Annotated in this window: 49 protein-coding genes (2 of these 49 cut by a window edge); 33 read left to right on the plus strand and 16 right to left on the minus strand. The window is 72.0% G+C overall.

Annotated elements, in window-relative coordinates; all coding sequences use genetic code 11:
• On the plus strand, positions 1-497 hold the final stretch of the coding sequence (locus JKJ07_RS03800; protein WP_202989782.1) for a sensor histidine kinase. 625 nt of this gene lie to the left of the window's left edge; 497 of the gene's 1,122 nt are visible here — the last part of the coding sequence; its start codon lies beyond the left edge, outside the window; it ends in the stop codon at positions 495-497.
• 18 nt (positions 498-515) lie between these two features.
• On the opposite strand, the gene JKJ07_RS03805 is transcribed toward JKJ07_RS03800, so the two are convergent.
• On the minus strand, positions 516-1,316 hold the full coding sequence (locus tag JKJ07_RS03805) for an SDR family NAD(P)-dependent oxidoreductase (RefSeq protein WP_202989783.1): 801 nt from the start codon (positions 1,314-1,316) through the stop codon (positions 516-518).
• A 103-nt stretch (positions 1,317-1,419) separates the two neighbouring features.
• On the minus strand, positions 1,420-1,800 hold the full coding sequence (locus tag JKJ07_RS03810; protein WP_202989784.1) for a hypothetical protein: 381 nt from the start codon (positions 1,798-1,800) through the stop codon (positions 1,420-1,422).
• A gap of 200 nt (positions 1,801-2,000) precedes the next feature.
• Here JKJ07_RS03810 and JKJ07_RS03815 point away from each other — a divergent pair, with 200 nt between their 5' ends.
• Genes JKJ07_RS03815 through JKJ07_RS03825 form a run of 3 tightly spaced genes read left to right on the plus strand, consistent with a single transcriptional unit; the run spans position 2,001 to position 4,241 of the window.
• Positions 2,001-2,846 carry an endo alpha-1,4 polygalactosaminidase gene (locus JKJ07_RS03815; RefSeq protein WP_202989785.1) on the plus strand — a complete coding sequence of 282 codons (846 nt, stop codon included), beginning with the start codon at positions 2,001-2,003 and terminating at the stop codon, positions 2,844-2,846.
• A complete protein-coding gene (locus tag JKJ07_RS03820; protein WP_236028225.1) occupies positions 2,843-3,346 on the plus strand; it encodes a SigE family RNA polymerase sigma factor in 504 nt (167 codons plus the stop codon). The genes JKJ07_RS03815 and JKJ07_RS03820 overlap by 4 nt, the downstream gene beginning before the upstream one ends.
• A complete protein-coding gene (locus JKJ07_RS03825; RefSeq protein ID WP_202989786.1) occupies positions 3,339-4,241 on the plus strand; it encodes a hypothetical protein in 903 nt (300 codons plus the stop codon). The genes JKJ07_RS03820 and JKJ07_RS03825 overlap by 8 nt, the downstream gene beginning before the upstream one ends.
• Here JKJ07_RS03825 and JKJ07_RS03830 read toward each other — a convergent pair.
• Both JKJ07_RS03830 and JKJ07_RS03835 read right to left on the minus strand, forming a co-directional pair.
• Entirely contained in the window at positions 4,161-5,312 is a 1,152-nt protein-coding gene (locus JKJ07_RS03830; protein ID WP_202989787.1) for an acyltransferase family protein, read from the minus strand. The genes JKJ07_RS03825 and JKJ07_RS03830 overlap by 81 nt on opposite strands.
• 51 nt (positions 5,313-5,363) lie before the next feature.
• Entirely contained in the window at positions 5,364-6,332 is a 969-nt protein-coding gene (locus tag JKJ07_RS03835; RefSeq protein WP_202989788.1) for an alpha/beta hydrolase family protein, read from the minus strand.
• Between the two features lie 117 nt (positions 6,333-6,449).
• On the opposite strand from JKJ07_RS03835, the gene JKJ07_RS03840 reads away from it, so the two are divergent.
• Together JKJ07_RS03840 and JKJ07_RS03845 are read left to right on the plus strand one after the other, a co-directional pair.
• Positions 6,450-7,283, plus strand: a complete 834-nt coding sequence (locus JKJ07_RS03840) for an MmyB family transcriptional regulator (RefSeq protein ID WP_202989789.1) — start codon at positions 6,450-6,452, stop codon at positions 7,281-7,283.
• 73 nt (positions 7,284-7,356) lie between these two features.
• The gene (locus JKJ07_RS03845; RefSeq protein WP_202989790.1) at positions 7,357-8,412 is read left to right on the plus strand and encodes an alpha/beta hydrolase; all 1,056 of its coding nucleotides are present in this window, start codon (positions 7,357-7,359) and stop codon (positions 8,410-8,412) included.
• 18 nt (positions 8,413-8,430) lie between these two features.
• Here JKJ07_RS03845 and JKJ07_RS03850 read toward each other — a convergent pair whose 3' ends face one another.
• A complete protein-coding gene (locus JKJ07_RS03850) occupies positions 8,431-9,522 on the minus strand; it encodes a sensor histidine kinase (RefSeq protein WP_202989791.1) in 1,092 nt (363 codons plus the stop codon).
• Positions 9,519-10,178 (minus strand): response regulator transcription factor, encoded by a 660-nt coding sequence (locus tag JKJ07_RS03855; RefSeq protein ID WP_202989792.1) that lies wholly within the window; start codon positions 10,176-10,178, stop codon positions 9,519-9,521. The genes JKJ07_RS03850 and JKJ07_RS03855 overlap by 4 nt, the downstream gene beginning before the upstream one ends.
• A 131-nt stretch (positions 10,179-10,309) precedes the next feature.
• Between JKJ07_RS03855 and JKJ07_RS03860 the strand changes: the two genes are divergently transcribed.
• The 5 genes from JKJ07_RS03860 to JKJ07_RS03880 are packed head-to-tail and all read left to right on the plus strand — an operon-like array spanning position 10,310 to position 14,656.
• Entirely contained in the window at positions 10,310-11,164 is an 855-nt protein-coding gene (locus JKJ07_RS03860) for a S1 family peptidase (protein ID WP_307834107.1), read from the plus strand.
• Complete coding sequence (gene alr, locus JKJ07_RS03865; RefSeq protein ID WP_202989794.1) at positions 11,161-12,267, plus strand: alanine racemase; 1,107 nt, start codon at positions 11,161-11,163, stop codon at positions 12,265-12,267. The genes JKJ07_RS03860 and alr overlap by 4 nt, the downstream gene beginning before the upstream one ends.
• Positions 12,264-13,217 (plus strand): D-alanine--D-alanine ligase family protein, encoded by a 954-nt coding sequence (locus JKJ07_RS03870; RefSeq protein ID WP_202989795.1) that lies wholly within the window; start codon positions 12,264-12,266, stop codon positions 13,215-13,217. The genes alr and JKJ07_RS03870 overlap by 4 nt, the downstream gene beginning before the upstream one ends.
• Before the next feature lie 52 nt (positions 13,218-13,269).
• Positions 13,270-13,584: a PadR family transcriptional regulator gene (locus JKJ07_RS03875; RefSeq protein ID WP_236028226.1), complete on the plus strand. Its 315-nt coding sequence runs from the start codon at positions 13,270-13,272 to the stop codon at positions 13,582-13,584.
• A gap of 22 nt (positions 13,585-13,606) precedes the next feature.
• Positions 13,607-14,656, plus strand: a complete 1,050-nt coding sequence (locus JKJ07_RS03880) for a hypothetical protein (protein ID WP_202989796.1) — start codon at positions 13,607-13,609, stop codon at positions 14,654-14,656.
• A 457-nt stretch (positions 14,657-15,113) separates the two neighbouring features.
• Here JKJ07_RS03880 and JKJ07_RS03885 read toward each other — a convergent pair whose 3' ends face one another.
• The gene (locus tag JKJ07_RS03885) at positions 15,114-15,863 is read right to left on the minus strand and encodes a GntR family transcriptional regulator (protein WP_202989797.1); all 750 of its coding nucleotides are present in this window, start codon (positions 15,861-15,863) and stop codon (positions 15,114-15,116) included.
• A gap of 103 nt (positions 15,864-15,966) precedes the next feature.
• Here JKJ07_RS03885 and JKJ07_RS03890 point away from each other — a divergent pair, with 103 nt between their 5' ends.
• The 11 genes from JKJ07_RS03890 to JKJ07_RS03940 all read left to right on the plus strand — a co-directional run bounded on the left by JKJ07_RS03890 (position 15,967) and on the right by JKJ07_RS03940 (position 28,308).
• Entirely contained in the window at positions 15,967-17,058 is a 1,092-nt protein-coding gene (locus JKJ07_RS03890) for an SIS domain-containing protein (protein WP_202989798.1), read from the plus strand.
• Position 17,059: 1 nt separating this feature from the next.
• Positions 17,060-17,980: an N-acetylglucosamine kinase gene (locus JKJ07_RS03895; RefSeq protein WP_202989799.1), complete on the plus strand. Its 921-nt coding sequence runs from the start codon at positions 17,060-17,062 to the stop codon at positions 17,978-17,980.
• On the plus strand, positions 17,977-18,891 hold the full coding sequence (locus JKJ07_RS03900; RefSeq protein WP_202989800.1) for a DMT family transporter: 915 nt from the start codon (positions 17,977-17,979) through the stop codon (positions 18,889-18,891). Before JKJ07_RS03895 ends, JKJ07_RS03900 begins: the two co-directional genes overlap by 4 nt.
• Positions 18,888-19,877: a 1-phosphofructokinase family hexose kinase gene (locus tag JKJ07_RS03905; RefSeq protein ID WP_202989801.1), complete on the plus strand. Its 990-nt coding sequence runs from the start codon at positions 18,888-18,890 to the stop codon at positions 19,875-19,877. The genes JKJ07_RS03900 and JKJ07_RS03905 overlap by 4 nt, the downstream gene beginning before the upstream one ends.
• Positions 19,874-20,734: a class II fructose-bisphosphate aldolase gene (locus tag JKJ07_RS03910; RefSeq protein WP_202989802.1), complete on the plus strand. Its 861-nt coding sequence runs from the start codon at positions 19,874-19,876 to the stop codon at positions 20,732-20,734. The genes JKJ07_RS03905 and JKJ07_RS03910 overlap by 4 nt, the downstream gene beginning before the upstream one ends.
• Before the next feature lie 475 nt (positions 20,735-21,209).
• Positions 21,210-22,490 (plus strand): Na+/H+ antiporter NhaA, encoded by a 1,281-nt coding sequence (nhaA, locus tag JKJ07_RS03915; protein WP_202989803.1) that lies wholly within the window; start codon positions 21,210-21,212, stop codon positions 22,488-22,490.
• Between the two features lie 531 nt (positions 22,491-23,021).
• A complete protein-coding gene (locus tag JKJ07_RS03920; RefSeq protein WP_202989804.1) occupies positions 23,022-23,657 on the plus strand; it encodes a fasciclin domain-containing protein in 636 nt (211 codons plus the stop codon).
• A 20-nt stretch (positions 23,658-23,677) separates the two neighbouring features.
• Positions 23,678-25,168 carry a molybdopterin-dependent oxidoreductase gene (locus JKJ07_RS03925; RefSeq protein WP_202989805.1) on the plus strand — a complete coding sequence of 497 codons (1,491 nt, stop codon included), beginning with the start codon at positions 23,678-23,680 and terminating at the stop codon, positions 25,166-25,168.
• A gap of 42 nt (positions 25,169-25,210) precedes the next feature.
• Positions 25,211-26,746 carry a serine/threonine-protein kinase gene (locus JKJ07_RS03930; RefSeq protein WP_202989806.1) on the plus strand — a complete coding sequence of 512 codons (1,536 nt, stop codon included), beginning with the start codon at positions 25,211-25,213 and terminating at the stop codon, positions 26,744-26,746.
• 57 nt (positions 26,747-26,803) lie between these two features.
• On the plus strand, positions 26,804-27,607 hold the full coding sequence (locus tag JKJ07_RS03935; RefSeq protein ID WP_202989807.1) for a GVDTG sorting domain-containing protein: 804 nt from the start codon (positions 26,804-26,806) through the stop codon (positions 27,605-27,607).
• Positions 27,604-28,308, plus strand: coding sequence for a class F sortase (locus JKJ07_RS03940; RefSeq protein ID WP_202989808.1), 705 nt, complete (start codon positions 27,604-27,606; stop codon positions 28,306-28,308). Before JKJ07_RS03935 ends, JKJ07_RS03940 begins: the two co-directional genes overlap by 4 nt.
• Here JKJ07_RS03940 and JKJ07_RS03945 read toward each other — a convergent pair.
• Positions 28,230-29,150 carry a DUF5996 family protein gene (locus JKJ07_RS03945; protein WP_202989809.1) on the minus strand — a complete coding sequence of 307 codons (921 nt, stop codon included), beginning with the start codon at positions 29,148-29,150 and terminating at the stop codon, positions 28,230-28,232. The two genes, JKJ07_RS03940 and JKJ07_RS03945, sit on opposite strands and share 79 nt — an antisense overlap.
• 296 nt (positions 29,151-29,446) lie before the next feature.
• Between JKJ07_RS03945 and JKJ07_RS03950 the strand changes: the two genes are divergently transcribed.
• The gene (locus JKJ07_RS03950) at positions 29,447-31,051 is read left to right on the plus strand and encodes an alpha/beta hydrolase (RefSeq protein WP_202989810.1); all 1,605 of its coding nucleotides are present in this window, start codon (positions 29,447-29,449) and stop codon (positions 31,049-31,051) included.
• The gene (locus JKJ07_RS03955; protein ID WP_202989811.1) at positions 31,048-31,353 is read left to right on the plus strand and encodes a GNAT family N-acetyltransferase; all 306 of its coding nucleotides are present in this window, start codon (positions 31,048-31,050) and stop codon (positions 31,351-31,353) included. Before JKJ07_RS03950 ends, JKJ07_RS03955 begins: the two co-directional genes overlap by 4 nt.
• Before the next feature lie 47 nt (positions 31,354-31,400).
• Here the strand turns inward: JKJ07_RS03955 and JKJ07_RS03960 are convergent, their stop codons facing one another.
• Entirely contained in the window at positions 31,401-33,203 is a 1,803-nt protein-coding gene (locus JKJ07_RS03960) for a protein-arginine deiminase family protein (RefSeq protein ID WP_202989812.1), read from the minus strand.
• Between the two features lie 202 nt (positions 33,204-33,405).
• On the opposite strand from JKJ07_RS03960, the gene JKJ07_RS03965 reads away from it, so the two are divergent.
• Both JKJ07_RS03965 and JKJ07_RS03970 read left to right on the plus strand, forming a co-directional pair.
• Positions 33,406-35,259 (plus strand): substrate-binding and GGDEF domain-containing protein, encoded by a 1,854-nt coding sequence (locus tag JKJ07_RS03965; protein ID WP_202989813.1) that lies wholly within the window; start codon positions 33,406-33,408, stop codon positions 35,257-35,259.
• Positions 35,260-35,293: 34 nt separating this feature from the next.
• Positions 35,294-38,269: a TIM-barrel domain-containing protein gene (locus JKJ07_RS03970; RefSeq protein WP_202989814.1), complete on the plus strand. Its 2,976-nt coding sequence runs from the start codon at positions 35,294-35,296 to the stop codon at positions 38,267-38,269.
• Between the two features lie 4 nt (positions 38,270-38,273).
• Here JKJ07_RS03970 and JKJ07_RS03975 read toward each other — a convergent pair whose 3' ends face one another.
• Together JKJ07_RS03975 and JKJ07_RS03980 are read right to left on the minus strand one after the other, a co-directional pair.
• A complete protein-coding gene (locus JKJ07_RS03975; RefSeq protein ID WP_202989815.1) occupies positions 38,274-38,645 on the minus strand; it encodes a hypothetical protein in 372 nt (123 codons plus the stop codon).
• Positions 38,646-38,725: 80 nt separating this feature from the next.
• Positions 38,726-42,286, minus strand: coding sequence for a S8 family serine peptidase (locus JKJ07_RS03980; RefSeq protein WP_307834108.1), 3,561 nt, complete (start codon positions 42,284-42,286; stop codon positions 38,726-38,728).
• A 195-nt stretch (positions 42,287-42,481) separates the two neighbouring features.
• Here JKJ07_RS03980 and JKJ07_RS03985 point away from each other — a divergent pair, with 195 nt between their 5' ends.
• The 3 genes from JKJ07_RS03985 (at position 42,482) to JKJ07_RS03995 (ending at position 46,162) form a co-directional block, all read left to right on the plus strand.
• Positions 42,482-44,749 (plus strand): ATP-binding protein, encoded by a 2,268-nt coding sequence (locus JKJ07_RS03985; RefSeq protein WP_202989816.1) that lies wholly within the window; start codon positions 42,482-42,484, stop codon positions 44,747-44,749.
• Positions 44,750-44,837: 88 nt separating this feature from the next.
• A complete protein-coding gene (locus JKJ07_RS03990) occupies positions 44,838-45,629 on the plus strand; it encodes a CAP domain-containing protein (protein ID WP_202989817.1) in 792 nt (263 codons plus the stop codon).
• Positions 45,630-45,691: 62 nt separating this feature from the next.
• Entirely contained in the window at positions 45,692-46,162 is a 471-nt protein-coding gene (locus tag JKJ07_RS03995) for a GtrA family protein (protein WP_202989818.1), read from the plus strand.
• On the opposite strand, the gene JKJ07_RS04000 is transcribed toward JKJ07_RS03995, so the two are convergent.
• Positions 46,144-46,929, minus strand: coding sequence for a SigB/SigF/SigG family RNA polymerase sigma factor (locus JKJ07_RS04000; RefSeq protein ID WP_202989819.1), 786 nt, complete (start codon positions 46,927-46,929; stop codon positions 46,144-46,146). The two genes, JKJ07_RS03995 and JKJ07_RS04000, sit on opposite strands and share 19 nt — an antisense overlap.
• Before the next feature lie 149 nt (positions 46,930-47,078).
• Between JKJ07_RS04000 and JKJ07_RS04005 the strand changes: the two genes are divergently transcribed.
• A complete protein-coding gene (locus JKJ07_RS04005) occupies positions 47,079-48,023 on the plus strand; it encodes an alpha/beta fold hydrolase (protein WP_202989820.1) in 945 nt (314 codons plus the stop codon).
• Here the strand turns inward: JKJ07_RS04005 and JKJ07_RS04010 are convergent.
• The gene (locus tag JKJ07_RS04010; protein WP_202989821.1) at positions 47,939-49,942 is read right to left on the minus strand and encodes a sigma-70 family RNA polymerase sigma factor; all 2,004 of its coding nucleotides are present in this window, start codon (positions 49,940-49,942) and stop codon (positions 47,939-47,941) included. The genes JKJ07_RS04005 and JKJ07_RS04010 overlap by 85 nt on opposite strands.
• A gap of 202 nt (positions 49,943-50,144) precedes the next feature.
• On the opposite strand from JKJ07_RS04010, the gene JKJ07_RS04015 reads away from it, so the two are divergent.
• Together JKJ07_RS04015 and JKJ07_RS04020 are read left to right on the plus strand one after the other, a co-directional pair.
• Entirely contained in the window at positions 50,145-51,569 is a 1,425-nt protein-coding gene (locus JKJ07_RS04015; RefSeq protein WP_202989822.1) for a pectinesterase family protein, read from the plus strand.
• Between the two features lie 11 nt (positions 51,570-51,580).
• Positions 51,581-52,996: an RICIN domain-containing protein gene (locus tag JKJ07_RS04020; protein WP_202989823.1), complete on the plus strand. Its 1,416-nt coding sequence runs from the start codon at positions 51,581-51,583 to the stop codon at positions 52,994-52,996.
• A 44-nt stretch (positions 52,997-53,040) separates the two neighbouring features.
• Here JKJ07_RS04020 and JKJ07_RS04025 read toward each other — a convergent pair whose 3' ends face one another.
• Both JKJ07_RS04025 and JKJ07_RS04030 read right to left on the minus strand, forming a co-directional pair.
• Positions 53,041-54,063: a zinc-dependent alcohol dehydrogenase family protein gene (locus tag JKJ07_RS04025; RefSeq protein WP_202989824.1), complete on the minus strand. Its 1,023-nt coding sequence runs from the start codon at positions 54,061-54,063 to the stop codon at positions 53,041-53,043.
• Between the two features lie 100 nt (positions 54,064-54,163).
• Complete coding sequence (locus JKJ07_RS04030) at positions 54,164-54,730, minus strand: TetR/AcrR family transcriptional regulator (RefSeq protein ID WP_202989825.1); 567 nt, start codon at positions 54,728-54,730, stop codon at positions 54,164-54,166.
• A 53-nt stretch (positions 54,731-54,783) separates the two neighbouring features.
• Here JKJ07_RS04030 and JKJ07_RS04035 point away from each other — a divergent pair, with 53 nt between their 5' ends.
• Complete coding sequence (locus JKJ07_RS04035; protein ID WP_202989826.1) at positions 54,784-56,409, plus strand: FAD-binding protein; 1,626 nt, start codon at positions 54,784-54,786, stop codon at positions 56,407-56,409.
• On the opposite strand, the gene JKJ07_RS04040 is transcribed toward JKJ07_RS04035, so the two are convergent.
• Positions 56,410-56,730 carry the 3' end of a TetR/AcrR family transcriptional regulator gene (locus JKJ07_RS04040; RefSeq protein WP_202989827.1) on the minus strand. The gene runs 375 nt beyond the window's last position, so the window shows 321 of its 696 coding nt (coding positions 376-696); the start codon falls outside the window, past its right edge; it ends in the stop codon at positions 56,410-56,412. It abuts the gene before it with no gap.

Below are 56,730 nucleotides of genomic sequence, written 5' to 3' on the forward strand. Positions count from 1 at the left end.
TCGTCATCTCCCGTCAGGCCCTGGCCGACGTGCGCCGGGTCGCCCACGGCTATCGCGATCTGTCGCTGCGCTCCGAGCTCGTCTCGGCCGAGTCGATGCTGGCCGGGGCCGGGCTGGCGGTCACGGTCGACACCCACGACGCCATCGAGCAGCTGGGCCGCACGACGTCCACGGTGCTGGCCACGGTGCTGCGCGAGGGCGTGACCAACCTGCTGCGGCACTCCAAGGCGTCGTACTGCGAGATCTCGGCCCGGATCGACGGCGACCGGGTCCGGCTCACGATCGTCAACGACGGCCTGGTGCTGGGCGACGCCGGCCCGCTGGCCCACGGCGACGGTGACAGCGGCAGCGGCCTGGGCAACCTGGAGATGCGGCTGGAGCACATCGGCGGCCGGCTGCTCGTGCAGCAGCTGCCCGAGGGCTCCGTCTCGGACGTCTTCCGGCTCACCGCCGAGGCCCCGGTGCAGGAGGTGCAGCCGGCCGCCGAGCTGCCGTGACCGGCCGCCCGGCCCGGGTCAGTCGCCCGAGCCCGGCTCGGCCATGCGCCGGTGCATCTCGCCCTTGACGCTGTCCGGGGCCACCTTGGACACGGCGCCCTGCACCTTGGTCTTGACCGAACCGGCGACGACCTTGGCCTTGTCCTTCTGTAGCGCCTCGAAGCCCTGCTTGGCCACCACGGCCGGGTCGTCCTTCTGACCCGCCCCAACCTTGGTGTCGTCCATCTCGGCCCGGTGGAAGAAGTTGGTGTCGGTCGGGCCGGGCATCAGCGCGGTGACGGTCACGCCGGTGTCCTTGAGCTCGGCCCGCAGCGCCTCGGCGAAGGACTGCACGAACGACTTGGACGCGTTGTAGACGGCCTGGTATGTGCCCGGCATCATCGAGGCGATCGACGACGTGAACAGCACCTGCCCGGCGTCGCGGGCCACCATGTCGGGCAGCACCCGCTTGGCCAGGTGGACGGTCGAGGTCACGTTGACGTCGATCACGTTCAGCTCGTCGCGCAGGGTGGTCTCCCGGGTGAAGTCGCCGCCGATGCCCCGGCCCGCGTTGAGGGCGATGGCGTCCACCGGGCGGGCGGTCTCGAGGATGGCCGCGTACAGGTGCTCGACGCCCTCGAAGTGCGCGAGATCCGCGCGGACGGCCGTCACCTGGTTCTGCCCGTCGCGGCGCAGGCCGGCCGCGGCCTCCTCGATGCCTTCGTCCTCGGCGCAGACGAGCAGGTCGTAGCCGTGCTCGGCGAACTGCTTGGCCAGCTCGTAGCCGATTCCGCTGGACGCGCCGGTGACCACGGCGAAGGGGTTCTGCGTGTCTGTCATGCGACCCGGATGCCCCGCCGGGCCGCGGCCAATCGTCGGCGGCGGCGCCTTCTCGAGCACAAAACCGCGGGCCGGAGCCGGCCCGCGGTTTGAGTGACGCCGGTCAGATGAGCGGCTGCGACCCGGACGACTCGACCGGCGCGGCCACGGCGGGCGGCTTCGGCACGGGCGACTTCTTCACGGTCCGCGTGGCCGGCACCCCGGCCGGAGCGCTGACGGAAGTGGCGGCCGGGGTGGAGGCCGGGAAGTCGGACGAGGAGTCCGAGGAGTCCGACGAACCGGAGGCGGCCTGGTGGATGCGGGTGGTGGCGGCGCCGGCGCCGCTGGACAGCATCGCGGTGGCCTTGTCCTGCGCCTGCCGCACGGTGGGGTGCTCGCGCAGCTGCCGGGCGTTCGCCGAGATCTTCTCGTAAGCCTCCCGGCCGGCGCGGCTGCCCAGCACGTAACCGACCGCAAATCCGGCCGCCAGCTTCACGATCTTCATTCGATGACTCCTCAGTTGGTCGAGCAGGTCAGGCGGCATTTGGTTGCCCCTGGACAAGGACAGCGAAACGTGACGCTCCGGTTCATTCAGCCGTTCGCGGCCAGCTCACGAAAAAAGTCGGGCCGTGGTGGCAGCAGCTCCGGCCGCCCACCGCGTTCTTCGAGGGAGAGTTGCCCGCGGATCAGTCGAGGAGTGCACGCATGGTGTCGAGGAAGCGCAAGATGCTGGTCGTCGTGGCCGCCGCGCTGGCGGTGATCGTCGCCGGCATCGGGGTCGCGCAGGCGGGCGAGAAGAAGGGCCCCGCCCCGAAGGCCGCCACCTGGGCTCCCCCGCCGGCCAACGCCGGTTTCGACTATCAGATCGGCAGCCCCTATCAGCCGCCCGCGGGGGTCAAGGTGGTCAGCCGCGACTACACCGCCGCCGTCGCCCCCGGCCTCTACAACATCTGCTACGTCAACGCCTTCCAGACGCAGGCCGACGCCGCGGCCAAGCAGTGGTGGCTGACCAATCACCCGGCCGTGGTGCTGCGCGACAGCAAGGGCAAACCGGTCCTGGACCCCGACTGGAACGAATACCTGCTGGACTTCTCGACCGCGGCCAAGCGGGCCGAGCTGACCCAGGTGGTCGGCGGCTGGATGAACACCTGCGCGTCCAAGGGCTTCAAGGCGGTCGAGCCCGACAACCTCGACTCGTACAGCCGCTCGGGTGGCCGGCTCAAGAAGGCCGACGCGCTCGCCTACGCCGCCTCGCTCTCCGCGTACGCGCACGGTAAGAACCTCGCCGTGGGGCAGAAGAACACGGCCGACCTGAGCGCGGCCGAGTCCCGTACGGGCGGGTTCGACTTCGCCGTGGCCGAGGAGTGCGGCGAATGGGACGAATGTGACGCCTACACCTCCACGTACGGCAACAATGTAGTGGTGATCGAGTACACCCAGGGCGGCTTCACCAAGGCCTGCGCGCAGTTCGGCAGCCGCCTCTCGATCGTGCTGCGCGACGTCGACGTCACCGCTCCCGGCTCGGGCACGTACAAGTTCAAGACCTGTTGAGCGAGCCGGACAGCTTCGACGAGTTCGTGCAGGCCCGCGGCTGGGCGCTGCTGCGATTCGCGTACGTGCTGTCCGGCGACTCGCACCTCGCCGAGGACCTCGTGCAGGAGGTCCTGGCGAGGATGCACCGGCGCTGGGCCAAGGTCGCCGCGTTGCACAGCGCGGAGGCGTACGTGCGCAAGGCGATCCTGCGGGAGTTCCTCTCGTGGCGGCGGCGCCGGGCCTCACGCGAGACGATCCTGGCCGAGCTGCCCGAGCCGGCCGCCGGTGACGAGCCGCAGAGTCAGGTGCTGGCCCGCGACCAGATGTGGCAGCTGCTGGCCGGCCTGCCGCGCGCGCAACGGGCCGTGCTCGTGCTGCGCTTCTACTGCGATCTGCCCGACCCCGAGATCGCCGCGCTGCTCGAGTGCGGCGAGTCCACCGTACGGTCGCAGGCCTCGCGCGCCCTGGCCAAGATGCGCACCGTTATGACCGAGAAGGGGCTGGTCGGCGATGGATGACCTCGAGCAGTTGCTCGCCCGCAGCATGCACGGCGCGGCCACCGACGCCCCGCCCGACACCGAGCTGCTGAGCCGGGTGCACCAGCGTTCCGGCCGCTATCGCCGGCGTCGCCTTGCCGGGCAACTGGCCGGGCTGGCCGCGGTGCTGGCCATCGGCATACCCACGGCGACCGTGCTGACCAACCGCCCCGAGCCGAGTGTGCCGCTCCCGGCCGCGCAGGGGCTGACGTTGCGACCGGGCTTCCAAGACCCGGCCTTCCCGTACGCCCTCCCGCCCGCCGCCGGTCTGCGGGCGCCCGTGGCCACGCTGGAATCGGGGACGCCGACCGCGTTCTTCGAGGCCACCGACGTGCGCCGGCAGGCCGACACCACCGTCACCGTCACCGGGGCGAAACCGTCGATCACCGGCGGGACGACAGTGCAGGTCCGCGGTCGTACGGGCTGGTTGCGCACCACCGACGTCAAGCCGGCCAAGCAGTACGTCCTCTGCTGGCAGGAGAAGGCCGGACAGTGGCTGCAGCTGGCCACCGACGACACGTACACCCCGCCGCAGGTCGTCGCGCTGGCCGACTCGCTGACGAGCGCGGCCGTGCCCGTCCTGCCGCCGTTCACGCTCGACTGGTCCCCCGCCGGCCTGAGCCCGGACACCGTCAACGCGTCCACGATGAGCTTCGCCGACGGCGCCTTCAGCGTGGTGCTGCGCAAGGAATACGCACTGCCGTCGCCCGGCCGGCGGCTCACCCGCGACGCCGACGGGGTCCGGCTCGAGGTCGCCGTCCCCGACTGGGACGCCGTCCTGGACATCAGGGTCGGGTCAGCGCTGACCATCTCCGACGCCGACCTTCAGCGCTTCGCCGCCGGTGTGCATATCCTCAACCGCTCGAACCCGCGCTGACGCCCGCCGGTCTCCCGTCTCCCAGCGCCGGAACACTGACCACAGTCCGGCCAGGACGACGGCGAAGACAGGCAGCCAGACCAGCCGGTAGAGCGGCCACGCTCCGTCCGGCGCGTCGAGCAGGCCGGGCAGCGGGCCGGCCGCCAGCCCACCCGCGGTGACCAGCAGCAGGGCGCTCTGATGCCAGCAGAACAGCGTCATCGCGCCCAGGTTGAGCATGACCACCGGCGCCCACACCGCGGGTCGTTGCAGCCAGCCGGCCAGCCGGGGCCGCAGCAGCAGGAACACGCCGATCTGGGCCGCCGCCAGGGCCAGCGCGAACAGGGTCGGCGGGTTGAGGTTGGACCAGCCGTCGCCGGGGACGCCGACCGCGCTGGCCGGATAGCCGAGCCCCAGCACCAGCACCGCCCCGGCGACGACCCCGGCCGGGGCCAGGATCGCGCCGGCTCGTCTGTGCAGCCGGCCCTCGGCCAGCGCGATCCCCAGCAGGTAGGGCACCGCCCAGCCCACCGGCGCGACCAGGCCGTTCCACCGGGAGACGTCGCTGAGGGCCACGAGCGCCACCAGCGGCACGACGGACCACAGACCGACCTTGCGCAGCAGCGGGGTGAGCGCGGTCAGCAACACGTAGACCAGCAGGAACCACATCGGATGCGTGATCAGGGACTGGACCACGTGGCGGGTGCTCTCCGGCACCCCGGTCAGGCGGAGCAGCAGCATCGTCGGCACCCAGACCGCCGCCAGCACCGCCACCGGACGGGCCAGGCGGGTCAGCCGGGCGGTCAGCCAAGGCCGGTACGGTTTGCCGCCGAGGCTGCGCGCTGACGAGTAGCCGCCGGCGAAGAAGAACAGGCCCAGCGTCTGCAGCACCCACGTCGCCGGAACCAGCGCCGGACTGCCGGACAGGGGGCTCGCGCCCTCCCAGGCGGCGGGCCGGTCGGGGTCACTGACGACGGCCGACACCAGCCAGTGCCCGAGGATGACGCCCACGATGGCCACGGCGCGCAGGGCGTCGATCGTACGGTCGCGGTGGGCCGGGGTGGCCGCGGCGATCCGGCTCGTCCAGCTCATGCGCCCCCTCCCCGGCCCGGACCACCGATCGTGACCGGTCCCGTCAAGGGTCTACTTGGATTCGACGCTGCCGCTCGAGGTGGCCGCGCCGCTCTCCAGTGCGGCGACCGCGGCCGGCCACGCGTTGTCGCCGGGGTAGAGGGCGGAGCGCAGGTAGGCCCAGATCAGCGCGCGCAGCGTGGCCACGCGCTCCGGGTTCTCGTCGGTGGTCTCCACCGTGTCGAAGCCGGTGATGCCGCCGAAGATGTGCTCGGCGCCGTGCATGGTCAGCAGGGTCTTGGGCGCCGGTGCCCGGGTGTAGGCGTCGCTGCGGTAGCTCAGGCGGGTGGAGAAATTCTCGTTGAGGTCCTTGTCACCGGCCACCACCAGCGCGGGCGTGGTCATCGTGTCGAAGTTGACGAACCGCAGCATCCGTACGCGCTGCATCATCACGCCGTCGGTCGCCTCGTCGGAGACGCCGGGCGAGGCCAGGATGACTCCTGCCTTGACCCGCGGGTCGGACAGGTCGCCGGTCTCCGGGTCCTCGGGGTCGTCGACCCGGCTGCCCAGCAGCATGGAGGTGGTGTGCCCGCCCAGCGAGTGCCCGACGGCGGCGATCCGTTCGCGGTCCAGCCGGCCGGCGAGCCCGGGGACGGTGGCCTCGATCTCGTCGAGGTGGTCGAGGATGAAGTGCATGTCGGTGACGCGGCTGCGCCAGAACATCGGCGCCCCGGGGTGGCCGGATTCGCGCAGCCCCAGGGCCTTGTCGTCGAGGTGAGTGGGCTGGATGACGACGAATCCGTGTGCGGCGTAGAAGCCGGCCATGGGCGCGTTGCCGTGCAGGGAGGCGATGAAATTGGTCTCGCCGTGGCCGTGCGACAACAAGATGATCGGCAGCCGCGTCCCGGTCGCGGGGGCGGACACCTTGATCTCGAGCCGCGCGGGCCGGCCGGGCACGTCGAACACCACGGGGCTGTACGTGATCACCGGGCTCGCGGCGTTGACCGGGATGTTGCCGCTTTCAGAGATGGCCGTGCTCATTGTCGGACCTCCTTGATCGACTTGGTGCCGTGCTGTCTTTCCGGGCGGCCGCGCGGTCATGCCGATCATGAGTGGCCCGGTCCGTACCACCCACCGGCACCGGGCATAGTTGCCGCCATGACGAAGTTGACCTTGGGAACCGTCTTGCGGGCCTGGCGGCACCGGGCCGACCCGGCGGACCTGGGGTTGCCGGCCGCCGAGGGCGAGCGGCGCACACCGGGGCTGCGCCGCGGCGAAGTGGCCCGGCTGGCCGGGGTGTCCCCCGAGTACGTCAAGCGGCTGGAACAGGATCGGGCCCGGCCGAGCATCGACGTCGTCCGGGCGCTGGCGCGGGCGTTGCGGGCGACCCACGAGGAGTACGGCATGCTGGCCCGGCTCGCCGGTCACACCCTGCCGCCCGGTGGCACGGTGCCCCGGCAGATCACCGAGGGCGTGCAGCGGCTCGCCGACCGGCTCGGCGACGTCCCGCTCGCCGTCTACGACGCGACCTGGACGTTGCTGACCGCCAACCGGGCGTGGGCCGCCCTGCTCGGCGACCCGGCCGCGCTCACCGGTCGCGACCGCAACGTGCTGTGGCAGATCTTCACCAGCGACACCGTCCCGGTCCGGATGACCGACTGGGAGCGGCACGAGCGTTCACTGGTGGCCGACTTGCGCGACGCCGTGCACCGCTACCCGGCCGACGCGGAGCTCGACGACCTGGCCGGCGCCCTGCTCGAGGCCGGTGGACGCTTCGCCGCCCGGTGGGAGCAACCGGCAGTCGCCCGGCACGGCGGCCAGCGCAAAACCGTGTCACACCCCGTGGCCGGCGACGTGACCCTGGACTGCGACGTCCTCACCGTGCACGACGCCGACCTGCGGCTGGTCATGCTCACCGTCGCGCCGGGCACCCCGGACGCGGACAAGCTGGCCGCCCTGACCACGACCGCCGTCAACCCGTCCGGTCGGTGAACCTGACGAAGTTCACACAACCGGCTCCTAGGGTCCGTTCCTGATCATCTCAATGGACCGATCGGGAGACCTCGTGAGACGACGCACGATCCTGGGCACGGCGGTGCTCGCAGTGGCGGCCGTCGCTGCCACTGCCGTCCTGACGACGCGGGGCAACACCGCCGACGCGATCACGACGGCGGCGGTGAACGTCGTCGAATACAACCTCGGTGACAAGGCCTTTACCGACAAGCCCGACTGGGACGGTGTCGCCGAGCTGCGGGCCGTCGTGCACTACCCGAAGAAGATGCGCGGCAAGCTGCCGGTCGTGGTGCTGCTGCACGGTCAGCAGATCTCCTGCCACACCGCCGACGAGGACAACTGGACCTGGCCGTGCCCGGCCGGGGTCAAGCCGTACCCGAGCAATCGCGGCTACGACTATCTCGCACGTGCCCTGGCCCAGGACGGCTTCGTGGTTGTCGCCCCGGCCGCGAACGGTGTCAACAACTTCATGGGCGTCGCGCCCCAGCGGGCCCGGCTGATCAACAAGCATCTCGCGCTGCTGCAAACGCTCACCGACTTCACCGACCCGGCCACGGGACGTAGGGCGGACGTGGATTTCCGGGGCCACCTCGACCTGAACCGGGTCGGCACGATGGGTCACTCGGTCGGGGGCGAGGGCGTCTTCTACGAGGCCGCCGAGGCCAACCGCGGGAAGCTGCCGGCCGGCGTACGGATCCGAGGTGTTGTCGCGATCGCCGCGACCAACAGCGAGACGTTCGACACGACGGTCACCAAAGCCAAGGTGGCCGTGCTTTCGGCGGCCTGCTGGGGCTCCGCGGACCAGGCTTTCTATCGCGACGCCAAGATCCACCACGGTACCGGCGGCTTCCTGGTCAAGATCGCTAAGGCCAACCACAACTACTTCAACACCGAGTGGACCAAGGGTCCCGGCCCGGTCGACGGGGACGACACCGAGTGCCGCGGCGCGCAGGGCCGGCCGACCGCCGCGCAGCAGCAGAACCTGGCCGTAACGTATCTGCGGGCCTTCTACGCGTACGCCCTGAAGGACGACAAGCGCGGCCTGCCCGTGCTGACCGGCCAGAATCCCGTCCGCGGCGTCACCGCCGAGGTCGAGTCGTTCGGGTGAGGCTGGGCCGATCGCGCCTCAGGTCGGGAGGGTGACCTCGACGCGCAGGCCGTCCTTGCCTGTTGACGAGGCCTCGATCAGGCCGCCGTGGGCCTGGGTGATCGAGCGGGCGATGGAGAGGCCGAGGCCGGCGCCGCCGCTGTGGTCGATGCGTTTGCCGTTGCGGCGGCGGAACGGCTCGAACAGTGCCGGCACCTCCTCGGGCGGCACGTCGTCGCCGGTGTTGGTGACGATCAGCGCCGGGTTGTCGCCGACCCGTACGTCGAGCGTGCCGCCGGGGCGGTTGTACTTCAGCGCGTTCTGGATCAGGTTAGTGACCAGGCGCTCCAGCAGCACCTGTTCGCCCGGCACCGTACGGGGGTGCAGGTCGGTCGTGATGGTGACGCCGGCCTCGGCCGCGCGGCGGCGGTGCGTGTCGACCACCGCCTCGGTGATCCGGTCGAGCCGTTGCGGGGTGCGGGTGGCCAGGCCGCGGTCGCTCTCGGCCAGCACCAGCAGGCCCTCGATCAGGCGTTCGTTGCGCTCGTTGGTGGCCAGCAGCTGATCGGTGAGCAGCTCGACCTGCTCGCGGGTGAGCTCGTCGGCCATGCTGACCTCGATCAGCGCGCGCTGCACGGCGAGCGGGGTCCGCAGCTCGTGCGACGCGTCGGCGGCGAAGCGGCGCTGGGCCTCGTAGCCGACGGTGATCCGGTCCATCATCTCGTCGATCGAGCGGCCCAGCTCCGCCAGCTCGCCGGTGCCCGGGCCGGGACGCAGGCGGTAGCCGAGGTTCTGCGGCCCGACGCTGCCGATCACGCCGGCGACGTCGCGCACCGGGCGCAGGCACCAGCGCACCACCGGATAGCAGGCGGCCAGCAGCACCGCCAGCAGCAGGGCGAAGACGAAGGCGTACAGCGCGAGGTAGGGCAGGCTCGGGAAGCGGAACAGCACGGTGCAGGCCAGCGAGGTGCCGGCGTCGGGGGCCCGGTCCAGGTTCCGCTCGCACACCGAGGGCAGCAGCATGCCGACCAGGTCGAGCAGGCGGGACTGCAGCCACGGCGTGAACTGGGCCACGACCAGCACGGCCGCGCACAGCACGAGGATCCGGCGGGCCGGCGAGCGACCGGTCACGAGCCGATCCGATAACCGACCCGGCGCACGGTGTGCAGCACCGGCGGGTCGCCGAGCTTGCGGCGCAGCGTCATCACCGTCATCCGCACGGTGTTGGTGAACGGGTCGGCGTGCTCGTCCCAGGCCTGTTCGAGCAGCTCCTCGGTGCTGACCACCCGGCCCTCGGCCCGCATCAGCACCCGCAGGACGGCGAACTCCTTGGCCGACAGGTCGAGCACCTGCCCGTCGCGGGAGGCGGTGTGCCGGGTGCTGTCGAGCACGACCCCGTCGCGTTCGAGCACGGGCGCCACCGCGGCTCCGGAGCGCCGGGACAGCGCCTGCACGCGCGCGGCGAGCTCGGCGAACGCGAACGGCTTGGTCAGGTAGTCGTCGGCGCCCAGCCCCAGGCCCTCGACCCGGTCGCGGATGCCGGCCGCGGCGGTGAGCAGCAGCACCTTGGGGCCGTCGCCCGCGCCGGCCAGCTGCCGGCACACCTCGTCGCCGGTGCGGCCGGGCATGTCCCGGTCGAGCACCGCGACGTCGTAGCGGTTGACGGCGAGGCGTTCCAGGGCGCTGTCGCCGTCGTAGACCACGTCGACGGCCATGGACAGCTTGCGCAGCCCCTGGGCGACCGTGTCGGCCAGCACCTGTTCGTCGTCCGCCACCAGCACGCGCATCCCCGGTTTCCTCCCACTGCCGCCCGCCAGGCTCGCAGATCGAACATAAACGGTTCATAAAGACGCTGCTGACGGTCCGTCTACGGCCCGGCCGACACCATCGTGCCGTGGCTAGGTCTATCAGGAATCTCGTGGCTGTTCTGGCGGTCTGCGCGGCGGTCGTGCCGTTCTCGCCCGCGCCGGCCCAGGCGATCGCGTACGGCAAGAACGCCCCGGACGGCGCCTACCGGTTCTCGGTGCAGCTGGTGATGACCGGCCTGCCCGACGCGGACGGTGGCACCCGGGACAGCTCTTGTTCCGGCGCGCTGATCGCCCCGGAATGGGTGATCACGGCCGGGCACTGCTTCCGCGACGGCGACAAGCGGGTCAGCCGCACCGTGGCCGAGCGGACCACCGCGATCGTCGGCCGCACCGACCTGAGCAGCGACGACGGCCAGGAGGTGGAGGTGGTCGCCGCGTATCAGGCCGAGGGGCACGACGTCGCCCTGGCCCGGCTGGGCGAGCCGGTCACCGGGATCACACCCCTGCCCGTCAGCACGCGGGCCCCGCAACGGGGGGACGTGCTCCGGCTGACCGGGTACGGCCTGGTCGGCGACGGCGGCGGGAACGTCCCCGCGACCCGGCTGCAGACCGGGCTGTTCACCGTCACGGCGTTCGGCGACTCGTTGCTCGAGACCTCCGGACGCTGGCCCCGCACGCAGACCAGCCCGTGCCCGCACGACTCCGGCGGCCCCTACTTTCGTGAGCAGCGCGACGGCAAGGTCGCGCTGGCCGCGGTGGTCAGCTCGGGCCCCGGCTGCCCGCACGCCGGGCCCGACTTCAGCGCCCGCACCGACAACCTCGTGGGCTGGATCAACGACACCATGGACGCGCCGCCGAGCTCGTGGAACGTGCCCGGCGTGACGGGTGTGGCCGGTGTCGTGCTGGCCGCGATCGGGCTGCTCGTGCTGGCCGGCCGGCGGCGCCGGACCGGGGCGCACCGGTGAGCCTGGGCGAGGCGGTCATCGACCTGGGCGCGGTCGCCGCCAACGTGCGTACGGTGGCCGCGGTCGCCGGCACCGAGCTGATGGCCGTCGTCAAGGCGGACGGCTTCGGGCACGGCGCGGTCGAGGTGGCCCGGGCCGCGGTGGCCGCCGGCGCGACCTGGCTCGGCACGACCTCGGCCGCCGAGGCTTTGCACCTGCGGTCGGCCGGGCTCACGACGCCCGTGCTGAGCTGGCTGCACGCGCCGGACGAGGACTTCGCCCGCCTGATCGCCGCACGTGTCGACCTCGGCGTCTCCGGCTTGACCCAGCTGCACGCGGTGGCCGCGGCCGCCCGGGGGCTCGGCCTGCCGGCGCAGGTGCAGCTCAAGGCGGACACCGGGCTGTCACGCAACGGCGCCCGCCCGGAGGACTGGGCCGACCTGGTGGCCTGGGCCCGCAAATACGAGGGCGAGGACCTTTTCCGCGTACGGGGGGTCTGGTCGCATCTGGCCAACGCGGAGCGGCCCGCCGATCCCGCCGTCACCCGCCAGATCGACGCGTTCGAGGACGCCGTCCGCGTGGCCCGCGACGCCGGGCTCGACCCGCCGCTGACCCACCTGGCCAACTCGGCGGCCGCGCTCAGCCTGCCCCGCGCTCGCTTCGACCTGTGCCGGATCGGGATCGCCCTCTACGGGGCCGGACCGCCGGGGCTGCGACCGGCCATGACCCTGCGCTCGCGGGTCGTCAACGTGAAGCGGGTGCCGGCCGGAACCGGCGTATCCTACGGCCCCGACCACGTGACCGCCCGGCCGGCCACCCTGGCGCTGCTGCCGCTGGGCTACGCCGACGGGGTGCCGCGGGCGGCCGAGGGGCGGGCCGAGGTGTGGCTCGGCGGCCGGCGGTGCCCGATCGTCGGGCGGATCGCCATGGACCAGTGCGTGATCGACGCGGGCGACCTGCCGGTGCGGCCGGGCGACCCGGTCGTGCTCTTCGGGCCGGGCCCGGACAAGCCCGCCGTCACCGACTGGGCCCGCTGGGCCGGCACCAACCCGCACGAGATTCTGACCGGGATCGGCGCCCGGGTGACCCGCCGCTATCAGCTCGGAGAGGCACGGCACCGGTGAGACTGGCCCTTATCTACGGCGGACGCAGCGGCGAGCACGACGTGTCCCGCAAGTCGGCCCGCAGCATCCTCGACCATCTCGACCGGGCGGCGTACGACGTCACCGAGCTGCTGATCGGGCGGGACGGGCAGTGGCACGTCGACGGCGTTCCCGTGCCACTGGCCGTGGCGCTGCGGGCGATCCAGCACTGCGACGTGGCGTTCCCCGCGCTGCACGGCCCGTACGGGGAGGACGGCCGGTTGCAGGCGATGCTGGAGTGGCTGGACATCCCGTACGTGGGAAGTGGGGTGCTCGCCAGCGCGGCCGGCATGGACAAGGCCGTGACCAAGAAACTGCTCGCGGCCGAGGGGCTGCGCGTCGCCGACGGGGTCACCATGGCCCGCGGCGACGAAACAGTGCCGCCTGGGCTGGCGCTGCCGGTCTTCGTCAAGCCGGCCCGCGCGGGCTCCAGCCTCGGCGTCTCGCGGGTCGACGACTGGGCGGAGCTGCCCGCCGCCCTGCGCAAGGCCCGCGAGCTCGACCCCAAGGTGCTGATCGAGCAGGCGGTCACCGGCCGCGAGATCGACGTGGCGGTCCTGCAGCACCCGGACGGCCGGGTCGAGGCCGGGCCGCCCCTGGAGATCACCGTGACGCGCGGCTTCTTCGACTACGCGGCCAAGTACGACGGCGGCGCCGAGTTCCAGATCCCCGCCCGCCTCGACCAGGCCACCACCCGGCTGCTGCAGGGCCAGGCGATCCGCGCCTTCCACGCCCTGGAGTGCCGCGGCCTGCTGCGCGTCGACTTCTTCCTGCCCGCCGAAGGGGCGCCCGTCGTCAACGAGGTCAACACGTTCCCCGGCATGACGGCGGCCTCGCAATTCCCGCAGATGTGGCAGCGGGCCGGGCTGTCGTTCGCGGCCCTGCTCGACGTGCTGATCGCCACGCCCCGGCGCACCCACAGCCGACCGTGACGTCGCTTTGCCAGGCTTCACCGATATACCGATCAACTGTATATTGGCGCGCATGCGACGACCGAGCTTTCTGATCCTGTCGGCGCTGGCCCCGGCCCCGCTGCACGGCTATGCGGTGATCAAGGAGGTGGCGCGGCTGTCGGCGGACCAGAAACGCCTCGCCGCCGGCACGTTGTATGCGGCGCTCGACCGGCTCAGCGACGAAGGTCTCGTCGAGGTCGACCGTGAGGAGACTGTCGACGGCCGGCTCCGCCGCTACTACCGGCTGACCGATCAGGGCATCGCCACGCTGGCCGCCGAGGCCGAGCAGATGCGCCGCGACGCCCGCATGGTCACCCAACGGTTGAGCGCAGTCCGCCCCGCCTGACCCGGCCTCGGAAGGGATCACCATGCCCGGCGACCTCAGCATCGCGCGTCTGGAGCGCAGGTATCGGCGATGGCTGCTGGCCTACCCCCGGGCGTATCGGCACGAGCGCGGTCCGGAGATCCTCGCGACGCTGCTCGACGCGGCCGACCCGGGCCGGTCGCGGCCGGCCCCGCGCGAGGCCGCGCTGCTGCTGCGGCACGGCCTCGGCCGGCGTCTCGCCGAGTTCGGCCGCCGGGCGTTCGTGATCGCGGCGGTCGCGGCCGTGCTCGGCGGGCTCAGCGGGATCGCGCTCGGCTCGTGGCTGGCCTGGCGCGACGTGGACCCGATGGCGCCCGGCAAGGCCACCGCGATCGCCCTGGCGCCCACGGTCCTGCCGGTCCCCTTCGACAACAAGGCCAGCCAGTTCGGGCGGCAGACCTTCTGGAACCCGTACAGCAAGAACACGTTGCACGGCGGCACCGGCGTACGGGTGGGCCGCACCAGCGTGACCGGCTCGATGCCCCAGCGCACCGGCGTCGAACAGCTCGCCACCGCCGTCGCCGGGCAGATGCGCGCCCACGGCTGGCGGGACGTGCGCATCACCGTCGAGGGCGATGGGCCCAGCAGGTTCGCCGAGGTGACCGGCACGCGCACCGGCTATCTCGCCGCTGTGCAGATCGGGCAATACTCCACCGGGCTGAACCTCGACCTGATGTGGGCCGAGCCACCCGGCCACCTGCATGACACCGTCCTCGGCGGCCTGGCCGGCGCGCTGCTCGGCGCCCTGCTCGGGCTTTACACCGCCAAGCGCATGCGCCGTTACGGCCCGGGCCGGCAACGGGCCTACTCCCGGCTCTGCGTCACCACGCTGCTGCTGCTCGCCCCGGCCTGCCTCGGCAACATCCCCACTTCGACCGGTTCCCTGCTGGCCAACACCCACCGCAACGGTCACGGCCCCTCGGTCTACTGGGGCGGTTTCGTGGTCTTCGGGGCGGAGCCGCTCGCCATTCTGGCCCTGCTCCCGATCCTCGCGATCGCCGTCTGCTGCGTCTGGCCACAGCGGGCACCCGTCCGCACCCCCACCACAGCCTGAGCAGAGACGTTCAGACCCACGGCGGCACCCGGTGGCGTTCAGACGGCCAGAGGCGTCCGGTCGGTGCATCCATCAGCCGGTCGGATCGCACGCGATATGACCGCACCACGCGGGTGTTTCCCATCCGGCCCGCGTCGAAGGATGAGGCTTCATCCCGGGGATCAAGACGAGACTGCCGTCGCTTCGCGGTCGCAAGACTGTGGACACCGTCTCTTGCCGGACGCTTGCTGGGCCGAAGGAAGCTCAGGACAGCGAGGGTCATCAAGGCGAACGAGACAGCAAGAAGCGACATGAGAGCGAAGCGCATGACCCGAACGTAATCGCGGCATCTCTCCCAGTCACCGGCCGCGCATTCTGATAAGCGTGATGATCGGCCGGTACAGGTTTGCCGAGCCGAGTCGCCATCACCGCGGACGTACTAATCAGAACGGGCGAAGCACTGACCCCTGCGGAGGCGTCAGTCGGTGATGGAGGCGCGGAACGTGTAGCGGTCGCCGCGGTAGGCCTGCACGGTCAGTTCGATCGGGACGCCTTCTTGGTTGAACGTGAGCTGGGTGGCCGACAGGATCGGGACCGGGCCGGTGATCTCCAGGTGGTCGCGTTCGTCGTCGGTGGCGTTGCGGGCTTCGACCGAGTAGTCGGCATAGTGCGGTTGCTGGCGGGGTGACGCCGCTCGTAGCACCTCGTAGAGGGAGTTGCGGCTGAAGTCCGTGGTGGCCAGTTCGGGGGCGATCGCCAGGGGCAGGCGGTTGTGCTCGAGCGCGATGACCAGGTCGTTGAGGTAGCGCAGGCGGCGCATCTCGAACAGGTCGGCGCCGGCCACCGTACGCAGCAGCTCGGCCTCGCGGCTGGTGGCCGGGCGGACCTTGCTGACCAGCACACGGTTGTGGATGGCCAGGCCACGCTGGGCGGCCAGGTCGGCGAAGCCCATCACCCGGCCCGCGGTGCCCGCGCCGCGCTGCACGGGCGCGGCGGCCACGGCCCAGCCCCGGGCCGGCAGGGAGACCAGCACGCCGCGTTCACGCAGCTCACCCAGGGCGGCCCGGATCGTCACGCGCGAGACGGCGTAGCGCTCGGCCAGCTGGCGCTCGGAGGGCAGCCGCGCGCCGTCGGTGCCGTCGGCGGCCCGCAGGTCGTCGTGGATGCGCTCGGCCAGCCGCAGATAGAGCGGGAGGGCGTCCGGGCCGATCAAGGGGCTGGTCTGCACCGGCACGACGGTACCAGGGGCCCAGGAGAAACCGTTGACATACCAGTTGCATACCAGTAGCTTTCCGGAACCAGACCAGGTTGCCGGAAACACAGGGAGCACGATGAGCAGCAGCTTCACCCGGGCCGAGATCGAGCAGCAGCCGGACGTCTGGCGCGCGACCCGGAACGTCGTGGACGCCGCCCGCGCCGACGTGAACCGGGTGCTGGAAAAAACGTCGGACGAGCGCACCCGGATCGTGCTGACCGGGGCCGGCACCTCGGCGTACGCGGGGGAAGTGCTCGCACCGGAACTGGCCCGCGTCCTGAAGCGGCCGGTGGAGGCGATCGCGACCACCGACATCGTCACCGACCCGCAGGCGGTGACCGCGGGCGACCGGCCGGTGCTGCTGGTGTCGTTCGCCCGCAGCGGCAACAGCCCGGAGTCGGTCGCGGCGGCCGAGCTGATCGACCAGCTGGCCCCGGCCGCGCACCACCTGGTGATCACCTGCGACGGTGCCGGGCGGCTGGCGCGCACATTCCAGAACGCGCCCAACGCCGCCGTGGTGACGCTGCCGGCCGAGACCAACGACCGCGGCTTCGCCATGACGTCGTCGTTCACCTCGATGGTGCTCGCCGCCTACCTGTGCCTGGCCGGCGAGGCCGACGTCGACGCGCTGGCCGAGGCGGCCGCGACCGTGCTGGCCGGCGCCGACCGGATCGAGCGGACGGTGACCGCGCTCCGGCCGGGCCGCATCGTCTATCTGGGCTCGGGCAGCCTCAAGGGCCTGGCCCGCGAGGCGGCGCTCAAGACGCTCGAGCTGACCGCGGGCACGACCGTCGCGCTGGGCGAGTCGTCGCTGGGCTTCCGGCACGGGCCCAAGGCCGCCCTCACCCCGGACACGCTCGCGGTCGTCTTCGTCTCCGGCGACGACTACCGGCGCGCGTACGACCTCGACCTGGCCCGCGAGCTCAGCACCGGCCTCGGCGCCGAGCGGGTGGTGCTGGTCGACGCCGACGGCACGTGGCCCGTCCCGCGCGCACCCGGGCTCCCGGACGCGCTGTGGGCCCTCGTCGCGGTCATCACCGCCCAGCTCACCGCCTTGACCTGCTCGCTGGCGGCCGGGCTGACCCCGGACAACCCGTTCCCCGGCGGCGAGGTCAACCGCGTCGTGCAGGGAGTGGTCATTCACCCGTACGGCGAAAGGCGGTCCTGAGATGTATCTCGGTGTGGACGGCGGCGGGACCAAGACGGCCTTCTGCCTGATCGACGACGACGGCGCGATCGTGGCCTCGGCCCGCACGGCCAGCATCTACTACCTGATGAGCGGGATCGAGATCGTCGAGCCGCTGCTGGCCCAGGGCGTGGCCGACGTGTGCGCGAGCGCGGGCATCAAACCCGAGGACATCGCGTACGCGTTCTTCGGGATCCCCTGCTACGGCGAGGTCCTGCCCGACGTACCGAAGCTCGACGCTCTTCCGAAAACTGTGCTCGGCACCGACCGGTACCGCTGCGGCAACGACATGATCTGTGGCTGGGCCGGCTCGCTGGGCGCCGCCGACGGCATCAACGTGGTCGCCGGCACCGGCTCGATCGCGTACGGCGAGAACGGCGAGCGCAAGTCGCGGGCCGGTGGCTGGGGCGAGATCTTCGGCGACGAGGGCTCGGCCCACTGGGTCGCCATCCGCGGGCTCAACGCGTTCAGCAAGATGGGTGACGGGCGGCTGCCGCGCGGCCCGCTCGCCGGCATCCTGCGCGCCCGGCTCGACCTGACCGACGACCTCGAGATCGTCGACGTCGTGCTCAACCGCTGGCAGGGCGACCGAGCCAAGATCGCCGCCCTGAGCACCGCGGTCAGCGAGGCCGCCGACGCCGGCGACACCGCGAGCGCGGACATCCTGCGCGACGCCGGCCGCGAGCTCGCCGAGATGGTCGACGCCGAGGCCCGCGTCCTCGAATTCGGGACTCAGCAACTGATCCCGGTCTCCTACTCCGGCGGCATGCTCACCAGCCCGCTGCTGCTCGACTCGTTCCGCCGGTCGCTCGACGGGCGCTACGACCTGCGCGAACCACTCTTCCCCCCGGACCACGGCGCGGCCCTGTACGCCGCCCGACTGTCGAACGGACCCCGCACATGACCTCTCTGAGCACCGCCACCGGCCGTCGCACCGGCTGGATCCCGTACGCCGCTCTGCTCGTGCTCTTCTGGGGTGTCTGGGGCGCGTTCTCCAGCCAGCCGACCAGCAAATACGGCTACCCCGACGGCATGGTCTACATCATCTGGTCGATCACGATGCTGATCCCGGCCATGGCCGCGCTGCGCGGGAACACCTTCGACCGCCGGCCGGTCGCCGCCGCGTACGGGCTGATTGTGGGTCTGACCGGGGCGGGCGGGCAGCTGCTGCTGTTCAAGGCGCTGACCATCGGCCCCGCGTACATCATCTTCCCGATCATCGCCCTCTCCCCCGCCATCACCGTGATCATGGCGCTGGTCGCGCTCAAGGAACGCCTGACCCGGCTGGCCGTGATCGGTGTGGTGCTGGCCCTGGTCGCGATCGTGCTGTTCTCCGTCGCGCCCAGCGACGAGGGCGTCGACGCCGGGCCGTACCTGATCCTCGCCGTGCTGATCTGCATCGCGTGGGGTGTGCAGGCCTACTACATGCGCAAGGCCGCGCTGGCCGGGGTCAACGACGCCACCACGTTCGGCTGGATGACGATCAGCGGTCTCGTGCTGATCCCGGTCGCCCTGCTCATGATGGGCGGCTTCCCCACCGGCTTCCCGTGGCAGGCGCCCGCCCTGACCGCCGTGACCCAGGTGCTCAACGCCATCGGCGCCCTGTTCCTGGTGATGGCGATGAGCCGCGGCAAGGCGTCGGTGGTCGCGCCGATCACCAACGCGCTGGCGCCCGTGCTCACCATCGCGCTGTCGCTCGCGATCTATCAGACGCTGCCGTCGGGCTGGCAGACCGCGGGCATCGTGCTCGCGCTGGCCGGTTCGACCCTGATGGTCTACACCACCGAGAAATCCGCCGAACTGGCCGACGGATGACCCGCGTCGTCACGGTCACGCTCAACCCGGCCCTCGACATCACCTACGCGGTCCCAGCGTTGGCGGTCGGTTCCAGCGTACGGGTGGAGAACGTGCGCTCGCGGGCCGGCGGCAAGGGGGTCAACGTGGCCGCCGTGGTGCGCCAGCTGGGTGGCGACGCGGTTGTAGTCGCCCCGGGCGCCCGCACCGAGCCCGACCCGTTCCGCGACGGGCTCGACAGCCTGGGCCTGCGTCACCATTTGGTTCCGTCATTGGCCACCGTACGGCGGACCGTGGCCGTCGTGGGTGCGGACGGCCCGACGACCATCCTGTTGGAACCGGGCAGTCCCGCCCCGGCCGGAACCGCCGACGCCATTGCCGCCACGGTGGCTCTGGAACTGACCGGCGCCGACGCCTTGGTGGTGTCGGGCAGCGTTCCGCCCGGGCTGCCCGACGACCTGCCCGCCCGTCTGGCCCGGCTCGCCTCCGGCATTCCGGTCATCGTCGACGTGTCCGGCCCGGCGTTGCGGGCCGCGGTCGGCGCCGGCGCGATCCTCGTTCCCAACCTGTCCGAAATATCGGAAATAAGCGGCGGCGAGCCGGTCGTCGCCGCACGGGAGCTGGTTGGCCAGGGCGCGGCCGCCGTCGTCGTGACCCTGGGCGAGGACGGCGCGGTGGCCGTCACCCCCGGCGGCGCCTGGCACGCCCGTACGCCCGAAGTGGTCGACGGCAACCCGACCGGCGCCGGTGATGCCGCGACCGCGGCCCTCGCCCTGCGCCTGGCCGCCGGTGCTCTCAGGCCGGCCGACGCCGCCGGTGCTCTCAGGCCGACCGACGCCGCCGGTGCTCTCAGGCCGGCCGACGCCGCCGGCGTTTTCTGGCCGGCTGCCCTGGCCGACGTCGTTGCCACCTCGGCCGCCTGCGTGCTGCGCCCCGTGGCCGGCGAAATCGATCTCGACGCGCGCCGCCGCTGGCTGAGCGCCATCACCGTGGAGGAACTCACGTGAGCCTGTTGACCGATCTTCGAGGCAGCGGCCGCGCGGTCGGCGCCTTCAACGCGATCCTGCTCGAACACGCCGAAGCCATCGTGACCGGCGCCGAACAGGCCGGGCTGCCGGTCATCCTGCAGATCTCGCAGAACGCGGCGCGCTACCACGGCTCGCTGGCCCCGTTCGCCACCGCCTGCCTGAGCCTGGCTTCGGCCGCCACGGTGCCGGTGACCGTCCACCTCGACCACGCCGAGGACGAAACCCTGATCGACCAGGCCGTCGCCTTAGGCCTGCGCTCGGTGATGTTCGACGCGGCCACCCTCCCGTACGAGGAGAACGTGGCCCGCACCCGCGCGGTCGTGCAGCGCTGCCACGCCGTCGGCTGCCTGGTCGAGGCCGAACTGGGCGAGATCGGCGGCAAGGACGGCGCCCACGCCCCCGGAGTACGCACCGACCCTCTCCAGGCGGCCGCCTTCGTCGAGGCAACCGGCGTGGACTCGCTGGCCGTCGCCGTCGGCTCGTCCCACGCCATGTCCAGCCGCGACGCCCGCCTCGACGTCGACCTGATCGGCCGGCTCGCCACTGCGGTGCCGGTGCCACTGGTGCTGCACGGCTCATCCGGAGTGCCCGACACCGGGCTGCGCGAGGCCGCCGCCGTAGGCATCACGAAGGTCAACGTCGGCACCCTGCTCAACCGGGTGCTGACCGAGACTGTCCGCGATGTGCTGGCCGACCAGGACACCCTGACCGACCCTCGCAAGTACCTGAAGCCGGGGCGCGACGCCGTACGGGCCGAGGTCACCCGCCTGCTCCAGCTGCTCGACGGAGCCGGCCCCGGCGTCAGCTCTCCAGAGCGGAGAACGCAGGCCGCATAGTGGCGGACCCTGGCGCGGCCGCACTCGTCGTCGGCGGCCGCGCGCGGTTCCGCTTCGCACTACGCTTTGAGCATCCTAGGAACCTCGGTTGGTTCTGTTCTTCGTTTTCACCGTGAGTCCGGTGGCACTGATCGGGTCGCCACGCTCTGTGCATCCTAGGAACCTGGGTTGATTCGGTTCGCCTCTTTCACCATGAGTCCGGTGGCACCGATCGGGTCGCCAGTGCGGCCACGGGCACTCGGACTGTCTCGCTACGGGCTGTGAGCTGCGGCCATGTGAGGTGCGGCCATGTGAGCTGCGGTCATGTGAGCTGCGGTGATGTGAGCTGCGGTCATGTGAGCTGCGGTGATGTGAGGTGCGGTGATGTGAGCTGTCCCGCTGCCGGAGGCGCCGCGGCCGGATAGGGTTACCGCAGGTGTGCCGGGAAGTCTGGTCGGCGATCGCTTTGCCGACCCCATTTCCCCCGGAGCCGCCCGTGAATGCCCCGCGCAAGTCCGCCCCGCACCTGTTCGGCCGTGGTTCGTGGCCCGAGGCCCGCCGCGTCGCCGAGATCCTGCGCGCCGAGACCACCGGTGGCATCCTGCTGCTGGGCGCGGCCGTGGCCGCGCTCGTCTGGGCCAACTCACCCTGGTCGGGTGCCTATCACGACCTGGCCGGCATCACGATCGGCCCGCACGCGCTGCACCTCGACCTCAGCCTGGCCGGGTGGGCCGCCGACGGCCTGCTGGCGATCTTCTTCTTCGTCGCCGGGCTCGAGCTCAAGCGCGAATTCGTCGCCGGCGACCTGCGCGACCCGCGCCGGGCGGCCCTGCCGGTGGCGGCCGCGGTCGGCGGCATGGCGATCCCGGCCCTGCTCTACGTGCTGATCAACGTCACCATGAGCAGCGGCGCCCCGGTCGGCTGGGCGGTGCCGACGGCCACCGACATCGCCTTCGCGCTGGCCGTGCTGGCCGTGGTCAGCACCAGCCTGCCCGCGGCCATGCGCACCTTCCTGCTCACCCTGGCCGTCGTCGACGACCTGCTCGCCATCACCATCATCGCGGTCTTCTACACCCAGTTGCTGCACCTGATCCCGCTGCTGGTCGCGCTGGTGCCGCTGGCGGTCTTCGGCCTGCTGGTGCAGCGCCGCGTCCGCTCGTGGTGGCTGCTGCTGCCGCTGGCCGCGGTCACGTGGGCGCTGGTCCACGCGTCCGGGGTGCACGCCACCGTGGCCGGGGTCCTGCTCGCGTTCACCGTGCCGGTGCGGGGCGGGCTCGCCGAGCACTTCGAGCACCGCCTGCGGCCGCTGTCGGCCGGGTTCGCCGTGCCGGTCTTCGCCTTCTTCGCCGCGGGCGTCACCGTCTCGGGCGGCCTGGGCGCGAGCCTCGGCGACGCCGTGACCATCGGCATCATCGCCGGCCTGGTGGCGGGCAAGACGATCGGCATCACCGGGGCGACCTGGCTGGTCCAGCGGTTCACCCGGGCCCAGCTGGCGGCCGGCCTGAGCTGGTGGGACGTGCTGGGGCTGGCCCTGCTGGGCGGGATCGGCTTCACCGTGTCGCTGCTGATCGGCGACCTTGCCTTCGGCGTGGGCAGCGAACGCGACCAGCACGCGAAGCTCGGCGTCCTGCTCGGCTCGCTGATCGCCGCGCTGCTGGCCACCGTGGTGCTGCGCATCCGAGACCGGCACTACCGCCGGATCAGCGCCGAGGAGAGCGTCGACGCCGACGCCGACGGCATCCCCGACGTCTACCAGCAGGACAGCGAGCGCGCGTGACCACGTCCGGGGTCGCGCCGCTCGGTTGATGCCATGAACGTCGTGGCGGGCGACGGGGCCGGTTGTCACGGCGTTCGGGTGGCCGGCTCGGGCCAGTCCGGGAGCGTTCGGCGGGGCCGGCCAGGGTGAACAGCAGAAACCCGCCGGTGGTGGGCAGCGGGCCGAGGTGCGAGACCGCGCGGGGTGCGCACCCCACCGCCGGCACGGCGGCGCCCAGGCTGAGCAGCCCCACCGGCAACACGTTCCAGGCGCCGCTCATCGCGGCCGTCCAGGACGATCCGCCCCCGGCGAGGCGGAGCCCGGCCCAGGCTGCGGTGGCGGCCACGGTGGCCGGCGTGGCCAGGCGGGTCACCGTCCCGGCCCTGAGGTCGCGCCGCCCGGCCAGCGTCAGGGCGACCGCGGCCAGGACGGCCGTCTACCCGGGCGACGCCGCTGAGGAGGCCCCGAAAATTGCCGGGAATCCGACCCATCCGCGTCCAGTGCCGTTCCGAATAAAGGGGGTAAAGCCGCCAAAACAGGAGGAACATTCGCATGCGTACTTCCAAGATCACCGCACTGACCGCTGCCGTGCTCTTCTCGGTCTCGCTGACCGCGTGCGGGAGTGACGACTCGACGACCAGCAGCGATCAGCCCGCCGCCGCGCCCACCATGACTAGCGAGGCGCCGATGGCCAGTGCCGCGCCGGCCATGGAGAACTTCGGCAGCGGGTGCGCCGCCGTGCCGAGCGATCCCTCGAACAAGGGCAGCTTCCAGGCCATGGCCCAGGTGCCCGTGGCCACCGCCGCCTCCGGCAACCCGCTGCTGTCCACTCTGGTCTCCGCGGTCAAGCAGGCCGGGCTGGTCGACTCGCTCAACTCGGCCGACGGCATCACCGTCTTCGCGCCGACCAACGACGCCTTCAAGAAGATCCCGGCCGCCGACCTCAAGAAGGTGCTGGCCGACAAGAAGATGCTGACCGACATCCTGACCTACCACGTCGTGCCCGGGAAGCTGACCCCGGCCGACCTCTCCGGCGCCCACAAGACCCTCGAGGGCAAGGACGTGAGCGTCATGGGCTCGGGCGAGGACTTCAAGGTCGCCGGCACTGCCTCGGTCATCTGCGGCAACGTGCAGACGGCCAACGCCAACGTCTACATCATCGACTCCGTCCTCATGCCGAAGAGCTGAAGCGGAATGTCGAAGAGCTGATGCGTAACCTGCTGCGCGACGCCGCCGCAGGGGTGCTCGCCGCCGGGCTCGGGATCGCGGTCGCGGAACTGTTCGCCGCCGCGACCCGGCCCGACGCGGCGCCCCTGATCGCCGTCGGCGGCGCGATCATCGACGCCACTCCCACGGCGGTCAAAGAGTTCGCCGTACGGGAACTGGGCTCCTATGACAAGCCGGTGCTGCTCGCCTCGGTCGGCCTCGTGCTGGCCCTGTTCGCCGCGGTGCTCGGCATCCTCGGCCGCCGCCGGCGGTTCCTGGTCGCAGCGGGCGCTGTCGTGCTCGGGGCGGCCGGCGCCACCGCCGCGCTGACCCGGCCCACCGCCTCGGCCTTCTCCCCCGTACCGGCCCTGCTCGCCGCGACGATCGCCGGGGCGACGCTGTGGTGGCTGCTGCGAGCCGCCGACCCACTGGCCGGGCGGGTTGGTGGTGGCGCCGACAAGACGGGCAACCGGCGAGCCTTCCTACGCGGCGCGGTGCTTGTCGCCGGCGCCGCGGTGTTAACCGAGGCCGGCGCTCAGCTTGTCACGCGTACGGTGCGCCGTGTCAGTACGAAGCTGGCCCTGCCCGCACCGGCATCACCGGCAAAACCCGCTTCGGCGCTGGCGATCACCCCCAGCGCCGATTTCTACCGGGTCGACACCGCGCTGACCGTCCCCCGCATCGACCCCGACACATGGGAACTGCGCGTCCACGGCATGGTCGGTACCGAGCTCAGGCTCTCGCTGGACGACCTGCTGCGCCGGCCGCTGATCGAGCGCGACATCACCCTCAACTGCGTCTCCAACGAGGTCGGCGGCCCCTACATCGGCACGGCCCGCTGGCTCGGGGTGCCGCTGGCCCCGCTGCTGCACGAGGCCGGCCTGCGCCCGGAGGCCGACCAGATCGTGGCCCGCTCGGTCGAGGGCATGACGATCGGCACGCCCGTCGCCACCGCCCTCGACGGCCGCGACACGATGCTCGCGGTCGCCATGAACGGCGAGCCGTTACGACCCGAGCACGGCTTTCCCGTACGCATGCTGACCCCCGGCCTGTACGGCTACGCGGGCGCGTGCAAATGGGTCACCGAGCTCGAACTGACCACGTTCGCGGAGTTCGACGCGTACTGGGTCAAGCGCGGCTGGGCCCGCCCCGGCACCGTCCGTACGGCGTCCCGGATCGACAAGCCCCGCCCGTTCGCCCGCCCGGCCGCCGGAAAGGTGACCGTGGCCGGGGTGGCCTGGGCCCAGCGCCGCGGCATCGCCAAGGTCGAGGTCAGCGTCGACGGCGGCGCCTGGCGGGCGGCCGAGCTGCTGCCGGTCCCGTCGATCGACACGTGGGTGCAGTGGCGCTGGACGTGGAACGCCACTGCCGGGCCGCACTCGCTGGCGGTGCGGGCCACCGACGGCACCGGGCAGGTGCAGACCGAGGCCCGGGCCACGCCCTTCCCCAGCGGCGCCACCGGACGCCACACCATCACGGTCACCGTCGAGTAGATCCCGACCCATCCGCAACATCACCGGCTCCGAATCCCTCGTATGGGACGGGATCGGGATGCGGCGAAGAACGACCTGGTGGGCGGGCGATACCGGCTGCTCGAACTGGTCGGCTCAGGCGGGATGGGCCGGGTCTGGCGGGCTCAGGACGAACTGCTTCAGCGGGTGGTGGCGGTCAAGGAGATCACCGTGCCGTCGACCGCCCTGACGGCCACGCAGAGCATGCGCGAAGCGAGGGCGGCCGCCCGGCTCGATCACCCTGGCGTGATCACCGTCTTCGACGTCGTCTGGCAGGAGGAACACTCCTGGCTGGTCATGGAGTACGTGCCGGGCCGGTCGCTGCAGCAGGTGGTCGACGCTGACGGGCCGCTGTCCCCCGGCCAGGCCGCCCGGCTCGGCCTGCACGTGCTCTCCGCCCTGCGCAGCGCGCACGCCGCCGGGGTCCTGCACCGCGACGTGAAACCGGGCAACATCCTGCTCTCCACGGACGGCCGGATCGTGCTCACCGACTTCGGCCTGGCGGTCATCAGCGACCCCGAATCCGGGGCGCCGGACCCGCTGCTGGGCTCGCCGCAGTACGTGGCACCCGAACGGCTGCGCGCGCAGGAGACCGGCACCCCGGCCGACCTGTGGTCGCTGGGTGCCACCCTCTACACCGCGGTCGAGGGGCGGGCGCCGTTTCAGCGCGATGATGTCGAGGCCTCGCTGCAGGCGCTGCTCAACGACGAGCCTGACCCGCCGCGCCGGGCCGGGTCGCTGACCGCCCCGCTGCTGGCCCTGCTCAAGAAGGACCCGGAGAGCCGGCCCGACGCGGAGCAGACCGCGGGCTGGCTGGAGACGATCGCCGGCGCCCCCAAACCCATCGCCGGCACGGGGTTCGCCCCGGTCGCCCGGGGCATCGCCACGGTCACCGCCAGGCAGCGCCGCCGCCCGCGTACGGCCTTGGTGGCCGGGCTCTCGCTGGCTCTACTGGTCACCGGGGGCGGCGCCTACGCGGCCCGGTCGCATCAGACCGGGACGGCCCAGCCCGCGGCGGTGGAATCGTCCGTTCCCGTCGCGACCCCCAGCCTTCCGGCCGGTGACCTGTGCGGGGTCGGCGCCGACCGGCGGACCGTCACCCCCGAGACCACCCGCGTGCCGGCCGGACTGCCGGAGGGCTGGATCTGGTCCCGCGACCCGGCCGGTTTCGCGCTCGCCCTGCCCGCCGGGTGGCAGCGGTCGACCAGCGGCAACGAGGTCTGCTTCGGCGACCCGGCCGGGCTGCGGGCCTTCAAGGTGACCCAATCGCCTGTACGGACCCGGCAGCCGCTCGCCTATTGGCAGGCCCGCGAGAAGGACGGCGGGTTGCCCGGATATCAGCGCATCAGCATGGGCGTCCTGCTGCTCAAAAGGGGAGGCGCCGACTGGGAGTACACCTGGCGGCCCGACTCGGACACCACGCTGCGCGAACGCCGCATTTTGATCGCGACGTCGGACGACCGCTCCTACCTGCTGCGCTGGACGACCGCCGCGCCGGACTGGGCGCAGGCCCTGCCCGTACAGAAGCAGCTTGTGAATTTGTTCGCCTCCGCCCGCTGACGCCCCCCGAACCTCCGCTCGCTGAAGATCCCTGACCGTCCTCGGAAAGGAAACCGCATGAGAATGCGCCGAACCCTGTACGCCGTCCCCGCCGTGGCCGCGCTGCTGCTGGCCATCCCCACCGCGGCCCTCGCGAGCGAGAGCGTGCACGTCAAGCTGCTCGAGCTCAACAACACCAAAGCGAGCGGCGACGCCACCCTCACCGCCACCGACAACGGCGACCTGAAGATCAGCATCCGCTCGACCGGGCTGGTGCCGAACTCGCCGCACGCGCAGCATCTGCACGGATCGGCCACCGGCATGGACTTCCACTGCCCCGACATGTCGGCCGACAAGAACGGCAACGGCTACGTCAGCACCGAGGAGGGCATGCCCGTCTACGGCGACATTTTCGTCTCGCTGACCACCAAGGGCGACACGTCCAAGGCCAGCGGGCTCGCGGTCGACCGGATGCCGACCGCCGACGCGAAGGGAAACCTGAAGTACGACCGTACGATCGCGGCGGCCGACCTGCCCGAGGGCACGATCGAGCACCTCAAGGACCTGCACATCGTGCAGCACGGCGTCGACGCCAACGGCAACGGCAAGTACGACCTGGCCGGGCTCGGCGAATCCACGCTGGCCCAGGCGGCCGGGCTCAGCGGCATCCCCGAGGAGGCGACCGACCCGGCCACTTGCGGCATGGTCGCGGGCGCGGCGGTCGGCTCGGTGCCGGTCGGCGGGGTGGGCACCGGCGACGGCAGCACCCACGACCGAGCCGCCGTCTGGTACGGCACCGGCGGTCTGGCCCTGCTCGCGGCGCTCGCCGTCGTTGTCGTCAGCCGCCGCCGCTCGTACGTGCTGAGCCGCGCCCAACGATGACCCGGCCCCGCACCTTCGCCCTGGTGATCGCCGCGCTGCTGGCGATCGCCGGTGCGGCCGCGATCGCCGTCGGCCGGCACGAGCAGCCCGCCGCCGAGCCACCCCGGTCAGCGCCGCCGTCCGCCTCGACCACCAAAAGCCCGGCCACCAAAAGGCCTGAGACCGGCACCGACGAGCTCACCCGGGGCACCCTCCTGCCCACCTCAGCCCCCACCCGCGTACGCATCCCCGCGCTGCACGTCGACGAGCCGGTGACCGGCCTCGGCCAGAACCCCGACGGCTCCATGCAGGTCCCCACCGACGCCCGCACCGTAGGCTGGTACACCGAGGCACCCACCCCCGGCTCGCTAGGACCGGCCGTACTCGCCGGCCACGTCAACTACCACGGCACCGACGGCACATTCGCCCGCCTCTCCACCCTGCACCCCGGCGACCAAGTCGAAGTCACCCGGCAGGACGGCGTCACCGCGGTCTTCGCGATCACCCGCGTCGACCGCTACGCCAAGGACCGGTTCCCGGCCGACGCCGTCTACGGCGCGATCGACCACGCCGGCCTGCGCCTGATCACCTGCGGCGGCGACTTCGACGACCGCACCGGCCACTACGTCGACAACATCGTGGCCTACGCCGAGCTCCGCACCGCCGTCGGCAGGTCCAGGGCCGGGCGGTCCCAGCCGGCCAGGTCGGCGGCCGCCGCGTAGGTCGAGCGGAGGAACTCGAGCAGCACGGCGTCGGGATCGGCCGCCTCGGCCACCTTCTCGTACGGGAGCACGCATTCCTGCAAGTTCTTGTCGTAGTACGCCCCGGTGCGCTCGGCATAGCCCGGGGGTTCCGGATAGGCGTACGAGTAGAACGCGCCCTCCTCGCCCCCGCCCGGCCAGAAGCCGAAGCTCGCCAGCTCGTGGGAGTAGCCCTCCTGCATCACCCACGGCGGGCAGTTGGGGGCGCCGCCGGGGTGGTCCGGGGCCAGGCGGCCCGAGAAGCGGGTGTGGGCCAGGTCCATCGCGCCCCAGAAGAAGTGCACGGGGCTGGCCTTGCCCACGAACTCGGAGCGGAACTGCCCCAGCACCCGCTGCGCCTGCAGCAGTTGCCGCCAGAACAGTTGCACGGCCACACCGTCGTACGAGCAATGGGTCTGGTCCTCGGCGAACGGGATCGCGGACTCGACCTCGTTGGGCACCGCGTGGATCTGCGGCTCGAGACCCAGCGAGGCCAGCGCGGCCATCGTCTCGCCGTAGAAGTCGGCCACCGGCTTCGGCTCGAGCGCCACCTCGCGGGCCCGCCCGTCGCTCGTGCGCAGGTGCAGCCGATGGGCGACGAAGTCGAACTCGACGTCGAACATTCCTTCCCCGTACGGGATGGCCGACGTGCTCAGCCCGCGCGCGGTGGGGTAGAGCGTGCAGTGCCACCAGTGGTTGACCGCCGGCGCGTACGCCATCCGCACCTTCCCGACGATCTGCGTCCACATGTGCACGGTGTCGCGTGTTTCGGTCCAGCCGGCCGTCTTGAGCCGGGGCCAGGACCGGGTGATCGGGTCTGTCATCGGATCAGCTCGCCGCCTTCAGGATGACGTCGGCCACCGCGCCGGGCTGGGAGGCCGGGATCGCGTGCGACGCGCCGGCCAGCTCCACGATCGTCCGGGCGCCGGCCCGCTCGGCCATGAAACGGTGTGCGGCGAGCGGGATGTTGCGGTCCAGCTCCGGATAGACGAACCAGGACGATGGTCGGCTTCATGGCAGTGAACTCTCGACGCCGGCTCCCGCTGCCCGCAAGGCCCCTGGGAGAAGGGTCACCGGGGCCTTGACCGTGTGCCGACAACACGGTGTCTGATCGCGGACCATGAATGTCAGACGACTGCTGATCGGCGGTTTCATGACGGTCGCCTTGGCCGTCGCGGGTGCTGCCGTCCCGACTGCCGCCTCGGCTGCGCCGTCCGAGGGCCGCAAGGTCGATGCGGTGCCGACGCCCGTGCTCGACTGGGCCCCCTGCTTCACGATCGCCGAGTGCGCCACCGTACGGCTTCCGCTCGACTACGACCGGCCACGCGGTGCCACGACCGAGGTCGCCGTGCTGCGGGTCAAGGCCCGGGATCAGGCCAACAAGATCGGCAGCCTGTTCGTCAACCCGGGCGGGCCCAGCGTTGCGGCCACCCGGCTCGCCCTGGCCGCGCCGCTGTTCATGAGCGACGAGGTGCTCGACCGGTTCGACATCGTCGGCGTCGACCCGCGCGGCATCGGGCTCAGCGCGAACGTCCGCTGTTTCGCCTCGGCCGAGCAGCAGGCGCCGGTGCAGCGCAACCTCGACGTCGCGTTCCCGGTCACCAGGGCCGAGATCCGGGCGTACGTGGAGGGCTCGAAGCAGTACGGCCGGGCCTGCTCGACCACCGGCCGGCCGTTGTCGGGCGCGATGTCGACGACCGAGGTGGCCCGCGACCACGAGGTGATGCGCCGCGCGGTCGGCGACCGGAAGCTGACCTTCCTCGGCCTCAGCTACGGCAGCGTCCTCGGCCAGTACTACGCCAACATGTTCCCCGACCGGTTCCGCGCCCTCGTCGTCGACGGCGTGATCGACGCCCAGGCCTGGGTCGGCAACCCCCGCCAGATCCTCGACGAGCGGATCAACTCCTCGGGCGGCTCGGCCCGCGCCCTGACCGAGATCCTCCGGCGCTGCGACCGGGCCGGGCCCACGGCGTGCGCCTTCGCGGGCGGCAACTTCAACACCTTGGCCCGTACGCTGGAGGCCGAGCCGCTGGCGGTCGGGAAGTACACAGTCACGTACGCCGACTTCATTTACGCGGTCCTCGAAGCCATGTACCTGCCGACGGCCGCGCAGGAAGTTCCGGTTCTCGCCGCCGAGATGCGGGACGCGCTGCACGGCGACACCGCGGCCCTGCTGCGCCGGCTCGAGGCAGCCGAGGCGGGCACGCCACCCGACACCCGGCCCTACAACAACGACCTAGATGCGTTCTATGGCGTGGTCTGCTCCGACGGCCGCTTCCCGGCGCGGACCGAGCAGTGGCCCGCGGCCGTGGCGGCCCGCGAGCAGGTCAACCCGTACTTCGGCGCGGCCCTGGGCTGGAAGGACAGCGCCTGCGCGAGCAAGACCTGGACCGTACGGGATGAGGACCGCTACACCGGGCCGTTCAACCGGCGTACGGCGGCGCCGGTGCTGGTGGTCGGCAGCTTCTGGGACCCGTCGACCAACTACGCCGGGGCCGTCGCGACGAGCCGCCGGCTGCCCAACTCCCGTCTGCTGTCCAGCACCAACTTCGGCCACACCGCGTACGGGCTCGGGGCTTGTGCGACCGCCGCGACCGACCACTATCTGCTGACCGGCAAGCCCCCGGCCGACGGCACTGTCTGCACCGACGCGGCTGTCGCGAGCAAGCAACTGGCCCCGCTCGCCGTGCCGTTCCCGCGATCCGTCCTGGCGGTGCCCCGATGAGCGACACCGTCGAGGTGCACGACAATCCCGCCCAGCACCGCTACGAGATCTCGGTGGCGGGTGAGCTCGCCGGGTTCGCCGTGTACTTCCTCGAGAAGCACCGCATCGTCTTCATCCACACCGAGGTGCTGCCCGCGTACGAGGGAAGGGGTCTGGGCACTCGCCTCGCCCGCGACACGCTCGACGACGTCCGCGGGCGAGGGCTGCGGGTCCTGCCGGCGTGCCCGTTCTTCGCGAGGTTCATCGGGAGCCACCCGGAATATCAAGACCTGACCCGGGTCCGGGACAGCACCGGCCCTTGACCTGGGCCCCAGCGGGATGCGGACCGGCCGGCTGCGGACCGGCTGGCTTAGGGGTAGGCACGGAACGTGTTGGTAGAGCAGTGGATCTCGCCCTCGGAGACGTGCGCCGAGATCAGGTCGTCGACGAACGTGACTTGGTAGCCGATCTGGTTCAGGGCCGCACTTGTGGCGTCGGCGAACAGGTCGCGGCCGTTGACCAGGGGGCCGTACGGCGTGGGGGCGACATACCGTCCGGCGTTGACGACCAGGCCGTTGACGACGTTGGGGGTTTCGGCCACGCCCTGGCGCATGGCGTTGAGGGCGGCCATGGCCTTGTCGCGGGCAGGGCCGGCCGGCAACTCCTCGGCCGCGGTCTTCTCGATTGCCCAGTCCAAAGAGCGGGCCGTGAACAGCACTGGGACGCGGACGATCCGGTCCGGGGTGAGGCCGAGCTTGCCTACGTTGGCGGCGATGCGGGCGGCGGCGATGCGGTTCGTGTCGACGAACTGTTTGTCGGCGCGGAATTCGGCGATTGTGCGCTGGTCGATCCGCCCGTCGTACGGCCATTCCAGGGTGGGCAGCCCGCCGTGCAGTTTCTGGGTGCCGGGGGCCTTGGACAGCAGCGCGAGGCCGGCCGTGGGGTCGGCGACGATCGCGCGCCAGCCTCCGGCGTACGGGAGGAACTGGATGAACTCGTCGACGTGGCCGATCGTCAGCCAGCCGGTGTCCACGGTGACGATTTGCTGCGCGCCTTGGGAGCGGAAGAACGTGAGGATCTCGCGCGACGGGGTGTTGCCGACAACGATCGTGCCGTGGGGGTGGCCGGGTGTGGGCGGCATCGTTTCCAGGTTGCCCATCGAGTCGTACGTGTTCATGTCGTCGATGCCCGCGACCGGCACCCCGGGCACGTGCACGACGGCCACGTCCGGCCCGCGCAGCTCGGTGTAGGTGATCCGCGCGGCCTGGCGGTGCAGGTCGTTGACGGTCGGCACGAGCACGCGCTGGCCGTGCGGCTTGCCGTCGGGGCCGGGCATCACCTGGTAGGCGGGCTCGAACAGGTCCTGCATCCACTCGTCGCCCCCGGTGTCGATCCGGGTCAGCGGCACCCCCTCGGGCAGCACCTCGGCCGTCTCGTCGCGCCATTTCCGGCCGCTGTCGTCGCTCGCGTCGGTGGTCAGCACGCGCTGCAGCTTCGCGGTGTTGAGCTGGGTGAGCACGGGGGCTTCCTTGAGCCGTACGAGGGAACTGGTCGTTCGCCCGCCCGCGGTGACCCGCAGTGTGACCGTGGCGCCGCCGTCCCACACCGTACGGTCGCGCACCACATCGGTGCCCTCGAGGCCGAGCTGCACCCCGCGGCGCAGGTCAGCCGGACCGAGCGTGGAGGCGACCTGCCAGCCGGCCCGCTTGACGAACAGCCGGACCTTGCCGGTGGTGGTCAGCGTCGCGGTCGCGTCGGCGGGTGCGTCCGGCCATGCCCCCACCCGCAGCCGGGTCAGGTCCAGCTCGTCGGCGGCCCCGTTGACCACCGTGTCGGCGGCGTCGTTGCAGGCGGCCAGCTGCCGGTCGGCCTGGTTCTGCTCGATCCGGTGCGACCTGCGCAGCGCCAAGAACTCCGACTCCAGTTCGAGCTTGTCCTTGGCCTCCTGGAACCGCTCGTCGGCGGCCTCCTCCCGGCCCACGGCCGCGGCGGCGATCGTCCGGGCCTTGGTCCGGCACGCGTTCGCGTCGTCGTCGAGGTTGGCCAGGAAGACCGCGCTGAGGGCCTGCAGCCCGGCCACCGGCGCCGCCCCCGCGAACGCCACCAGCGGAACCCCGGCCAGCACAACCCCCGCCACCCCGGCCGACAACCAGATCATGTGTCGTCGTCTCATGGCGCCCGATGCTCACGCCCGGATGTCAGGGACCTGTTGTGCCGCCGTAGTGATCCGATCAGCGCACCCGCCGTGGATCCAGCTCGACAGGTCGCCGACGAGGAAGACGTTGGCGCCGGGCCTGATCCGGCCGAACCATCGGTCTGCTGAGCGCCGGGCGGTATCGTCGCCTATCGGCGCAGCGACACGCGGAGGGGGCTCGATGACCGTCCTGGGCGTTCTGTCCCCTTTTCTGGGCGGGTGGTATTTCGGCGGTCTGCTCGAGGGGATCGCGCGCGCCGCGGCCGACGCCGGGGCCGCGGTCGTCGCGCTGCAGACGCTCGACGCGGGCACCGACCAGATCGAGCTGACCGAACCGCCGCACCCGGCGCACCCGCTGGCCTGGGAGCACGCCGCCGGCTTCGTCGTGATCGTCAACGCCGCCAGCGGCAAATACCTGCAGGAGCTGCAGGCCACCGGCCGCCCGGTGGTCGTGGTCAGCCACGACTACCCCGAGCTGGACTGCCCGTCCGTCTTCCCCGACAACCGGGTCGGGGTCCGGGCCGCCGTCGAGCATCTGATCCGGCACGGGCACCGGCGGATCGCCTTCGCCGGCTTCATGGGCGCGAGCGACCAGCTGCAACGCCACGAGACCTACCAGCAGGCGCTGCGCGACCACGGCATCGAGCCCGATCCGGAGTTGCTCTTCGAGGCGACCGACAACCAGCAGGCCGGTGGCGAAGGGGCGGCCCGGGCGATGCTCGCGGCCGGGCTGCCGTCCACCGCGGTCGTGGCCGGCACCGACTTCAACGCGGTGGGCATCCTGCGGGTGCTGGCCGAGGCCGGCTGCCGGTTGCCGGAGGAGCAGGCCGTCGTGGGCTTCGACGACCTGTCGGACGCGTCGTTCACCGAGCCCCGCCTGACCACCGTGCGGCAGCCGCTGTTCCAGGTCGGCGTGACCGCGGCCGAGGTGCTGCTGGCCGCGATCGACGGCACCGGCGGGCCGGCCGAGCGCCACGAGGTCCCGACGGAGCTGGTGGTCCGCGAGTCCTGCGGCTGCCCGAGCCCGGTCGACGCGGAGTCGTTGCGGGCCGGCGCCAGGTCGCAATATCGGGATCGCACCCGGCTGCAGCGTTCCCTCAGCACCCAGTACGACGTCAGCCTCGACCTGCTGCGCAGCCACGAGGAGGACCCCCGGCAGCTGGGCTGGCTGCGCCGCACCTCGGTGCGGGCCGGCTGCCTCGGGCTGTGGACCCCCGGCGAGCCGGGCCTCGAGATCGCCGGCCGCTTCAACCGGTCCGAGCTCGTCTCCCCACCGCTTCCGCCGGTCACGGCGGCCGGGTTCCCCCCGGTGGGGATCCTCGAGGCGGCCCGCGCCGAGCCCGGCCTGCTGGCCTTCGTCGTGCCGGTGCGGGTCGGCGACCGGGATTGGGGCCTGCTGGCCACGGTCGACCGGGTCGACCTGCAGCCGGCCACCGGGCGGGAGACGATCAACCAGTGGGCGGCCCTGCTGACGGGTGCGCTCGACTATCAGGCCGCCATGCACACCCTGCGCGAGCAGGAGGAGCAGCTGCGGGCGAGCGCGCTGCACGACCACCTCACCGGCCTGCCCAACCGCACCTACTTCCTGCAGCTGCTGACCGCCGCGATCACGCGCGGCGCGGAGGTGGCAGTGCTCTTCGTCGACCTGAACGACTTCAAACAGATCAACGACACGTACGGGCACGCCGTCGGCGACCAGATCCTCATCGAGGCGGCCGGCCGGCTGCGGACCGAGCTCGGCGCCCTCGGCACGGCTGGCCGCTTCGGCGGCGACGAGTTCCTGGTGCTGCTGGACGCGCTGGCCGACGGTCACCCGCCCGAGGCGATGGCCCGGCGGCTGCTGTCCGCGCTCAGCCGCCCCTACCGCCCCGACGGCCACCAGCTGAAGGTCTCGGCCAGCATCGGCGTCGCCCTGGCCCACGACCCGACCGGCGCCGACGCCGACGCCCTGATCCGCGAGGCCGACGCCGCCATGTATCGGGCGAAGTCGCGGCGCACCGGGGTCGAGGCGGCATCCGTAAAGGACATCAACTAAGCCGTTTACATCGATGTACATCTATGGTTGAGGAATGACCTCACGACGCGATTTCCTCAGGACGGCCGGGCTCGCGGCGGGCGGCGCCGCCATCGGCAAACCCTCCCTGGCGCGGGCCGCGGCCGTGGAGACGCTGGCGGACTACGCGAGCCACACCGCGGACGCCCGTACGGTGACCGTGACGAGCACCAGTGGGCAGCGTCTGCGGATCACCGCGTACGGGGGTCATATCGTGCGGGTGCGCTACGCCCGCGCGGGTGAGACGTTCTTCGCCGACAGCCGGTACGAAATGGTCGACCCGGCCAGTCACGGCGGGATGGGCGGCTCACTGACCGTGGCCGACGGCGCCGACGCCCTGACGATCACCACCGGGCCGGCCGACGGGATCAAGGTCGTGCTCAGCAAGAGCCCGCTGCGGGTCGCGTTCCACCGCAAGGCGGACGACGTGCTGCTGGCCGGGGAGGACGCGACGCACAGCATGACGTGGGACGGCGACAACTACAGCGTCGTCCGGCAGACCTTCGTCGCGCCGGCCGCGGGCGAGCGGTTCGTCAAGGCCGGGCACGGCTTCATGGGGCGGGCGCCGCGGGTCGACCGCACCGGCGAGATCGTCGCGCACAACTACGGCCGGGCCAGCAATCGCAGCGAGCAGTCGCCGGCCATCGTGCAGCTCTACCTGTCGTCGCGCGGGTATGCCGTGTTCGTCAACACGACCTTCGACACCACGTTCAACTTCGGCAGCGGTGGCGTCTACGAGTTCTCGGCCGACGAGCACAACACCCCGGGCGTACGGCCGCAGATGGACTACTTCGTGATCCAGGGCCCCCGGTTCGCGCAGCTGCTCGACCGCTACACCCAGCTCACCGGGCGGCCCCGGCTGCCCCCGCTGGGCATCTTCGGGCTGCAGATGTCGGACAAGAACTTCCCCGGGGTCAGCGATCAGACCTGGTGGGTCAACAAGATCACCGAGCACCGCGGCCAGGGGTTCCCGCTCGACCTGCAGGTGCACGACAACCGCTGGCGCGCGGGCAGCGGCGGGTGGAGCGGCTCGTGGTTCGAGTTCGACGCCGGACGGTGGCCCGACCCGGCCGGGTTCAAGCGGTGGGCCGACGAGCAGGGCATCAGCACGTCGCTCGACTACAACCGCAACAACTCCAACCTGATGGCCGGGTGGGTCCCGGGGCCGCCGCCCGGTTACAGCTTCCAGCCCGCGGACATCAGCGGTGTGACCGAGAACTACTCCGTGCCCGACTGGTCCAACCCGGCGACCCGGGCCTGGGTGTGGAACGTGTTCTGGACCAAGGCGCTCGACCCGGCGCTCGGCTTCCCCGGTGACGCGTTGTGGCTCGACGAACCCGACGAGCTCGGACCCATCCCGTACGGCGCCATCGCCGCGAACGGGCAGCGCTGGTCGGAGCTGCGCAACGCGTACTTCCTCTACCTGGCCAAGGCCGTCGGGCAGGAGGGGTGGGACCGGCACATCGGACCTACGCGGCGACCGTTCATCTTCAGCCGCGGGGCCACGGCCGGCCAGCAGCGTTACGGCCATCTGTGGACCGGGGACACCCAATCCACGTACGGGGAAATGCAGCAGCAGATCCGGGGCATGCTCAACGCCGGGCTCGGCGGCTTCCCGTTCGCGAACGTCGACGGGGGCGGGCACAACGGCAACCCGATCCCGCCCGACATGTATCGCAACTGGGTCGCGGCGTGGGGCGCCCTCTCCCCCATCTGGCGCCCGCACGGCTACGGCGACACCGCCACCCTGGGGCAGCGCGCGTCCCGCTGGCCCACCGACCAGCCCGCGGCCGAGAGCAACGACTTCCTCCGGTACGGCCGCCTGCGGTACACGCTGCTGCCGTACGTCTACACGATCGCCCACGCCGCGCGCGCGACCGGCATGCCGATGGCCCGCGCGATGGTCGTGGACCACCAGGACAACCCGATGGCGTACAGCCACGACCAGCAATACATGTGGGGCCCGTCGATCCTGGTCATGCCGGTGACGACCGGGACGGCCGGGGCGGTCCAGCCGGTCTGGCTGCCGGCCGGCGAGACCTGGTACAACTTCTGGAGCGAGGCCAAGTCGGTCGGCTCCGACACCAGCGAGAAGCAGTTCGTGACCCGTACGGGCGAGATCATCCTGTACGTGAAGGCGGGCGCGATCCTGCCGCGCTACCGCTACGCGCAGAGCACCCGGTTCCTCGACAAGACCCACCTCGAGCTGGACGTCTACACGGGCCGGGACGGCGTGTTCGACCTTCTCGAGGACGACGGCGTCAGCGAGAGCCCGCAGGCGGCCGTCACCGCGGTCACCTTCACCCACGCCGCCCTGACCGTGGCCGTCCGTCACCCCGCGGGGACGTATGCGGGCGCCCCCGCCGTACGCCGATACGTGGTCCGCTACCACGGCTTGTCCGCGCCGGTCGGCCTGCGCGTCGACGGCGGGCCGGCCCTGGCCGCGTTCACGAGCGAGACCGCGGCCGTGCTGGCCGGCAGCGGGCAGACGTGGGACGCCAACCGCAAGATCCTGTCGGTCGTCACCCCGCCGGTCCCGGTCGTGACCGGCGGCGGGGTCGCGGCCACGGTCCGCCCGAGCGGCGAGCCCTTCCCCGCCGTCACCGGCCCGGTCGTGCACGCCGCCGAAGACGCGGCGCTGACCGGGGTCGCCCTCGGCACCCAGCATCCGGGCTACACCGGCAACGGCTACGCCGACTTCACCAACGCCACCGGCGACTCGGTCGAGTGGACCGTCACGACGCCCACCGCCGGGACGTACGCGCTGGGCTTCCGCTACACCAACGGCACCGGCGCCGACCGTCCGCTGGCCGTCGCCGTCAACGGGACGACCGTGGCCGCGGCGCTCCGGTTCCCGGCGACCGGGGGCTGGTCGGTGTGGCGGACCGCCACCCTTTCCGCGAGCCTCCCGGCCGGGACGGTCCGGATCCGCGCCACCGCCACCGGGGCGAGCGGCGGCAACCTCGACTGCCTGACGGTCACGCCGGCCTGAGCCGTCAGACCTCCAGGTCGGCCTCGATGCGGCTCAGGCGCAGCCGGGCCAGGCCCAGGTTGGCGCGGCTCTTGCTCAGCGCCAGATAGAGGAACAGCGACCCGCCGCCGCGGGTCTGCAACGGCCGGATCAGGTGATACTGGCTGTCCATCGTGATCAGGAAGTCCTCGATCCGATCGGGCAGCCCCAGCATCTCCAGCGTGCGCTGCTTGGCCCGGACGACGTCGGTGTTGCCGGCCGCGGCCACGCTCATGTCCAGCTCGGGCGAGCCACCCAGCACGCCGAGCGTCAGCCCGCTCCCGCTGTCGACCAGCGCCACACCGAGCGCGCCGTCGATGTTCATTGCTTCCTTGAGCGATACCTCGATGCTCGCCATGTGCCCTCCCCAGGACTTTTGCCCCGCAGCCTAGTTGATCAAAGACGAGCGCCGGGCCACGGTGCGGCCCGGCGCGGCGTTCATCTCAGCCCGAAGGCCCGGGTGATCGTCTGCTCGACGCTGTTGCCGTACGAATCCCGGGCGGCCGCCCGCAGCGTGACGTGCTGCGCGGTGCGCGGTGCCCGCAGGTCCGTCGTCCAGCCGTCGCCACTCCGCTTCAGGCGCTGGCTCACCCAGGTGACGCCGTCGTCGTAGGACACGTCCAGCGCGGCCGACGTGATCGTCTTGCTGCTCGGGGCGCCGGGCAGGTGGGACGGCACGACCGTGATCCCGGCCGAGCGGGACGCCCGGTGCGCGAGGTCCGTGCCCACCCGGTAGTCGAGCTGGATCAGCGGGAGCCGGGCGGTCTTCGCGTCCGAAACAAAGTCCCAGACCGTACGGGTCCGGGCCGAGTACGGGTAGTTCGCAGAGTCCCGCTGGGTCGTCGTGACCAGGCGGTACGGCAGCCGCTGAGGCTTCAGCCCCGAGTTGCGGTCGATCCAGTTGTACGCGTTCTCCTCGACCACGGTCTTGCCCTGGGTGAGCGTCGCGGTCATCTCGCCCCCGTCCGGGAACGCGACGCCCGCGTGGTTCGCGCCGGAGTCGCCCCAGCCGGGGATCTCGGCCACGATCCGGTCGCCCTCGCGGCGCGGCAGCGTGACCGCCTCGTTGATCCGCGGGCGCTGGATCGCGCCCAGCCACGTCTCGCTGGTGCGGCTGCCCGCCTGATAGGTCGTGGCCCCGCCGAGCTGGAACGAATACAGGTCGTCCATGTCGCTCGACCACGTGACGCCGGGCTGCGCGGTCACCCAGTCGGTGCGGAACCGGTCGGAGCGCATCAGCAGGGTGGAGCCGACCTTGACCGGGGTGTCCGGGTTGTAGTCGAAGCGCCGCTCGGAGATCTCCCGCGCCGAGCTGCGCTGGAAGTCGACGTCGACGCGGGCCAGCTCACGCTCGGCGGGCCGGTAGGTGACCGACTTCGGCACCCCGGACGGCCAGTAGCGGACCAGGTCGTACAGGTAATCGGTGGTGGGGTCGGAGGCGACGCGCAGGCTCACCCTGCCCCGGCCGAGCCGGCTGATCAGGCGTTCGCCGCCGTCCTTGGTCAGCGAGACCACGGCCAGTTTCGTCTTGTGGGTGGCGTCGAAGTAGCGTCCGGGCTCGTCGTTGACCACCGCGAGCACCGCCGCCCCGGCCTTCTCGGCCGCCGCGACCTGCCCGTCCAGGTCGGACCGCCGGACCACCGCGATCTTGTCCTTGACGTTGACGGCCGCGAACTCGGCCGTGGTGCCCTTACCGGCGAAGACGGCCTCGAGCTGCTTCGTGCCGGCGGCCGGCGGCGTCGAGCCGGGCAGCAGGATCAGGTCGTCGAAGGAGTCACCGAGCGACAGCACCGGCTCGGTCTTGCGCCAGCGGGCAGTCACCGACATCTTGCCGTCGCGGGCCTTCTGGCCGGGGGTGAGCCAGATGCTGTCGTAGTAGCGGCCGAGGATGTAGGAGTCGGTGGCCTTGGCCGTGCCGCCCAGCTCGCGGTGGTAGTCGAGGCGGACCTCGGTGTCGGTCGTGGTCTTGGGCGTGATCGCCTGCACCTCGCGGGTGGCGGCGGCCTTCAGGGCCACGGTGGTGTCCTTCTCGACGACGACCGTGGGCTCGCTGAGCAGGGCCAGGCCGCGGGAGTTGGGGCCGTGGGCGCCCTCGACCTCACCCCACATCCAGACCGCGTAGCGACCCTGCGACACGAGCACGTCGATCGGGCCGCCGTCGAAGGTGACGAAGTTGTAGTAGGCGCCGGCCGGGTCGCCCTCGCGCAGCAGCATGATCGAGCCGGGCATGGGCTCGCCGCCGCGGCCGGTGGGCTTGATGGTCAAATGCCGGGGCTGGTCCTCGGTGCTGAGCCCGACGACCGTGTCGGCCACCCGCGCCCCGCCGCTGGTGGCGACGACGCTGCCGGTGAACCGGCCCTTCTCCGGTGTGCTGCCGAGGTCGGCCGAGACCGTCACCGTGGCGGTGCCACCGGCGGGCACGCTCACCTTCGCCGCGGACAGCTCGAACAGGGCCGGCCCGTCCACCTTCAGGTCCAGGTCGACCGGGGTGGCGCCGCTGTTGGTGTAGGTGATGGGCCGCTCGGTCGTGCCGGTCGGCTCGTCCTGCAACGGGTGGATGCCGAGGTAGGCCGAGGCGCTGGCGAAGACTGTCGCCTTGGTCGTCGCGGCGATGTCGAGGCGGCCGCTGCCGGCCTCGTACGGGCTGTAGTCCGGGGTCGGCTTGGCCGTGCTGACCAGCGCGTCCTTGAGCTGCCCGCCGGTCCAGCCGGGGTGTTGCGCGGCGAGCAGGACGGCCGCGCCGGCCACGTGCGGCGTGGCCATCGAGGTGCCGCTCATCGTCCGGTAGAGCCCCTCGCCCTCGGTCGAGAACTGCGAGCGGGCGGCCAGGATGTTCACGCCGGGCGCGGTGATCTCGGGCTTGAGCGCGCCGTCGGCCAGGCGCGGCCCGCGGCTGGAGAACTCGGCGAGGTGGTCGTCGGCGTCCACCGCGCCCACGGTCAGGGCGGCGTCGGCGGCGCCGGGCGACCCGACGGTCGTCTCGGTGGGCCCGCTGTTGCCGGCCGCGATGACGAACAGGGCCCCGGTCTCGGCGCTGAGCTCGTTGACGGCCACGCTCATCGGGTCGGTGCCGTCGGTCGGGTCGCCGCCGAGGCTCATGCTGATCACCTTGGCCTTGCGCTCGCGCGCGGCCCACTCCATGCCCGCGATGATCCACGAGTCCTGGCCGGAGCCGCCGTTGTCGAGCACCTTGGCGATCTCGAGGTCGGCGCCGGGGGCGACGCCGCGCTCCTGGCCGCCGGAACCGGCCCCGGTGCCGGCGATGGTCGAGGCCACGTGCGTGCCGTGGCCGTGCCCGTCGGTGACGTCCTCGCCCGGCACGAAGCTGACGCTCGCCTCGACCTGCCCGGCCAGATCCGGGTGCGCGGCGTCGATGCCGGTGTCGAGCACGGCGACGTCGACGCCCTCGCCGACGTTGCCGCCCGCCCACACGGCCGGGGCGCCGATCTGGGCCACGCTGTCGGCCAGGCTGGCCTTCACCTTGCCGTCGAGCCAGACCTTGTCGATACCGTGCGCGAACGTGCGGGCCATGCTCGTGCCGGTCAGCGACGCCCAGAAGTCGTCGCCGCGTTCCGTGGTGACCGCGCGGCCCTGGATGCTGGGCAGCGCGCGCACCTCGGTGCTGGCCGCGGGCAGCGTGTCGGCACGGCGGCCGGCGGCGGCGTTCTGATAGCCGAGGATGACCGGCAGCCGAGTGCTCGCGGCATCGCCGTAGCCCTGGCGCAGCAGGTAGGTGATGTTGAACAGCCGCTTGTCGAGCCGGCCGGCGCCGACGTACGGCAGCGCGCTGTCGGGATAGACGTACGTGTCCGGGCCGACGGTCGTGACGTGCGCGCCGACCGGCTCGCCGTCCGGGCCCGCCACCGTCGTGACGCCGGGCCGGACGGTGACCTTGTCACCGGTGATGAGGGTGATCGTCGTGCTGCTGACCGGGCTCTTCGCCGAAGGGGCGGGCTGGGCGTGGGCGGGCGCCGGCGGGGTCACTGCCAGCGTGGTCACGGCCGCGACGATGAGCGGCAGGGACCGGCCGAAAGGATGGAGCGTCAACGTAATACCTCGACTCGATCAGAGGCCTGAAGTGCCGGTGACGCTACAAGCACGGACTTCGATATCTTGGCCGATGATCTTCGGCGTTAACCAGATGGAAATCGAACGCGTAGCTGCTCGACATGAGCCCGGCTATCGTCCACTTCGGTGTCTCAGCTGACCTCGTTCTTCGCCCTGCCCACGCCCGGCCCCTTCGTCGGGCGGAGCCGGCAGCTGGTCTCGCTGCGCGCCGAACTCGCCCGGCCGTCGGCAATGGTGCTGCTCAGCGGCGAGGCCGGCGTAGGCAAGAGCCGGCTGGTGGCCGAGTCGCTCGAGGACGGCGGGCTGCCGGTGGTGGTCGCGCACTGCGACGACCTGCGCGAGCCGCAGCCGCTGGGGCCGTTGCTCGACGGGCTCCGGGTCGCGCACACCGCCGGCACGTTGCCGCCCCCACGCCCGCCGGACCCGGAGGCCGGTGTCCTGGCCCGGCTGCTGCCGTCGCTGGCCGACCGGCTCCCGCCCGCTCCCCCGGCGCTGCCCGACCCCGACGCCGAACGCGCGCGGCTCCTGCGCGCGGCGGCGGCCCTGCTGGCGTCGCTGGCCCCGGTGGCCCTCGCGCTCGAGGACCTGCAGATGGCCGATCCGGCGACCTTGCAGCTGCTCGACCACCTCGGCGCGCACCCGGTGCCGGGGCTCAAGATCCTGATCACCGTACGGGAGGGTGAGTCGCCGCCCGGGTGGCATCCCGGCCCGGCCGTACGGCGGCTGCGGGTGCCCCCGCTGACCCGCGCCGAGGCCGGCCGGCTCGGTTCCGCCCTGCTGGCCGGGTCCGACGCCGAACCCTTCGCGGCCCACCTGTACGAGCGCACGGCCGGGATCCCGTTCCTGGTCGAGGAGGTCGTGCGGTCGCTGATCACCGACGGCGCCGTCGACGCCGTCCGCCGCGATCCGGGCACCCTGGCCGACGTGGCCGTCCCCGCCCTGCTGCGCGACGTCCTGGCCGCCCGCCTGCGCAACCTCGACGAGGTCACCCGCGAGATCCTCGGCGCGGCCGCGGTGCTGGGCCTGGCCGCCGACCCCTACCCGCTCGCCGCGATCGTCCGGACCGGCGAGGCCACGGTCGCCGCGGCGCTGCAGCAGGCGCGGGCGGCCGGGCTCCTGCACCAGCGCGAGGGTCGCTTGTGGTTCCGGCACACCCTCGCCCGTCAGGTCGTGCACGAGCTCCTGCCCCCGGTCACCCGCCGCTTCCTGCATCTGCGCACGGCCCGGCTCCTCGAGGAGCAACAACCCCGGCCGTACGCGCGGCTGGCCCACCACTACCGCGAGGCCGGCAGCCCGGCCGATCACGTCCGCAACGCCGAGGCCGCCGCCGACCTGGCCACGGCTCGCGGCGACGACGGCACGGCCGCCCGCTTCCTGCTCGACGCCGTCGCGCACCCCGGCCTGCCGCGCCCGGTCCGGGTCCGGCTGGCCGCCAAGCTGAGCCGCTCGGCCATCGAGAGCGTCGCCCAGACCTCGGCCATCCCGCTCATGCGCGAGCTGATCGCCGATCGCCGGCTGCCGCCGGGCGCCCGCGGCGAGCTGGGGCTGGCCCTGGGCCGGATGCTGCGGCAGCAGGGCGAGGCCCGGGCCGGGTACGAGGAGATCGAACGCGCGGTGCCGTACCTGCGGCACCACGGGCGGCGGGCGCGGGCGCTGGCCGTGCTGTCCGCCCCCGACACCGTGGTCGACCGGCACCTGAGCGAGCATCAGGCCCGCTGCGCTCAGGCCGCGCGGGCCGCCGCCGAGTCGGGCGAGCCGTCGGCCGTGCTGGCGGTCGAGATCGCGCGGCTGTCCCTGCTGCTGGAGAGCGGCGACCCGGCCGCAGGGCGGGCCGTCACCGCCGCCGCGGCCGGGCTGGCCGGTCACCCTCGCGAACGCGCCCGTGCCTGCTTGAACTGGGCCCAGGGCGCGCTGCACGTCGGCGACACCACGCTGGCCGCGACGATGCTGGCGACCGGGCGGCGGCTGGTCGACGACGCCGACTACGAGCGGTTGCGCCCGCTGGTCGAGCTGACCACGTACGGGCTGGAGCTGGCCACCGGCGAGTGGGCCGGGCTGGAGCAGCGGCTGCTGCGCTTCCTCGACCGGCCGGACAGGTTGCCGGTGGCGATGCCGGACGCCCGGCTGTATCTGGCCCGCCTGCGGTATCGGCAGGGCGACCTCGAGGCCGCGGAGCGGGGCCTGCGCGAGGTGATCGCCGAGGCCGGCCGGGTGGGGGCGCCGTGGCCGCTGATCCCGGCCCGGACGACGCTCGCCGAGCTGCTGCTCGCGCGGGGCGACCGGGCCGCGGGCGAGGCCGAGGCCGCGACGGCTCTGGCCCTGGCGGCGGCCAAGGGGCTGCCCGCCTGGGGTCGCGAGGCCGCCCGGCTGACGGACTCCGTTAAGGTCCGCTGAGTGGATCTTTAAGGGTTCCTTAGGAAGGGCCGGGTTTGATGCGGGGCTGGATAGTTTGGGCCGCCACCCCACGTCCGAGGAGTTCACTGTGCCCGCCCACGCCGCCCGCCGTTTCCGTCCCGCTCTGGTCGCCGCCGTCGCGGTCGGGGTGATCGGTGTCAGCTACGCCGGCATCGCCGTGGCCCGGTCCTCCTCCGACGAGGCCGGAGGCAAGGGCGAGGCGCGCGTGAACGCCACGGCGCCGCTGGACGCCACGACCGAGGCGACCACCCCCGTCGAGGAACTCGCGGCCGAGGTGCCGACGTCCTCCCCTACGGCTTCGCCGTCACCGACCGCGGCCACGCCCACCCCGTCCGCGAAACCCACCACGACGGCCCGGCCGAGCACAACCGCCACCAAGCGCCCGACCAAGTCGCCGACGAAGCGGAAGACCACCGCGCCGGCGCCGACCAAGACCCGGACGACTCAGCCTCCGGCCCCCGGCGGCGGCAGCTCGGACACCGTCAGCGAGGTGATCCGCCTGGTCAACGTGGAGCGCAAGGCGGCCGGCTGCGGCAACCTGACCGGCGAGTCGCGGCTGCACCGGGCGGCCCAGAAGCACTCCGACCGGCAGGCGGCCCAGGACTCCATGTCGCACCAGCTGCCCGGCGAGGCCTCGATGGGTGACCGGGTCACCGCCGAGGGCTACCGGTGGGGCGGCGTCGCCGAGAACGTGGCGGCCGGCTACGGCTCCCCGGCCGCGGTCATGGACGGCTGGATGAACAGCCCCGGTCACAAGGCCAACATCCTGAACTGCGGCTACAAGAACATCGGGGTCGGCGTGGCCAAGTCGGGCAAGGGCACCCTCTACTGGACCCAGAACTTCGCCTCGCCGCTCTGACCCCCTGGACGGCACCGTGTAGGGTCCCAGACGTTCGTCCGGGACCGCAGGGTGAGGAACTGATGTCGACCGAGATTCAGGCCGACCGTCCCACCACCAGTGATCGCCACATCGGCGGGTGGCTGCCCGGGCCGGTCCGCCGGTTCGTTCCCCGCGAGCTGGTCGGGTTCGCGATGCTCAGCGGCTTCACGTTCGGCGTGGACCTGGCCTTGCTGTGGCTGATCCGGCACACGACGTCGCTGCCGGTGCCGGTGGCGGTCTCCCTGGCGTACGTGTCCGCGGTCGCCCTGAACTACCTGCTCAACCGCACGCTGAACTTCCGCTCGCACGCCCCGATGGGCCGCGAGTCACTGCGCTACGCCGTGGTCGCCGCCACCGACTACCTGCTGACCGTCGGACTCACCACGGGACTGGCCGCGGCCGGAGTCGAATTCTGGACGTCCCGGCTGGTCTCGGCGGTCGCCGTGGCGTTGCTGGTCTATGTCGCGGCCCGCTGGTTCGTCTTTCCCAAGCGTCAGCACTCACCCAGCTGACCGCGGAGCTTGGCCAGGGCCCGGGTGAGCAGCCGGGAGACGTGCATCTGGGAGATGCCGATCTGCTCGGCGATCTGCGACTGGGTCAGGTTGCCGTAGAAGCGCAGGTGGATGATCCGCTGCTCGCGCTCGTCGAGGGTGGCCAGGGTCGGGCCGAGCGCGATGCGCAGCTCGGCCAGCGCGAACTCGTGGTCCTCGCCGCCGAGGGTCTCGCCCAGCTCGGTGGTGCCGTCCGCGCTGACCGGGGTGGACAGGCTGGTCGCGTTGTAGGCCCGGGCGCCCTCCAGGCCCTCGAGCACCTCCTCCTCGGTGACGCCGAGGTGGGCGGCGATGTCCGTGACGGTCGGGGCCCGGCCCAGCTCGTGGCTGAGCGCCGTGTTGGCCGCGGTGATGGCCAGCCGCATCTCCTGCAGGCGGCGCGGCACCCGGATCGACCAGGTGCGGTCGCGGAAGTGGCGCTTGACCTCGCCGACGATGGTCGGGATGGCGTACCCGGCGAAGTCGACCCCGCGGTCGGCCTCGAACCGGTCGACCGCCTTGATCAGGCCGACCACGGCCACCTGGAACAGGTCGTCGGCGGGCTCGCCACGCCCGGCGTAGCGCTGGGCGAGGTGACGGGCCAGGGGGAGCCATGCCTCGATGGCCCGGTCGCGCAGGCCCGGCCGCGAGGGGTGCCCGGCCGGCAGGGCGGCCAACGCCGTGATCAGCTCGCTCGCCGCATCCGCGCTGGTCTCCTCGGTGCGGACCGAAGTGGTGATCACCGTCATGCAGGGCTCCTATTTGTCACGGTGCAAGAATTACGCCGTCTGCAGTGCCCGGTCGCGCCGAACCGAAACTCCCCCGATCGAGGGAGACTTCACGACAGTCCGGCCGAGCGGCCGGGGTTTCGGTAAGGACTGTCCGGGAGGGCCGGTTGATGTTCGACGATTCCCGCCTCGAGCACGTCGACCTCGGCGACGTCACGCTGCGGGTCCGGCACGGCGGTTCCGGCCCGCCGGTGGTGCTGCTGCACGGCCACCCGCGCACCCACACGACCTGGCACCGGGTGGCGCCCCGGCTGGCCCGGCGGCACGTCGTGGTGACACCGGACCTGCGCGGCTACGGCGGGTCGACGCTGCCCCCGGACGCGCCGGGTCACGCCCAGTCCAGCAAGCGCGCGATGGCGGGCGACGTCGTCCGGCTGATGGGCCGGCTCGGGCACGAGCGGTTCGCCGTGGCCGGGCACGACCGCGGCTCGCTGGTCGCGTTCCGCACCGCCATGGACCACCCCGAGGCGGTCACCCACCTGATCGTGATGGACGGGCTGCCGGTCATCGAGCACCTCGAGCGCACCGACGCCGTGTTCGCACGGGCCTGGTGGCACTGGTGGTTCATGGGCCAGACCGACAAGCCGGCCGAGCGGGTGATCAACGCCGACCCCGACGCCTGGTATCGCACCCCGGGGCCGGCGGAGATCGGCGCCGAGAACCACGCCGACCTGTGGCGGGCCCTGCGCAACCCGGCCGTCGTGCACGGCATGTGCGAGGACTACCGGGCCGGGCTCGGCATCGACCGCGAGCACGACGCGGCCGACCGGGCCGCCGGCCGCCGGGTCGCCTGCCCGGCCCTGCTGCTCGAGTCGGCCCACGACGACCTGGACATCCACGGCGATCCCGCGGCGATCTGGGCGCCCTGGGTGGCCGGCCCGTTCGCGCACCGGATCGTCGACAGCGGCCACCACCAGGCCGAGCAGGCCCCGGAGGAGGTGGCCGACCGGATCGGCGACTTCCTGGCCGCTCACCCCAGGTCGGCGCCCAGTCCGGGCGGAGCGGCGAGGAACGTGGAGCCCGGCAGCCCGCCGCCGGGTCGTCGCTTGCCCTGAGCCACCGCCGGATCGGTCGAGCGGAACACGCTCTCGTCCTCGTCCCAGGCGTTGCCGGTGGCCGTGGCCCGGTCGGTGAGCGTGGCCGCCTTCTTGTTGCCGACGGCGACGTTGCCGGTGAGCCGGGGCGCCGAGTCGGCCAGCGAGAACCCGTCGCCCCCGTTGCGCCAGGCGGTGTTGCGGGTCAGCCGCAGGGCGCCGGCGTTGCCCTCGTCGACGAAGCCGTGGTCGGCGTTGTCCCAGGCCGCGTTGTCGCGCAGCACGTGGGCGGCGGCGGGCGCGGGCGAGCCGCCGCCGAGCACGAACCCGCCGCCGTTGCCCCAGGCCCAGTTGCGCTCGACGGTGACCGGATCGGCGAAGTCGCCCAGGTCGAACCCGTTGTCGGCGTTGCCGAAGAAGCGGTTGCCGCGCACGACGTTGCCCGCGCCGGAGCCGAACTTCACCGCGAGGCCGACGCCGACTCGCACGTCCCGGTCCGGGTCGTGGTTGCCGAAGAAGTCGCTGTCGAGCACCTGGTTGCCGGTGGTGCCCGGGCCGCGCAGGACGAGCCCGCCGCGGACGTTGTCGTGGATCGACAGGCGGCGGAACGTGACGCCGCGACAGGACACACACGCGTACGCCTGGCTGCCCGAGTTTTTGATCTCGAGGCCCTGGACGGTCCAGTAGCCGCCGCGGTGCGTGACGGCCCACCGGTCGGCCGGGATGCGGGCGGCGTCGATGACCGGCCGCTCGTCGCGATAGTTGGTCAGCGTGATGCGGGCCCGGGCCGTGCCGGGGGTGTCGATGACGGTCTCCTCGGTCGGCCGATAGGTGCCGCCGCGCAGGGCGATGGTCTGCCCGGGGCGAACCACGGCGACCGCCTTGCCCAGCGTGGCGAAGGGCTTACCGAGGCTGCCGTCGCCGGAATCGGACCCGGTGGGGGCCACGAAGATCGCGGTGGCGGCGGCCGGGGCGGGTGCCGGGGCGGCCGGGGTCCGCGGGGCCACGGTGGCGGTCACGGCCGGCTGGACCACCGCGGGGGCCGCTTCGGGGCGGGCGGGCTCGGTGAAGACCGCGTACGCGAACCCGCCGCCGGCGAGTGCGGCCACAGTGGCCGCGGCGGCGGTGGTCTTGGTGGTCAGCATCGACAGGAACGATCCGGTCGGGGTGGGCAGGGCGACCACCGGCGCCGCACCGAGCAGCAGCTTCTCGGGCGGCACGAGCCCGCGACGCTGGAGCGAGCAGCGGGCGCACTCGCGGACGTGCCGGGCCAGCCGCTTGCGCCACAGCCCGCTCGGCTCGCCGTCCCAGCCATGGGTCAGCTCGGCCAGCCCCGGGCAGCCGGCGGCGGCCAGCGCCCGGGTGACCAGCCGGCTCTCCTCGAGGTGGACCTTCATCCGCTTGACCCGTACGGCCGTGTGGCGCGGCGTGAGGCCGAGGGCGGCCGCCAGCCCGGCGCGGGTGAGCCGCCCGGCCGCCTCCTGCCACCACAGCGTGAGCAGCCGCCGGTCGTCGCCGTCGAGCCAGCGGGCCGCCGCGGTCAGCTCGCGCCGCTGGCCCGAGAGCAGCATCTCGGTGACCGACCGGGCGGAGAAGTCGCCGGCCGGGTCGGGCACGTCGGCGGTGATCGGCTCCTGGCGCTGCGCGACCCGGCTCCGGGACCGCTGGTGGATCAGCACCTGCCGGTGGGCGACGGCGGACAGCCAGGCCCGGAACTTCTCGGGCTCACGTAGCGCCGGCAGGTCCCGCAGCACCTGGAGCACGGTCTCCTGCACCACGTCGTCGACGTCGGCGGGCCGGTCGAGGGCCCGCCCGATCACGGCGTAGAGGTACGGCAGCTCGGCGGTCACCAGTTCGTCCCGCGCGGCCCGGTCGCCGGCGCGGGCGGCCTCGATCAGGTCGAGACCGGGCCCGGCCACCGTCCTCGGCGACCGTCTCATGTGGTGAACGTTAACTTCCCCGACCCGCGTAAGCAACATTCAGATTTTCGGTAATCCACGACCGGCGAAGAACACCGCCGACATTTATTCGAACTTTCGGTAATTCGCGCCGGCTTCGCCGACAACGAGAAGACCTTGCTTAACCGGTCAATGTGTCCGCATCATTTCATCGATTAACGTCGAACTCTTAAAGGGGAACCGGATGAGACGAAGCATCGCCGCGGGAGCGTCAGTGCTAGCCGTGGCCGTGGTTTCGGCGTGGCCGCCGGCCGCCGCCGCGGCCACCCCGGTCGCGGGCGGCGTCTACACCCTCGCGTCGGCCTCCAGCGGCAAATGCGTCCAAGCCGCCGACACCGGCAACGGCGGCCTGCTGACCCAGGTCGCGTGCAGCACCACCAACACCGCACAACTGTTCACGGCGGCATCGCAGAACGGCGCGTTCGGCCTCACGAACAGCGCCAGCGGCAAGTGCCTCGACGTGCCGTACTCGTCCACCGAGACCGGCACGCAGTTGTGGCAGTGGACGTGTGGCGCCAGCGCCAATCAGACCTGGCAGCTGACCGCCTCGACCGCGGCCGCGGGAAAATACCTGGTCAAGAGCGCCGCCAACGGATTGTGCGTGAGCAACAAGGACGGCTCGACGGCCGGCAACAACCCGATCGTCCAGGAGCCGTGCGCCGACGTCGCCCGCATGCAGTGGACGTTCAACCAGGTCGGCGGCACGACCACGCCACCGGCCGGGTCGGTGGTCGTGGCCAAGGACGGCAGCGGTCAGTACACGACGGTGCAGGCCGCGATCAACGCCGTGCCGGCGAACAACACCACCCGCCGGGTCATCTCGATCAAGCCCGGCACCTATCGGGAGATCGTCACGATCCCGGCCAACAAGCCGCTGATCACGCTGCAGGGGCTCGGCACGTCGAACGCGCAGACGACCATCGTCAGCAACCGCGACGCGGGGCACTTCGGGTTGCAGGGCAGCGGCACCGTGCAGGCGTACGGGAGGGAATTGGTGGTCTCGAATCTGACGATCACCAACGATTACGACGAGAACACCTATGAGACGGGCGACCAGGCTTTGGCGCTGTATCTCGACGCCGACCGGGCCCGGTTCGACAACGTGCGGCTGCTCGGCGATCAGGACACGTTCCTGGTCGACAACAACGCCCGTACGTATTTCACGAACTCCTACATCGAGGGCACGGTCGACTTCATCTTCGGCGCCGGGATCGCGGTGTTCAGCAACAGCCGCATCCACGAGAAGCGCTCCACCGGCGGCCCGCTCACCGCGGCCAGCACCCCGGCCGAGAAGACGTACGGGTTCCTCTTCTACAAATGCACGGTCACCGGCACCGGGACGAACAACACGACGCTGGGCCGGCCTTGGCGGCAGGGCGCACAGGTGCTGTTCCGCGAGTCCAATCTGTCGAACACGATCCGCACCGCGCAGCCGTGGACCGACATGTCCACCAACACCTGGCAGAACGCCCGCTTCACCGAATACAAGAACACCGGCGCCGGAGCAGGAACCGGCAGCAACCGCCCGCAATTGAGCGACTCGCAGGCGGCCAATTACACCCCACAGAAGTATCTGGCCGGCGCCGACGGCTGGAACCCGGTCGGCTGAAAGGGATGACTATGAAACGTAAACTGCTCCTCCCCCTCGCCCTAGTGCTGGCCCTGCTGCCGATCACGCCCGCGGCCGCGGCCACCCCGATCGCGGGCGGCGTCTACACGCTCGCGTCGGCCTCCAGCGGCAAATGCGTCCAGGCCGCCGGCACCGGCAACGGCGGCCTGCTGACCCAGGTCGCGTGCAGCACCACCAACACGAGCCAACTGTTCACGGCGGCATCGCAGAACGGCGCGTTCGGCCTTACCAACAGCGCCAGCGGCAAGTGCCTCGACGTGCCGAACTCGTCCACCGCGACCGGCACCCAGCTGTGGCAGTGGACCTGCGGGGCCAGCGCGAACCAGACCTGGCAGCTGACCGCCTCGACCGCGGCCGCGGGAAAATACCTCATCAAGAGCGCCGCCAACGGGTTGTGCGTCAGCAACAAGGACGGCTCCACGGCGGGCAACAACCCGATCGTCCAGGAGCCGTGCTCGGACGTCGCCCGCATGCAGTGGACGTTCAACCAGATCAGTGGGCCGGGCACGGGCGGGCGCTGGTCCAACACCGCCGACGGGTTCTCGCAGGGCACGACCGGCGGCGCGGGCGGCACGACGGTCACCGTCACCACCTACGCGGACCTGTTGCGCTACGCGACGGCGGCCGAGGCGTACGTCATTCGCGTCTCAGGAACGATCACTGTCACCCCGTACGGGAATGAGATCGCGGTCAAGTCGAACAAGACGATCGTCGGCGTGGGCACGACCGGGCGGATCAAGAACGGCGGGTTCTTCCTCGGGGCGGGCGTGCGCAACGTGATCATCCGCAACCTGACCATCGGCGACACCGCGATGGCGTCCGACGACCCGGACGACAAGGACTTCGACTACGACGGCATCCAGATGGACACCGCGTCGAACGTCTGGATCGACCACAACACGTTCACGAACATCAACGACGGCTACATCGACAGCCGCAAGGACAGCACGAACATCACCGTCTCGTGGAACCGGCTGGGCGACCACAACAAGACGTTCGGCATCGGCTGGACCACCAACGTGACCGCGCGGATGACGATCCACCACAACTGGATCTACAACTCCAACCAGCGCAACCCGAGCGCCGACAACCTGCAGTACGCCCACCTCTACAACAACTATCTGAACAACATCACCTCGTACGGCAACTACGCGCGCGGGGCGACCAAGATGGTGATCGAGAACAGCTACTTCGACAAGGTCAAAAACCCGTACTACCCCGACACGGCCACCGGCGCCCAGCTGCGGCAGAACGGCAGCACCGTGGTCAACTCGAGCGGCCGCCAGGAGACGAGCGGCTCGGCGTTCACCCCGAGCAGCTTCTACTCGTACACCCTGGACCCGACGGCCAACGTGCCGAGCCTGGTCCGTCAGTATTCCGGGCCCCAGGCCGACATCGTGATGTGACCGCCCGCGCTGCCGGCCGGGCAATCCGGCCGGCAGCAGGGAGGTCAGGGGCGGAGGAGGGCCTTGATCGCGCGGCGCTCGTCCATCGCCCGGTAGCCCTCGGCCGCCTGGTCGAGGGGCAGGTCGAGGTCGAAGACGCGGCCCGGGTCGATCGTGCGGTCGCCGATCATCTCCATCAGGTCGGGCAGGAACCGGCGTACGGGGGCCGGGCCGCCCTGCAGGCGCACCAGCGACCAGAACATCTCCATGCCCGAGAGGCTGACGTCGTGGGTGACGCCGACGAAGCCCACGCTGCCGCCGGGCCGGGCCGACCGGATGGCCTGCTCCATCGACTGCTGGGTGCCGACCGCCTCGACGACCGAGTGCGCGCCCAGCCCGTTCGTCATCTCCTTGATCCGGGCGATGCCCTCGTCGCCGCGCTCGGTGACGATGTCGGTCGCCCCGAACTCGAGCGCCAGCTTCTGCCGGTCGGCGTGCCGGCTCATCGCGATGATCCGCTCCGCGCCGAGCTGCCGGGCGGCCAGGACGGCGAGCAGGCCGACCGCGCCGTCGCCGACGACCGCGACCGTTTTGCCCGGTCCGGCCTCGGCCGCGGTGGCGGCGAACCAGCCGGTGCCGAGCACGTCGGAGGCGGCCAGATAGCTCGGGATCAGCTCGGCCGGGGGCACCTCGGGCGTGGCCACGAGCGTGCCGTCGGCCAGCGGCACCCGCAGGAACTCGGCCTGGGCACCGAGCGCGCCCATGGGCACCCGGTGCAGGCACGCGCTCTGATAGCCGGCCCGGCAGACCTCGCACGTGTTGTCGGAGGCCCAGAACGAGCCGACGACGAACTGGCCCGGGCGCAGGGTCGAGACCTCGGAGCCGACCTCCTCGACGACGCCGACATACTCGTGGCCCATCGGGGACGGCTCGGTGACCGGCTGGATCCCCCGATAGGGCCACAGGTCGGAGCCGCACACGCAGGCCGCCGAGACCCGGATGATCGCGTCGGTCGGCGCCTCGATCCGCGGGTCGTCCCGGTTCTCGACGCGCACGTCGCCGGGGGTATGAAGCACTGCACCACGCATGACGTTCTCCCTGACTCACAGCCGTACTGACCGTTCCAGCAAAGCCCGCCGAGCGTCCCCGCGGGAGTCCCTGACGAAACGTGTACTGCCAGTACCCCCGTCAGGTGACCGGGCGGCCGAACGGCGCCCAGCGGAGGGCACGCTGCACCGCGGCCTGGACTTTCTCGGGTTCGATCTCGGTGACGACGACGCCGTAGATCATGCGGTGGACCAGCAGCACGTCGTCGACGGTGACCGCGGGGCCGACCAGGCCGGCCTGCTGGGCGCGGGGCAGGGTCGCCTCGAGGACGGCCTGCAGGCGGCGGCCGCCGGTGTAATCGGGCAGGCTGCGCCGGGCGTCGACCGCCATCTCGACGAACGCCGCCGAGTCGACCGTCAGCGCGACGAGCCGCTCCCACAGGCGGCCGAAGGCCCCCGCGTCGGGCTCGGCCCCGATCGCCTCGAGCTCGGCCAGGTTGTCCTCGAAGACCGCGAAGGCCAGGTCGAGCCGGGTCGGGAAATGCCGGTAGAGCACGCCCTGGCCGACCCCGGCCTCTTTCGCGATCGCGCTGAGCGGCACGTGATAGCCGCGCTCGGTGAACAGCCGCCACGCCGCGTCGAGGATCGCCTGCCGATTCTGCGAGGCGACGGCCGGACCCCTGTTGACGCGGCCGCCTGAGCTGGTCATGCTGGCACTCTAGCAACCGGACAACACTGTCCGGATGACCGGAGGGCGGCGCCATGACCGACGCTTTTGATCACACGTACGACGTAGTTGTCGTCGGCAGCGGCGGCGCGGGCTTCGCCACCGCGCTCGGGGCCGTCGACGCCGGGCTGAGCGTCCTGCTGGTCGAGGGCGGCGCCAAGTGGGGCGGCAGCACGGCGATGTCGGGCGGCGGCATGTGGCTGCCGGACAACCCGCTGATGCGGCGCGCGAACGTGCGCGACTCCCGCGACGAGGCGCTCGCCTACCTGGAGGCCACGGTCGGCGACGCCTCGACCCGCGAGCGCAAGGAGGCGTTCGTCGACGGGGTGGCGGATTTCGTCACCACGGCCGAGAAGCACGGCATGGTGTTCGCCCGGGCCACCGACTACCCCGACTACTACCCGGAGCTGCCCGGCGGCAAGATCGGGCGGGGCATCGAGGTCAAGCCGCTGAACGCGAAGGTGATCGGCGACTGGTGGAAGACCGTCAACGTGCCCGCGGCCATGCCGGTCAAGACCGACGACGTGTGGCTGCTCGGCCGGGCCTGGTCCACCCCGTCGGGCTTCCGGCGCGGCGCCCAGCTCGTCTTCCGCGTGGCCGGCGGTCTCGTCCGCGGGCAGCGGCTGGTCGGCATCGGCGCGGGCCTGGCCACCTCGTTCCTGCGGGCGGTGGTGCTCGAGGGCAAGGTCCCGCTGTGGCTCAACGCGCCGCTGGAGGAGTTGCTGACCGAGGACGGCCGGGTCGTCGGCGTCCGGGTCACGCGCGACGGCAAGCCGGTGACGGTCGGGGCCACCCGGGGCGTCATGCTGGCCGGCGGCGGCTTCGACCACAACACCGACTGGCGGCGCAAGCACCACGGCATCGAGGGCGCGCCCTCGGGCAACCCCGGCAACCGGGGCCGCCCGATCGAGATCGCCCAGCAGGCGGGCGCGGCCGTCGACCTGATGGACGACGCCTGGTGGGGCGCCTCGGTCGCGGCGGCCCCCGGCCACGAGCCGGCCTTCATCGTCGGCGAGCGGTCCCTGCCGTACTCGATCATCGTCGACGCCCGCGGGGACCGGTTCGCCAACGAGTCGGAGTCCTACGTCGACCTCGGCCATCACATGCTGGAGCACGACAAGGACGGCGCCTACTGGATGATCGCCGACGCCCGGCACGCCCGCCGCTACCTGCGCACGTTCGCGCTCGACCCGCGCAAGAACAAGGCCATGCGCGAGGCCGGGATCCTGGCCAAGGCGCCCACCCTGGCCGCGCTGGCCGGCCGGATCGGCGTCGAGCCGGGGCGGCTGCGGGCCACGGTCGAGCGGTTCAACGGCTTCGCCCGCTCCGGCGTCGACGGCGACTTCGGCCGCGGCAACTCGGCCTACGACCGCTACTACGGCGACCCGACCGTGCACCCCAACCCGTGCCTGGGCCCGCTCGAGAAGGGCCCGTTCACCGCGTTCAAGGTGGTCATCGGCGACCTCGGCACCAAGGGCGGCGTGCTCACCGACCCCGACGGGCGCGCGCTGCGTGAGGACGGCACGGTCATCGACGGCCTCTACGCCGCGGGCAACAACTCGGCCTCGGTGATGGGCCGCACCTATCCCGGGCCGGGCTCGACGATCGGCCCCGCGGTGGTCTTCGGGCTGCGCGCGGCCCGGCACATGGCCCGCGGCTGATCAGCGGCCACGGGCGATCAGGGCGGCCACGCCGTCGAGGATGCGCTGCAGGCCGAACTCGAAATCCTCCGGCCCGCGCGGGGTGAGCGCACCCGCCTCGAACGCGCCGGCCACGGCCGGGAACCGGGCCGGATCGACGTAGCGGCGGACCAGGTCGGCGTTGGCCGTCCACCACTGCTCGTCGGTCTGCCCGGTGCGGGCGCCGACCTCGGCCGCGTCGACCTCGTCACGGGCGGCGCCGCGGACGTAGCGGAACACGGCGTTGACGGCGCCGACGAGCTCGCGCTGGCCGAGGCCCACGTCGCCGACGGCCTGCAGCAC

Source organism: Paractinoplanes lichenicola (genome assembly GCF_016785085.1).
In the GTDB taxonomy this organism is placed as follows: domain Bacteria; phylum Actinomycetota; class Actinomycetes; order Mycobacteriales; family Micromonosporaceae; genus Actinoplanes; species Actinoplanes lichenicola.

Bases quoted from the DNA above. Each gene is read 5' to 3' on its own strand.
- JKJ07_RS03805 (WP_202989783.1), bottom strand. From the start codon at position 1,316: ATGACAGACACGCAGAACCCCTTCGCCGTGGTCACCGGCGCGTCCAGC.
- JKJ07_RS03810 (WP_202989784.1), bottom strand. From the start codon at position 1,800: ATGAAGATCGTGAAGCTGGCGGCCGGATTTGCGGTCGGTTACGTGCTG.
- JKJ07_RS03815 (WP_202989785.1), top strand. From the start codon at position 2,001: ATGGTGTCGAGGAAGCGCAAGATGCTGGTCGTCGTGGCCGCCGCGCTG.
- JKJ07_RS03825 (WP_202989786.1), top strand. From the start codon at position 3,339: ATGGATGACCTCGAGCAGTTGCTCGCCCGCAGCATGCACGGCGCGGCC.
- JKJ07_RS03830 (WP_202989787.1), bottom strand. From the start codon at position 5,312: ATGAGCTGGACGAGCCGGATCGCCGCGGCCACCCCGGCCCACCGCGAC.
- JKJ07_RS03835 (WP_202989788.1), bottom strand. From the start codon at position 6,332: ATGAGCACGGCCATCTCTGAAAGCGGCAACATCCCGGTCAACGCCGCG.
- JKJ07_RS03840 (WP_202989789.1), top strand. From the start codon at position 6,450: ATGACGAAGTTGACCTTGGGAACCGTCTTGCGGGCCTGGCGGCACCGG.
- JKJ07_RS03855 (WP_202989792.1), bottom strand. From the start codon at position 10,178: ATGCGCGTGCTGGTGGCGGACGACGAACAGGTGCTGGCCGACACGGTC.
- JKJ07_RS03875 (WP_236028226.1), top strand. From the start codon at position 13,270: ATGCGACGACCGAGCTTTCTGATCCTGTCGGCGCTGGCCCCGGCCCCG.
- JKJ07_RS03880 (WP_202989796.1), top strand. From the start codon at position 13,607: ATGCCCGGCGACCTCAGCATCGCGCGTCTGGAGCGCAGGTATCGGCGA.
- JKJ07_RS03890 (WP_202989798.1), top strand. From the start codon at position 15,967: ATGAGCAGCAGCTTCACCCGGGCCGAGATCGAGCAGCAGCCGGACGTC.
- JKJ07_RS03895 (WP_202989799.1), top strand. From the start codon at position 17,060: ATGTATCTCGGTGTGGACGGCGGCGGGACCAAGACGGCCTTCTGCCTG.
- JKJ07_RS03900 (WP_202989800.1), top strand. From the start codon at position 17,977: ATGACCTCTCTGAGCACCGCCACCGGCCGTCGCACCGGCTGGATCCCG.
- JKJ07_RS03905 (WP_202989801.1), top strand. From the start codon at position 18,888: ATGACCCGCGTCGTCACGGTCACGCTCAACCCGGCCCTCGACATCACC.
- JKJ07_RS03920 (WP_202989804.1), top strand. From the start codon at position 23,022: ATGCGTACTTCCAAGATCACCGCACTGACCGCTGCCGTGCTCTTCTCG.
- JKJ07_RS03925 (WP_202989805.1), top strand. From the start codon at position 23,678: ATGCGTAACCTGCTGCGCGACGCCGCCGCAGGGGTGCTCGCCGCCGGG.
- JKJ07_RS03930 (WP_202989806.1), top strand. From the start codon at position 25,211: ATGGGACGGGATCGGGATGCGGCGAAGAACGACCTGGTGGGCGGGCGA.
- JKJ07_RS03935 (WP_202989807.1), top strand. From the start codon at position 26,804: ATGAGAATGCGCCGAACCCTGTACGCCGTCCCCGCCGTGGCCGCGCTG.
- JKJ07_RS03940 (WP_202989808.1), top strand. From the start codon at position 27,604: ATGACCCGGCCCCGCACCTTCGCCCTGGTGATCGCCGCGCTGCTGGCG.
- JKJ07_RS03945 (WP_202989809.1), bottom strand. From the start codon at position 29,150: ATGACAGACCCGATCACCCGGTCCTGGCCCCGGCTCAAGACGGCCGGC.
- JKJ07_RS03950 (WP_202989810.1), top strand. From the start codon at position 29,447: ATGAATGTCAGACGACTGCTGATCGGCGGTTTCATGACGGTCGCCTTG.
- JKJ07_RS03955 (WP_202989811.1), top strand. From the start codon at position 31,048: ATGAGCGACACCGTCGAGGTGCACGACAATCCCGCCCAGCACCGCTAC.
- JKJ07_RS03960 (WP_202989812.1), bottom strand. From the start codon at position 33,203: ATGAGACGACGACACATGATCTGGTTGTCGGCCGGGGTGGCGGGGGTT.
- JKJ07_RS03965 (WP_202989813.1), top strand. From the start codon at position 33,406: ATGACCGTCCTGGGCGTTCTGTCCCCTTTTCTGGGCGGGTGGTATTTC.
- JKJ07_RS03970 (WP_202989814.1), top strand. From the start codon at position 35,294: ATGACCTCACGACGCGATTTCCTCAGGACGGCCGGGCTCGCGGCGGGC.
- JKJ07_RS03975 (WP_202989815.1), bottom strand. From the start codon at position 38,645: ATGGCGAGCATCGAGGTATCGCTCAAGGAAGCAATGAACATCGACGGC.
- JKJ07_RS03995 (WP_202989818.1), top strand. From the start codon at position 45,692: ATGTCGACCGAGATTCAGGCCGACCGTCCCACCACCAGTGATCGCCAC.
- JKJ07_RS04000 (WP_202989819.1), bottom strand. From the start codon at position 46,929: ATGACGGTGATCACCACTTCGGTCCGCACCGAGGAGACCAGCGCGGAT.
- JKJ07_RS04005 (WP_202989820.1), top strand. From the start codon at position 47,079: ATGTTCGACGATTCCCGCCTCGAGCACGTCGACCTCGGCGACGTCACG.
- JKJ07_RS04010 (WP_202989821.1), bottom strand. From the start codon at position 49,942: ATGAGACGGTCGCCGAGGACGGTGGCCGGGCCCGGTCTCGACCTGATC.
- JKJ07_RS04015 (WP_202989822.1), top strand. From the start codon at position 50,145: ATGAGACGAAGCATCGCCGCGGGAGCGTCAGTGCTAGCCGTGGCCGTG.
- JKJ07_RS04020 (WP_202989823.1), top strand. From the start codon at position 51,581: ATGAAACGTAAACTGCTCCTCCCCCTCGCCCTAGTGCTGGCCCTGCTG.
- JKJ07_RS04025 (WP_202989824.1), bottom strand. From the start codon at position 54,063: ATGCGTGGTGCAGTGCTTCATACCCCCGGCGACGTGCGCGTCGAGAAC.
- JKJ07_RS04030 (WP_202989825.1), bottom strand. From the start codon at position 54,730: ATGACCAGCTCAGGCGGCCGCGTCAACAGGGGTCCGGCCGTCGCCTCG.
- JKJ07_RS04035 (WP_202989826.1), top strand. From the start codon at position 54,784: ATGACCGACGCTTTTGATCACACGTACGACGTAGTTGTCGTCGGCAGC.